Origin of the sequence: Caballeronia zhejiangensis (assembly GCF_000698575.1) — a bacterium.
Taxonomy (GTDB): Bacteria; Pseudomonadota; Gammaproteobacteria; order Burkholderiales; family Burkholderiaceae; genus Caballeronia; species Caballeronia zhejiangensis.
In genome coordinates this window covers 1-44,152 of the sequence record NZ_JFHD01000048.1, presented here as the reverse complement: position 1 = coordinate 44,152, position 44,152 = coordinate 1, and the positions used below count along the sequence as shown (strand labels likewise).

39 protein-coding genes are annotated in these 44,152 nt (G+C 63.1%); 27 read left to right on the top strand and 12 right to left on the bottom strand.

Translation table 11 applies throughout. The features are described from left to right. Positions 1-42: 42 nt before the first annotated feature. Positions 43-315 (bottom strand): oxidative damage protection protein, encoded by a 273-nt coding sequence (locus BG60_RS32745; protein WP_008350541.1) that lies wholly within the window; start codon positions 313-315, stop codon positions 43-45. Between the two features lie 58 nt (positions 316-373). Then, complete coding sequence (gene argA / locus BG60_RS32740; RefSeq protein WP_033536863.1) at positions 374-1,744, bottom strand: amino-acid N-acetyltransferase; 1,371 nt, start codon at positions 1,742-1,744, stop codon at positions 374-376. A 22-nt stretch (positions 1,745-1,766) separates the two neighbouring features. Here argA and hrpA point away from each other — a divergent pair, with 22 nt between their 5' ends. The 6 genes from hrpA to BG60_RS32710 all read left to right on the top strand — a co-directional run bounded on the left by hrpA (position 1,767) and on the right by BG60_RS32710 (position 10,919). Further along, entirely contained in the window at positions 1,767-6,224 is a 4,458-nt protein-coding gene (hrpA, locus tag BG60_RS32735; protein ID WP_241484922.1) for an ATP-dependent RNA helicase HrpA, read from the top strand. Between the two features lie 116 nt (positions 6,225-6,340). Then, positions 6,341-7,354: a YVTN family beta-propeller repeat protein gene (locus tag BG60_RS32730; protein WP_034474119.1), complete on the top strand. Its 1,014-nt coding sequence runs from the start codon at positions 6,341-6,343 to the stop codon at positions 7,352-7,354. Positions 7,355-7,435: 81 nt separating this feature from the next. Beyond that, complete coding sequence (locus BG60_RS32725; protein WP_008350532.1) at positions 7,436-8,455, top strand: sterol desaturase family protein; 1,020 nt, start codon at positions 7,436-7,438, stop codon at positions 8,453-8,455. A 76-nt stretch (positions 8,456-8,531) separates the two neighbouring features. Next, positions 8,532-9,383 (top strand): EI24 domain-containing protein, encoded by an 852-nt coding sequence (locus tag BG60_RS32720; RefSeq protein ID WP_008350531.1) that lies wholly within the window; start codon positions 8,532-8,534, stop codon positions 9,381-9,383. Between the two features lie 25 nt (positions 9,384-9,408). After that, positions 9,409-10,227 carry a competence/damage-inducible protein A gene (locus BG60_RS32715; protein WP_034474117.1) on the top strand — a complete coding sequence of 273 codons (819 nt, stop codon included), beginning with the start codon at positions 9,409-9,411 and terminating at the stop codon, positions 10,225-10,227. Continuing rightward, a complete protein-coding gene (locus tag BG60_RS32710) occupies positions 10,224-10,919 on the top strand; it encodes a copper homeostasis protein CutC (RefSeq protein ID WP_034474115.1) in 696 nt (231 codons plus the stop codon). The genes BG60_RS32715 and BG60_RS32710 overlap by 4 nt, the downstream gene beginning before the upstream one ends. A 9-nt stretch (positions 10,920-10,928) precedes the next feature. On the opposite strand, the gene BG60_RS32705 is transcribed toward BG60_RS32710, so the two are convergent. Then, positions 10,929-11,393, bottom strand: coding sequence for a rhodanese-like domain-containing protein (locus tag BG60_RS32705; RefSeq protein ID WP_008350527.1), 465 nt, complete (start codon positions 11,391-11,393; stop codon positions 10,929-10,931). Positions 11,394-11,739: 346 nt separating this feature from the next. On the opposite strand from BG60_RS32705, the gene glnA reads away from it, so the two are divergent. The 3 genes from glnA to ntrC all read left to right on the top strand — a co-directional run bounded on the left by glnA (position 11,740) and on the right by ntrC (position 16,054). Further along, the gene (glnA, locus tag BG60_RS32700) at positions 11,740-13,155 is read left to right on the top strand and encodes a type I glutamate--ammonia ligase (RefSeq protein ID WP_008350526.1); all 1,416 of its coding nucleotides are present in this window, start codon (positions 11,740-11,742) and stop codon (positions 13,153-13,155) included. A 165-nt stretch (positions 13,156-13,320) separates the two neighbouring features. Then, on the top strand, positions 13,321-14,463 hold the full coding sequence (gene glnL, locus BG60_RS32695) for a nitrogen regulation protein NR(II) (protein WP_008350525.1): 1,143 nt from the start codon (positions 13,321-13,323) through the stop codon (positions 14,461-14,463). Positions 14,464-14,563: 100 nt separating this feature from the next. Further along, positions 14,564-16,054 carry a nitrogen regulation protein NR(I) gene (gene ntrC, locus BG60_RS32690; protein ID WP_034474113.1) on the top strand — a complete coding sequence of 497 codons (1,491 nt, stop codon included), beginning with the start codon at positions 14,564-14,566 and terminating at the stop codon, positions 16,052-16,054. A 17-nt stretch (positions 16,055-16,071) separates the two neighbouring features. Here the strand turns inward: ntrC and xth are convergent, their stop codons facing one another. From xth to BG60_RS32675, 3 genes are all read right to left on the bottom strand, one after another. Beyond that, positions 16,072-16,854: an exodeoxyribonuclease III gene (gene xth / locus BG60_RS32685; protein WP_008350523.1), complete on the bottom strand. Its 783-nt coding sequence runs from the start codon at positions 16,852-16,854 to the stop codon at positions 16,072-16,074. Between the two features lie 87 nt (positions 16,855-16,941). Then, positions 16,942-17,871 carry a phosphatidate cytidylyltransferase gene (locus BG60_RS32680; protein WP_034474132.1) on the bottom strand — a complete coding sequence of 310 codons (930 nt, stop codon included), beginning with the start codon at positions 17,869-17,871 and terminating at the stop codon, positions 16,942-16,944. Between the two features lie 32 nt (positions 17,872-17,903). Continuing rightward, complete coding sequence (locus BG60_RS32675) at positions 17,904-18,533, bottom strand: lysophospholipid acyltransferase family protein (protein ID WP_034474110.1); 630 nt, start codon at positions 18,531-18,533, stop codon at positions 17,904-17,906. Between the two features lie 230 nt (positions 18,534-18,763). On the opposite strand from BG60_RS32675, the gene BG60_RS32670 reads away from it, so the two are divergent. From BG60_RS32670 to BG60_RS32655, 4 genes are read left to right on the top strand one after another with little or no spacing between them, the layout of a single operon-like run. Continuing rightward, positions 18,764-19,378, top strand: coding sequence for a CDP-alcohol phosphatidyltransferase family protein (locus BG60_RS32670; protein ID WP_008350520.1), 615 nt, complete (start codon positions 18,764-18,766; stop codon positions 19,376-19,378). A 40-nt stretch (positions 19,379-19,418) separates the two neighbouring features. Further along, positions 19,419-21,194 (top strand): bifunctional alpha/beta hydrolase/class I SAM-dependent methyltransferase, encoded by a 1,776-nt coding sequence (locus BG60_RS32665; protein ID WP_034474108.1) that lies wholly within the window; start codon positions 19,419-19,421, stop codon positions 21,192-21,194. Between the two features lie 56 nt (positions 21,195-21,250). Further along, positions 21,251-22,573 (top strand): phosphatase PAP2/dual specificity phosphatase family protein, encoded by a 1,323-nt coding sequence (locus BG60_RS32660; RefSeq protein ID WP_420912060.1) that lies wholly within the window; start codon positions 21,251-21,253, stop codon positions 22,571-22,573. Further along, positions 22,570-22,989: a hypothetical protein gene (locus BG60_RS32655; RefSeq protein ID WP_034474101.1), complete on the top strand. Its 420-nt coding sequence runs from the start codon at positions 22,570-22,572 to the stop codon at positions 22,987-22,989. The genes BG60_RS32660 and BG60_RS32655 overlap by 4 nt, the downstream gene beginning before the upstream one ends. Positions 22,990-23,041: 52 nt before the next feature. Here the strand turns inward: BG60_RS32655 and BG60_RS32650 are convergent, their stop codons facing one another. Continuing rightward, the gene (locus tag BG60_RS32650; protein ID WP_206540337.1) at positions 23,042-23,551 is read right to left on the bottom strand and encodes a DUF2628 domain-containing protein; all 510 of its coding nucleotides are present in this window, start codon (positions 23,549-23,551) and stop codon (positions 23,042-23,044) included. Positions 23,552-23,738: 187 nt separating this feature from the next. Here BG60_RS32650 and BG60_RS39395 point away from each other — a divergent pair, with 187 nt between their 5' ends. From BG60_RS39395 to BG60_RS32605, 11 genes are all read left to right on the top strand, one after another. Then, positions 23,739-24,197 carry a hypothetical protein gene (locus BG60_RS39395; RefSeq protein ID WP_206540336.1) on the top strand — a complete coding sequence of 153 codons (459 nt, stop codon included), beginning with the start codon at positions 23,739-23,741 and terminating at the stop codon, positions 24,195-24,197. A 102-nt stretch (positions 24,198-24,299) separates the two neighbouring features. Beyond that, entirely contained in the window at positions 24,300-24,953 is a 654-nt protein-coding gene (locus tag BG60_RS39390; RefSeq protein WP_206540335.1) for a tetratricopeptide repeat protein, read from the top strand. A gap of 52 nt (positions 24,954-25,005) precedes the next feature. After that, positions 25,006-26,151 (top strand): polysaccharide deacetylase family protein, encoded by a 1,146-nt coding sequence (locus BG60_RS32640; RefSeq protein WP_051996807.1) that lies wholly within the window; start codon positions 25,006-25,008, stop codon positions 26,149-26,151. 54 nt (positions 26,152-26,205) lie between these two features. After that, positions 26,206-26,841, top strand: a complete 636-nt coding sequence (locus BG60_RS36545) for a YidX family protein (RefSeq protein WP_152563257.1) — start codon at positions 26,206-26,208, stop codon at positions 26,839-26,841. 184 nt (positions 26,842-27,025) lie between these two features. Beyond that, on the top strand, positions 27,026-27,133 hold the full coding sequence (locus tag BG60_RS39300; RefSeq protein WP_193788594.1) for a potassium ABC transporter ATPase: 108 nt from the start codon (positions 27,026-27,028) through the stop codon (positions 27,131-27,133). Next, positions 27,130-27,225, top strand: coding sequence for a K(+)-transporting ATPase subunit F (gene kdpF / locus BG60_RS32630; RefSeq protein WP_008350504.1), 96 nt, complete (start codon positions 27,130-27,132; stop codon positions 27,223-27,225). Before BG60_RS39300 ends, kdpF begins: the two co-directional genes overlap by 4 nt. Further along, entirely contained in the window at positions 27,222-29,006 is a 1,785-nt protein-coding gene (kdpA, locus tag BG60_RS32625; protein WP_034474097.1) for a potassium-transporting ATPase subunit KdpA, read from the top strand. The genes kdpF and kdpA overlap by 4 nt, the downstream gene beginning before the upstream one ends. Before the next feature lie 14 nt (positions 29,007-29,020). Next, a complete protein-coding gene (kdpB, locus tag BG60_RS32620) occupies positions 29,021-31,150 on the top strand; it encodes a potassium-transporting ATPase subunit KdpB (protein WP_051996808.1) in 2,130 nt (709 codons plus the stop codon). A 5-nt stretch (positions 31,151-31,155) separates the two neighbouring features. Continuing rightward, positions 31,156-31,725, top strand: coding sequence for a potassium-transporting ATPase subunit KdpC (gene kdpC / locus BG60_RS32615; protein WP_008350499.1), 570 nt, complete (start codon positions 31,156-31,158; stop codon positions 31,723-31,725). A gap of 709 nt (positions 31,726-32,434) precedes the next feature. Further along, positions 32,435-35,224: a sensor histidine kinase gene (locus BG60_RS32610; RefSeq protein WP_034474096.1), complete on the top strand. Its 2,790-nt coding sequence runs from the start codon at positions 32,435-32,437 to the stop codon at positions 35,222-35,224. 46 nt (positions 35,225-35,270) lie between these two features. Further along, positions 35,271-35,855 (top strand): GNAT family N-acetyltransferase, encoded by a 585-nt coding sequence (locus tag BG60_RS32605; RefSeq protein WP_008350495.1) that lies wholly within the window; start codon positions 35,271-35,273, stop codon positions 35,853-35,855. On the opposite strand, the gene BG60_RS32600 is transcribed toward BG60_RS32605, so the two are convergent. Beyond that, entirely contained in the window at positions 35,839-36,738 is a 900-nt protein-coding gene (locus BG60_RS32600; RefSeq protein WP_034474095.1) for a LysR family transcriptional regulator, read from the bottom strand. The two genes, BG60_RS32605 and BG60_RS32600, sit on opposite strands and share 17 nt — an antisense overlap. A gap of 91 nt (positions 36,739-36,829) precedes the next feature. Here BG60_RS32600 and BG60_RS32595 point away from each other — a divergent pair, with 91 nt between their 5' ends. Together BG60_RS32595 and BG60_RS32590 are read left to right on the top strand one after the other, a co-directional pair. Then, positions 36,830-37,312 carry a carbon-nitrogen hydrolase family protein gene (locus BG60_RS32595; RefSeq protein WP_051996805.1) on the top strand — a complete coding sequence of 161 codons (483 nt, stop codon included), beginning with the start codon at positions 36,830-36,832 and terminating at the stop codon, positions 37,310-37,312. Positions 37,313-37,381: 69 nt separating this feature from the next. Continuing rightward, complete coding sequence (locus tag BG60_RS32590) at positions 37,382-38,659, top strand: amidohydrolase family protein (RefSeq protein ID WP_034474088.1); 1,278 nt, start codon at positions 37,382-37,384, stop codon at positions 38,657-38,659. A 51-nt stretch (positions 38,660-38,710) separates the two neighbouring features. On the opposite strand, the gene BG60_RS32585 is transcribed toward BG60_RS32590, so the two are convergent. The 3 genes from BG60_RS32585 to BG60_RS39805 all read right to left on the bottom strand — a co-directional run bounded on the left by BG60_RS32585 (position 38,711) and on the right by BG60_RS39805 (position 42,528). Continuing rightward, on the bottom strand, positions 38,711-40,834 hold the full coding sequence (locus BG60_RS32585) for a M3 family metallopeptidase (RefSeq protein ID WP_034474086.1): 2,124 nt from the start codon (positions 40,832-40,834) through the stop codon (positions 38,711-38,713). A 167-nt stretch (positions 40,835-41,001) separates the two neighbouring features. After that, positions 41,002-41,856 carry a bifunctional methylenetetrahydrofolate dehydrogenase/methenyltetrahydrofolate cyclohydrolase FolD gene (folD, locus tag BG60_RS32580; RefSeq protein WP_034474083.1) on the bottom strand — a complete coding sequence of 285 codons (855 nt, stop codon included), beginning with the start codon at positions 41,854-41,856 and terminating at the stop codon, positions 41,002-41,004. Between the two features lie 444 nt (positions 41,857-42,300). Then, positions 42,301-42,528 carry a hypothetical protein gene (locus tag BG60_RS39805; protein ID WP_235366345.1) on the bottom strand — a complete coding sequence of 76 codons (228 nt, stop codon included), beginning with the start codon at positions 42,526-42,528 and terminating at the stop codon, positions 42,301-42,303. A 55-nt stretch (positions 42,529-42,583) separates the two neighbouring features. On the opposite strand from BG60_RS39805, the gene BG60_RS39800 reads away from it, so the two are divergent. After that, positions 42,584-43,129: a hypothetical protein gene (locus BG60_RS39800; RefSeq protein WP_241484921.1), complete on the top strand. Its 546-nt coding sequence runs from the start codon at positions 42,584-42,586 to the stop codon at positions 43,127-43,129. Positions 43,130-43,166: 37 nt separating this feature from the next. Here the strand turns inward: BG60_RS39800 and BG60_RS32570 are convergent, their stop codons facing one another. Beyond that, positions 43,167-44,069 (bottom strand): DUF2950 domain-containing protein, encoded by a 903-nt coding sequence (locus BG60_RS32570; RefSeq protein WP_241484920.1) that lies wholly within the window; start codon positions 44,067-44,069, stop codon positions 43,167-43,169. Positions 44,070-44,152: the final 83 nt, after the last annotated feature.

Sequence of the window (44,152 nt, the reverse complement as noted above, 5' to 3'; positions counted from 1 at the left end):
GGCCGCTCGGGCCGGTTTTTGCGATGCGATGAACGCGCGATTTCAGCTTTGCGGCGGCACGTAGCCGGACGCCGTATCGGCGCCTTCGCCGAAGAAATACTTCTCCGTCTGCTTGATCAGATACTGGCGTGCGCGCGGATCGGCCATGTTCAGCCGATTCTCGTTGATGAGCATGGTCTGCTGCTTGAGCCAGCCTTGCCAGGCTTCCTTCGAGATCGTTTCGTAGATGCGCTTGCCGAGCTCGCCCGGCAGCGGCGGGAAATCGAGTCCTTCGGCTTCCTTGCCGAGCTTCGCGCATTGAACCATTCGGGCCATTGTGAGTTTCTCCTCTGTATCGGGGGCAAAGCGCCGTTCGACGCTTCTTGGATCATGTTCAAAGCTGTTTCATCAGGACGAGCGACTTGCGCTGCCAGTTATAGAGCCGCCGGCGATCTTCGGGCAGATCGTCCACGGTCACTTTCACGAAACCGCGTTTCAGGAACCAGTGTTCGGTGCGCGTCGTCAGCACGAAAATGCGCGTCAAGCCGCGTGCGCGGGCGCGCTGTTCAATGCGCTTCAACAGGCGTTCGCCGTCGCCCGAACCTTGCGCTTCCGGCGCGACCGTCAGGCAGGCCATTTCGCCGATGCGCTCCTGTGTGTACGGATAGAGCGCCGCGCAGCCGAACAGCACGCCATCGTGCTCGATGACCGAGAAATGGTCGATGTCGCGCTCGATCTGGTGCCGTCCGCGCCGTACGAGCGTGCCGTCGGATTCGAGCGGCTCGATCAGCGTGAGAATGCCGCCGACGTCGTCGGGCGTCGCTTCGCGCAGGCTTTCGAGATTCTCGTACGAGATCATCGTGCCGACGCCGTCGTGCAGGAACAGTTCGAGCAGCACGCTGCCGTCGAGCGAATACGGAATGATGTGGCCGCGCGCAACGCCGCCGCGGCACGCGCGCACCGTATGCTTCAGATAGAACGCCGTGTCGCCCTGCAATTCGCCGCTTTCCTGCAAGCGATAGGCGTCGTCGAGCGACATTTCGCGGATCAGCTCGTTTTCCGAGTCGCCGAGACCCGGAATTTCGGTCACGAAAATGATCTTGTCGGCGCGCAGCGCAATGGCCGCGGCGGACGCGACATCTTCCATCGACAGATTGAACGCTTCGCCCGTCGGCGAAAAACCGAGCGACGACAGCAGCACGAGCTTGTTCGACGCGAGCGACTGGCGGATGGAATCGCCGTCGATCTTGCGCACGACGCCGGTGTGCTGGAAATCGACGCCATCGAGAATGCCGACCGGCCGCGCCGTCACGAAGTTGCCCGACACCACGCTGATGTGCGCGTGCGCCATCGGCGTGTTCGGCAAGCCCTGGCTGATCGCGGCCTCGATGTCGAGACGCACTTCGCCGGCGGCTTCTTTCGCGGATTCGAGCGCGCGGGCATCGGTTATGCGCAAGCCGTGAGAGAACGACGACTCGACGCCGTGCAGGCTCAGTTGCTCGTCGAGCTGCGGACGCGAGCCGTGCACGAGCACGACGTGGATGCCCATTGCGTGCAACAGGCCGACGTCCTGCACGAGCGCGTTGAGGCGACCTTCCTGCACGAGTTCCCCGCCGAACGCGACAACGAAAGTCTTGTTTCGAAACGCGTGAATGTAGGGCGCGACGGATCGCATCCAGTCGACGAACTGGGCGTGGGGATTCGGCGCTTCGGGCTCGACTGCCGGCTGCGTCGCGGTCATCGTGAGGTCGGTTTGGGAATTCATCCCGGGATTATAATGCGACGCTATGCCGAATGTTTCTCGTCCCTCACGCCCCGATCAGGCGGGCAAGTCTCAGTCCGCCGACAAATCCCTCGATACTCAGGAGCAGTTGCGACAACTGCGTGAAAGTCTGCTGCGCGAGACGCGGGAGGGCGCGGGCACGTCCGATTCCGGCGAAGCGGCGGGTTTGAGCAAGAAGGAACGCGCCGCGCAGCGGTTCGCGGGCGGGAAAGCGGCGGCGGAGGCTCCTTCGCAACCGAAGAAGGCGGCGCAATCGAAAGAGCGGCCCGCGAAAGCGGAAGTCACGGCGCAACGTCCGCCGAAGCCGCGCGACACGGCGCAAGCTGCCACGCAAGCGCCCCCGAAACGCGAAGACGCGAGGCGTGAACAAGGTGCGCGGCCGCAGCGTCCGGCGCGCGTTCAGCAGCCGAAGCCCGTCGAAGCGCGCCAGCCGCAGCCGCAGCCGCAACCTGCGCCGCGTGTCGAACCTTCGGCCGAAACGCGCCCGCCGCGCAAACAACGCCCGGTTGAAGCACGTCCGCCGCGCGAACAACGCCCGGTTGAAGCACGTCCGTCGCACGTCGAACGCCCGGCCGAAACGCGTCCGCCTCGCGAGCAACGTCCGCCGCGCGCGCCGCGCGTCGTCACGCCGAATCCCATTCCGCCGATCACGTTTCCCGAAGCGCTGCCCGTTTCCGGCCGACGCGAGGAAATCGCGCGCGCGATCGCTGCGAATCAGGTCGTGATCGTCAGCGGCGAAACCGGCTCGGGCAAGACGACGCAATTGCCGAAGATCTGCCTCGCGCTCGGACGCGGTCTCGGCGCGGGTGGCAGCGGGCTGATCGGGCATACGCAGCCGCGCCGCATCGCCGCTTCGGCGACCGGCCGGCGCATCGCGGAGGAACTCGGCACGCCGTTCGGCGAAGTCGTCGGCTACAAAGTGCGCTTCACGGACAATCTGGCGCCCGGCGCGTCCGTCAAGCTGATGACCGACGGCATTCTGCTCGCGGAAACGCAGACCGATCCGCTGCTGACCGCCTACGACACGATCATCATCGACGAAGCGCACGAACGCAGCCTCAACATCGACTTTCTGCTCGGCTATCTGAAGGAAATCCTGCCGAAACGCCCGGATCTGAAGCTGATCGTCACGTCCGCGACCATCGACGCCGAACGCTTCGCGCGCCATTTCGGCAGCGACGAGAAGCCCGCCCCGGTGATCGAGGTGAGCGGACGGCTGTATCCGGTGGAAGTGCGCTATCGGCCGATCGAAGAGGAAAGCGAGGCGATCAGGAACGCGCAGGGCACGGCGCCCAAACGCAACGATCGCAAAGCCGATCGCGATCTGATGGAAGGCATCGTCGATGCCGTCGATGAACTGTGCCGCGTCGGTCCCGGCGACGTGCTCGTGTTCCTGCCCGGCGAGCGCGAAATCCGCGATGCCGCAGAAGCGTTGCGCAAGCATCATCCGCCGCATACGGAGATCCTGCCGCTCTTCGCGCGCCTTTCCGCGCAGGAGCAGGAGCGCGTGTTCAAGCCGTCGAACGCGCGGCGCATCGTGCTCGCGACGAACGTCGCGGAGACGTCGCTGACGGTGCCGGGCATCCGCTACGTGGTCGATACCGGCATGGCGCGCGTGAAGCGTTATTCGTATCGCAACAAGGTCGAGCAACTGCAGATCGAGCCGGTGTCGCAGGCGGCGGCGAATCAGCGCGCGGGCCGATGCGGGCGCGTCGCGGACGGCGTGTGCATCCGTCTGTACGACGAAGCCGATTTCGCCGCGCGGCCGCGCTTCACCGATCCCGAAATCCTGCGCTCGTCGCTCGCGGCCGTGATTCTGCGGATGAAGTCGCTGCATCTGACGGCGATCGAAACGTTTCCGTTCATCGAACCGCCGCCGGGCCGCGCGATCGCGGACGGCTATCAATTGCTGAACGAACTCGGCGCCGTCGATGACGACAACGCGCTGACGAGTCTCGGCCGCGAACTCGCGCGCCTGCCGCTCGATCCGCGCGTCGGCCGCATGATTCTCGCCGCGCGCGATCATCATGCGCTCGCGGAAGTGCTGATCATCGCGTCGGCGCTGTCGGTGCAGGACCCGCGCGACCGGCCGATCGAGGCGCAGGAGCAGGCGGATCAGGCGCATCGGCAGTTCGTCGACGAGCGCTCCGAATTTCTGCAGTGGACGCGCATCTGGAGGTGGTTCGAGGAAGCGGTCGCGCACAAGAAATCGAACAAGCAGCTCGCGGATGCGTGTCGCGCGAATTTCCTGTCGCATCTGCGTTTGCGCGAGTGGCGCGACGTGCATTCGCAACTGCTGACGGTCGTGCGCGAGCACGGCTGGCGTCTGAACGAATCGGATGCGACCTTCGAGCAGGTGCATCTGTCGCTCTTGACGGGCCTGCTCGGCAACGTCGGTCTCAAGGCCGACGACGAGCCGCATTATCTCGGCGCGCGCGGCATCAAGTTCTTTCTTTGGCCGGGCTCGGCGCTCTTGAAGAAAGCGGGGCGCTGGGTGATGGCGGGCGAACTCGTCGAGACGAGCCGCCTCTACGCGCGCACGATCGCGAAGATCGAGCCGGAATGGCTCGAAACGGTCGGCGCGCATCTGCTGAAGAAATCGCTATCGGACGCGCATTGGGAGAAGAAGGCCGCGCAGGTCGTCGCCTACGAACGCGCGACGCTGTACGGGCTGACGGTGTATGCGCGTCGGCGCGTGAGCTTCGGCAAGCAGGACGCGAAATACGCGCGCGAACTGTTCATTCGCGGGGCGCTCGTCGAAGGCGAATTCGATACGCGTCTGCCGTTCTTCGCGCACAACCGCAAGCTCGTCGCGGACATCGAGCAACTGGAACACAAGTCGCGCCGTCAGGACGTGCTCGTCGACGATGAACTCATCTACGGCTTCTACGATTCGCTGATCCCCGAAAACATCTGGACGGGCGCGGCGTTCGAGCGCTGGTATCGCGACGAGCAGAAGAAAGAGGGCAACGACAAGCTGCTGTTCCTGTCGCGCGACGACCTCATGCGTCACGAAGCTGCCGGCGTCACGACGGATCTGTTTCCGAAGCGCATGACGATGTCGGGCATCGAAATGGCGCTGACGTATCACTTCGAGCCGGGTTCGCCGCGCGACGGCGTCACGCTGCAAGTGCCGCTTTACGGGCTGAATCAGGTCGATGCGCGCCGCGTCGAATGGCTCGTGCCCGGCATGATCAAGGAGAAGGTGCAACTGCTGCTGAAGTCGCTGCCGCAGAAGCTGCGCCGTCACGTCGTGCCGTTGCCGGAATACGCCGCGGCTTTCGCCGGGCGTCATGGCGGGCCGAAGTTCGGCGCGGGCGCACTCGTCGAATCGCTCATCGCCGATATTCGCGAGCAGACGCAAATCGCCGTGAAAAGCGCCGATTTCAAGCTGGAAACGCTGCCCGCGCACCTGTTCATGAACTTCAAGGTGATCGACGAACACGGCCGCCAGCTCGCGATGGGCCGCAATCTCGCGCAGTTGCGCGCGGAACTCGGCGGGCAGGCGCAGCAGCAGTTCCAGAAACTGACGTCGGCGGCGGCGTTCGATGCGCTTTCCGGGGACTCCGATACGCCGCCCGCACAGCAACCGGCAAGCGAAGGCACCGCGCTCTACGAGAACCTCACGACGTGGAACTTCGGCAAGCTGCCCGAGCTGCTGGAAATCCGCCGGCGCGGGCAGACGCTCTTCGGCTATCCGGCGCTCGTCGATCGCGGCACGCATTGCGACGTCGAAGTGTTCGATTCGCCCGAGGAAGCGGTGCGTATTCATCGCGCGGGATTGCGCCGGCTTTTCGCGCTGCAGTTGCGCGAGCCGATTCGCTATCTCGAGAAAAATCTGCCGGGCCTGCGGGAGATGTCGATGCAATACATGGCGCTCGGCACGGCGGACGAACTGCGCGATCAGATCGTGGAAACGGCGCTCGATCGCGCGTGCCTTCAAGACCCGCTGCCCGACGACGACGCCAGCTTCCACGCGCGCCGCGACGCCGCGAAAGGGCGTCTGACGCTGCTCGCGAACGAAATCGCGCGGCTCGTCGGCACGATCCTCAACGAATATGCGGCGCTCGCCAAAAAGCTGGCGTCGGTGAAATCGTTCGCGTCGGCCTATGCGGACATGCAGGCGCAATTGAGCGCGCTCATCGGCAAGCGTTTCGTCATCGATACGCCGTATGCGCAGCTTGCGCATTTTCCGCGCTATCTGAAGGCGATCGCGCAGCGCGTCGACAAGCTCAAGGCCGATCCGGCCCGCGACGCGCGTCTCGCCGCCGATCTGCAGCCGCTCGCGCAGAACTATCAGCGCGCGTTATCGCAGCGCGGCGGCGTCGCGGATGCGCGGCTTGCCGAATATCGCTGGCTGCTGGAGGAATTGCGCGTATCGCTGTTCGCGCAGGAACTGCGCACGCCGATGCCGGTCTCGGTAAAACGCCTCCACAAGGTGTGGGAATCGATGCAGCGTTAGGTTTCCGCTGGAAAGACGCAACGAATCAATGTATTGCGCAAAAAGACCTCGCTCGTCAACCCGCCGCGCGAGGCAAACGTTCTACAATGACGCCTGCCCTCCGAAGCCTACTTTTCATGCGCAATATTTTCCGTTCCGGCCGTGTGCGTGCCTTCGCCGCACGCGCAGCCATCGCAACCGGCGCCGCCTTGGTCGCTTCCGCAGCACTGGCCAACAATGTCATCGTGCTCAACTCGGCGGAAGCCACGCTGAGTCTCATCGACGAAAACACGCATCAGGTCGTCGGCACCGTGCCGACGGGCAAAGAGCCGCATCACCTGATGCCCACGCCCGACAGCTCATCGCTGATCGTTGCGAATTCGGTGTCGAACAACCTGATGTTCGTCGATCCGAAAACCGGCGCGTTCCAGCGCTGGGTGCAGGACATCGAAGATCCGTATCAGCTCGGCTTTTCGCCGGACAAGAAATGGTTCGTCTCGACGGGTCTGCGCCTCGATCGCCTCGATATCTATCATTTCGACGGCAAGAATTTGAGCGTCGCGAAGCGCCTGCCGCTCGCCACGATGCCGAGCCACATCGCGTTCACGAACGACAGCTCGACCGCGTTCATCTCGCTGCAGGTGTCCGGCGAAATCGCGGCGATCGACCTGCCGACGCAGACCGTCAAATGGAAGATGAAGGTCGGCAAGGTGCCCGCGGGCGTCTGGCTCACGCCGGGCGACAAATATCTGCTCGTCGGCATGACCGGCGCGGATTACGTGGCCGTGGTCGACTGGCGCAACCAGAAGGTCGTCAAGACCATCACGACCGGCAAGGGCGCGCACAACTTCCGCTCGATGGTCGACGGCAAGCACGTACTCGTTTCGAATCGCGTGGCGAACACGATCAGCATCATCGACGAGGACACGCTCACGAACGTCGGCGACATCACCGGTCTCTTGCCCGGCCCCGACGACATGGAACTTTCCGCCGACAAGAAGTATCTGTGGGTTACGTTCCGCTTCGCGAAGCACGTCGGCGTGATCGACCTGGCGAATCGTAAGCTGATCGAAACCATCAAGGTCGGCCGCTCGCCGCACGGCATCTACTTCTACAATCGCGCGCCGGTGACGGCGCCGAACGGGGCGTAAGCAAACAGGGCGCGCATTCGCGCCCTGTACTACGATTGAGGGATGGCCGGTCCCGGACGGCCGCACGCACCACGGAGCACCATGTTTCATTCCATTCTTTCGTCGCTGGACGGTCTCGTTTCCTGGCTTCAGACGCAGCTCTACGTCGATGTCGTGCAGCCGGTCCTGTTCAAGATCGGCATGATGGACTACGACGAAGACACCTACGACGCGCTGTACTGGGTGATCGTCGGCGTGCTCGAAGTGCTCGCGATGTACGCGATCCTGCGGCCGCTCGAAGCTTTCCGCCCGGCGGAGGAGTGGAAAGACCGCAAAGGCGTGCGCGTGGACGTGCTCTACACGTGGATCGTCAAGCTCGGCATCCTCAATCTGTTTTTCTTCTTCACGTTCCAGCCGCTCTTCGATTCGATGCAGAGCTGGCTGCGCCTCCATAACGTGCCGAATCTCGAGATCGACAACCTGTGGCCCGGCGTGACGACGCAGCCGCTCGTCACGTTCGTCATCTATCTGCTCATTCTCGATCTCGCGGGATACTGGTATCACCGGCTGGAGCATCGTTTCGGCATCTGGTGGGAATTGCACGCGGTGCATCACAGCCAGCAGAAGATGTCGCTCTGGACCGACGACCGCAACCATCTGCTCGACGACGTTCTTCAGGCGAGCTTTTTCGCGTGCGTCGCGCTCGTAATCGGCGTGGAGCCGTCGCAGTTCGTCGTGCTCGTCGCCATCACCAACTTCATGCAGAGCGTGCAGCACGCGAACATCCGCATGCACTTCGGCTGGCTCGGGGAGCGCATTGTCGTAAGTCCGGCGTTTCATCGCCGCCATCACGCGATCGGCTTCGGTCACGAAGGCACGACTTACGGTTGCAACTTCGGCGTGCTGTTCTCGTTCTGGGACATCATCTTCCGCTCGGCGTCGTTCGATCGCACCGTCGAGCCGACGGGCATCCGCGACCAGCTCGGTGCGCCGGGCGTTGCGCCCGTCCATTACGGCGACGGCTTCGTCGAACAGCACTGGCTCGCGTTCAAACGCATCGCCGCGCGCCTTTCCGCTCGCCGTGCGGGTGCATCCGCTTCCGACAACTCGGCGGCCGTCTGAACGTCTCCGGTTCGACCAGCGCCCGTGCGCGGCGCTGGTTTATCCTGTCGGTTCCTTCTTCTTTTAAGAAACACGCATGAGTGACTTGCTGCGTTCGTTCGTGCGCGCGCTTGCGAACGTCTTTCATCCGCGCATGCTCTGGCTGACGCTGATGCCCTTCGGCGTCGCCACCGTGGTCTGGGGCGCGGTGCTCTGGTTCTTCTGGCAGACGCTTACCGGCGCCGCCAACGACTGGCTCAGCGCGTGGGCGCTGACCTCGTGGATGTACCGTCTCTTCGATGCCGTCGGCTTTTCGTCGCTGCACGCGGTGATCGCGCCGTTTCTCGTCGTCATCATGACGGTGCCGCTGATCGTCGTGACGGTGCTGCTGCTCATCGCCACGTTGTCGATGCCGGGCGTCGTCAAGCTCCTCACACGTCGCCCGAAAGGTCATTACTCATCGCTCGAAGAGCGGCGCGGCGGCTCGTGGTACGGCAGTCTCGGACACTCGGTCGTGACCACGGTCGTCTGTCTCGTGCTGCTCGTCGTCACGCTGCCGCTGTGGCTCATTCCGCCGTTCTTCGCCTTGATTCCGCCGCTGTTGTGGGGCTGGCTCACGTATCGCGTGATGACTTACGACGCGCTCGCGCTTCACGCGAGCGCCGACGAGCGCCGCGCGATCGTGCGCGATGCACGCTGGCCCTTGCTTGCGATCGGCATCGTGAGCGGCCTGCTCAGTTCTGTCCCGACGATGCTCTGGGCATGGTCCGTCTGGCTCTTGCCGCTCTTTCCGGTCGTCGCCGCCGTGACGATCTGGGCGTATGCGTTCATCCTCGTGTTTTCGGCGCTCTGGTTCGCGCATTACTGCCTGCACGCGCTGGAGCGCTTGCGCGCGAGCGAGCCGCAATTCCCGGCGATCACGGTCGAATCCCGCGACGTTTCACTGTAAGCACGAAAAAAGCAAAGGGGCATTCATGGGCATTGGCGTCATCATCATCGGCGACGAAATCTTGTCCGGCCGCCGCACCGACAAGCACCTGCCGAAAATCATCGAACTGCTGGGCGCGCGCGGCCTGTCGCTCGACTGGGCCGAATACGTCGGCGATGATCCCGCGCGCATCACCGCGACGCTCGCGCGCACGTTCGCATCGGGCGATATCGTGTTTTCGACGGGCGGCATCGGCGCGACGCCCGACGACCACACGCGCCAGTGCGCCGCCAAGGCGCTCGGCGTGCCGCTGGAGCTGCATCCCGAAGCGGCGGAACTGATCCGCGCGCGCATCCGCGACACGGCGGCGCAGGCAGGCAAGCCGGTCGAGCTGGAGTCGCCGGAGAACTTGCATCGGCTGAACATGGGCACGTTTCCGCGCGGCGCAGAGATCATCCCGAACAGCTACAACAAGATTCCGGGCTTTTCGGTCGGCGATCATCATTTCGTGCCGGGCTTTCCGGTCATGGCCTGGCCGATGATCGAATGGGTGCTCGACACGAAGTACGCGCATCTGCATCACGCGACGCCGCATGTCGAGCGGTCGCTGCTCGTCTTCGGCCTGCCCGAGTCGCGCATCACGCCGCTGATGGTTTCGATCGAGCGCGACTTCGAGGGCGTGCGTGCGTTCAGCCTGCCGAGCGTCGGCGATGCTACGCGCGGGGCGCTTTACCAGCGCGCGCATATCGATCTGGGCGTGAAGGGCGATCCCGAGCAGGCGAACGCGGCGTTCGACGTGCTGCGCGAGGGCGTGATCGCGCTCGGCGGTGAAGTCGTGGAAGTGCCGCCGGAGGAAGCGAAGTGACGCTGCTGGAAGTGATCGCCACGACCGTCGCCGACGCGCGGGCAGCGGAACGCGGCGGCGCGGACCGTCTCGAACTCATCACCGCGATGGGCGAGGGCGGACTGACGCCGAGCATCGGCCTGATCGAATCGGTGATCGAGGCGGTCGGGATTCCGGTGAACGTGATCGTGCGGCCGCACAGCCGCTCGTTCGTCTACGATGCCGACGACTACGCGGTCATGCTGCGCGATGTTCGCGCGATCGCGAAGACGTGCGCGAACGCGATCGTCGTGGGGATGCTGCGCGCCGATGGCTCCGTCGACACCGACGGCCTCGCGCGCGTGATCGAAGCAGCGGATGGCCTGCAGCTCACGTTTCACCGCGCATTCGACGAAACACGCGATCTGCTCGCTGCGTTCGATACGCTGCTGCAGTTCGGTGCCGTCACGAATGTGCTGACGTCGGGTGGCAAGCCTTCCGTGCTGGACGCTCAGGAAACGATTTCGAAGCTCGTCGAAAACGCGGCGGGAACGCGCTGCGCGATTCTGGCGGGCGCCGGATTGACCGTCAATGCGGTCGCGCCGTTCGTCGCATCGACGCGCGTGAAAGCGGTGCACTTTGGCTCGGGCGTGCGCGTCGATGGGAAGTCTCTGGCGCCCGTCGATGAAACGAGGGTCAGGCGCGTGCGGACCTTGCTCGACGCGCGTGCTTGAGCGAAACCTTCAAGCCCCGATCCAGGGCAGCTTGCGGAAACACCATCCCGATACCGTTTTCCGATGCCCCTGTCCGTCCTTATCGCCTTCGAAGCCTTCGAGCAGGTCGTACGCCTGAGCGTAGCCTTCCTTCTGCGCCGCGACCGCAGCGAGCTTCGAGCGCGCGGCGCTGCGACACAAAAACACGACAGGCGTATCCGGGGTGGCGACCTGTCGCAATTGTTCGATAAACTCGGCGTTTGGCACGGAACCGGGGTAGCGAATCCATTCGATGTGCGCGTACTGAGCGCCATCGATGGCCGGGCGGCCGACCCAATCGAGTTCGGCGCGGGTGCGAACGTCGACGAGGCGTACGCGCGGGTCGAGTTGCAGTAATTCAAATGCTTCGGCGGGTGAGAACGCGCCCGCGTAGGTCAGATTGTTTTCGGCGGCGCGTTTGCCGGCCTGGGCATACAGCTGTTCGAGCGTGCTCATGACGTATGGGTCTCCGTAGGCGCAAAGAATCATTCTAGCGTGGCGCGCAGTTTCGACGCCGCGCGCGAAATTGGTGCAAGAAGACTCGGATGCACTATAAAAGTGCTGAAGAAATATCAGACAAACCGTGCTGCACTGATTTGGTGCTCGACGCGGAGACGGCGACACGAACGCCGCCATCGAAAGCGAAGTGGTTTCACCCAAAACGCGCGCTGCTTCAAGCGCTTAGCGCGAAGATGGTGCGCTTGGCACGGAAGCTGCTTTTCCATCCTCGATTGAATCGATGTACAGGATTGGTCGGGGCGGCGAAGCGATTCGCCGACTTTTGTTAATCAGGAGATAGGTAATGAGTAAATCCGTGGCCGACGTCATGCAACTCGTCAAGGACGAGGACGTCAAGTTCGTCGACTTCCGCTTCACCGACACGCGCGGCAAAGAACAACACGTTTCCGTGCCGGTCTCGGCATTCGACGAAGACAAATTTGAAAGCGGCCACGCTTTCGACGGTTCGTCCATCGCAGGCTGGAAGGGCATCGAAGCGTCGGACATGCTGCTCGTGCCGGACGCGAACACCGCCTTCATCGACCCGTTCTTCGAAGAATCGACGCTGGTTCTGTCCTGCGACGTGGTCGAGCCGGCCGACGGCAAGGGCTACGAGCGCGACCCGCGTTCCCTCGCGAAGCGCGCGGAAGCCTATCTCAAGAGCTCGGGCCTCGGCGACACCGCCTACTTCGGTCCGGAGCCGGAATTCTTCATTTTCGACTCGGTGCAGTGGAACACGGACCAGTCGGGCACGTTCGTGAAGATCGGCTCGGAAGAAGCACCGTGGTCGTCGGCGAAGGAATTCGAAGGCGGCAACACCGGCCACCGTCCGGGCACGAAGGGCGGCTACTTCCCGGTCGCTCCCGTCGACACGTTCCAGGACATCCGCTCGGAAATGTGTCTGCTGCTCGAGCAGATCGGCATTCCGGTCGAAGTGCATCACCACGAAGTGGCGGGCCAGGGCCAAAACGAAATCGGCACCAAGTTCTCGACGCTGGTTCAGCGCGCGGACTGGCTGCAGCAGATGAAGTACATCATCCATAACGTGGCGCACACGTACGGCAAGACGGCGACGTTCATGCCGAAGCCGGTCGTCGGCGACAACGGTTCGGGCATGCACGTTCACCAGTCGATCTGGAAGGACGGTCAGAACCTGTTCGCGGGCAACGGCTACGCGGGTCTGTCGGAATTCGCGCTGTTCTACATCGGCGGCATCATCAAGCATGCGCGCGCGCTGAACGCGATCACGAACCCGGGCACGAACTCGTACAAGCGCCTCGTGCCGCACTTCGAAGCGCCGGTGAAGCTGGCTTACTCGGCTCGCAACCGTTCGGCATCGATCCGTATTCCGCACGTCTCGAATCCGAAGGGCCGCCGTATCGAAACGCGCTTCCCGGATCCGCTCGCGAACCCGTACCTGTGCTTCTCCGCGCTGATGATGGCGGGTCTCGACGGCGTGCAGAACAAGATTCACCCGGGCGAAGCCGCGGACAAGAATCTGTACGACCTGCCGCCGGAAGAAGACAAGAAGATCCCGACCGTTTGCGCGGGCCTCGACCAGGCGCTCGACGCACTCGACGCGGACCGCGAGTTCCTGACGCGCGGCGGCGTGTTCACGGATTCGATGCTTGACGCATACATCGAACTGAAGACGAACGAGCTGCAGCGTTATCGTCAGGCGGTGCATCCGATCGAGTTCGAGATGTACTACTCGCTGTAAAGCAGCATGATCGAAGCGCGTTTTGTCGTGAGCAGTCCGATGAGGCGCGCGACGTGTGCTGAACAGTGATCCAAAGGGACGGCGCGCCGTCCCTTTTTTAATCGCTGCTCAGTGTCATGAAACGATAAGAAGATCGGTGTCACGAACGACCTCATCGACTGCACGATGGTGCTCAAGAATCTGATCAAGGCGCGCAAAGGCCACGCCGATGCGCTCTCCGACAATACGCAGCTCGCGGCAAGCGGACTGCTGCCCGGCTTCGAGGCGCTGCCCACGAACGTGCTCGTTCTGGACGTGCGCAATCTGCGGATCGCGTATGCGAATCCATCGGCCGAAGCGATGCTGGAAATGTCGCGCAAGCAGTTGACGCAGACGAACTGGCCCGACCTCTTCGCGAACGCGGACGAGCTCGCGACCACGATCGCGTCGATCGCCGAGAACCGCTTCAACGCGACGCGGCTCGACGCGGTGCTCGAGAGGCAGAATCGCGAGCCGGTGCATGTGCATGCGATCGTCGGCTATCTCGAAGCCGCGCCGGAATACGTGCTGCTCGAACTCTTCGAGAACGAGCGACATCTGCGCACGGACCGCGAAGAGCGTATCCACGATCTCACCGCGGTCAACAAGCAGCTCATCCGCAATCTCGCGCATGAGATCAAGAATCCGCTCGGCGGCATTCGCGGTGCGGCGCAGTTGCTCGAATTCGAACTCGGCGCGCGCGAACGCGACGAACTGCGCGAATACACGCAGGTCATCATCAAGGAATCGGATCGGCTGCAGACGCTCGTCGATCGCTTGCTGGAGCCGCACCGGCATCCGCATATCGTCGGCGACGTGAACATCCACGAAGTCTGCGAGCGGGTGCGCGCCGTGATCCTCGCGGAGTTTCCGCGCGGCCTCACGATCGAGCGCGACTACGACGTGAGCGTGCCCGATCTGCGCGGCGACAAGGAACAGTTGATTCAGGCGCTGCTGAACATCGTGCGCAACGCGGCCGAAGCGCTGAAGGAACGCATCTCACAAGGCGATGCGAAGATCGAGCTGCGCACGCGCATCGCGCGCAAGGTGACCATCGGCAAGAAGCTGCACAAACTGGCACTGGACTTGCATATCACTGACAACGGTCCCGGCATCCCCAGCGAAATCCGCGACCGGATCTTCTTTCCGCTCGTATCGGGCAGGGAAGACGGCAGCGGTCTCGGCCTCACGCTCGCGCAGTCGTTCGTGCATCAGCACGATGGGCTGATCGAAGTGGAAAGCCGGCCGGGCTGTACCGAGTTCGCCATCCTGTTGCCGTTCGAGAATTGACCAGCGACTTCACGCCAAGGAACGTAGTGCCGCATGCTTTGACGCCTGACCGTTTCGACGGGCTCACACCGAACCACACGAAGACTTCTCGCCGAACGATATGAAGCCGATCTGGATAGTAGACGACGACCAATCCATCCGCTGGGTGCTGGAAAAGGCGCTCGCACGAGAAAACTTCACGACGCGCAGCTTCTCCGGCGTGCGCGACGCGCTTGCCGCGCTCGAAGGAGAAAGCCCGCAAGTGCTCGTCTCGGACATCCGCATGCCGGGCGGGTCCGGGCTGGAACTGCTGCAGACCGTGCGCGACCGCTTGCCGGGCTTGCCTGTCATCATCATGACGGCGTTCTCGGATCTCGACAGCGCAGTGGCCGCGTTTCAGGGCGGCGCCTTCGAATATCTCGCCAAGCCATTCGATGTCGACAAGGCCGTCGAGCTGATCCGCCGCGCCGTGGATGAAAGCATGCGCGGCGAAGCGTCGGTCGACGAGCGCGTAACCGAGACGCCCGAGATGCTCGGTCAGGCGCCCGCGATGCAGGACATGTTCCGCGCGATCGGCCGTCTGTCGCATTCGGCGGCGACCGTGCTCATCACGGGCGAATCAGGCACCGGAAAGGAGCTTGTCGCGCGCGCCTTGCACCGACATAGCCCACGCGCAAACGGACCGTTCATCGCGCTGAACACGGCGGCGATTCCGAAGGATCTGCTGGAGTCCGAACTGTTCGGGCACGAGCGCGGCGCGTTCACCGGCGCGCAGGCGATGCGTCAGGGCCGCTTCGAACAAGCCGAGAACGGCACGCTCTTTCTCGATGAAATCGGCGACATGCCGTTCGACCTCCAGACGCGCCTGCTGCGCGTGCTGTCGGACGGGCAGTTCTATCGCGTGGGCGGGCACAATCCGCTGAAGGCGAACGTGCGCGTGATCGCGGCGACGCATCAGAATCTCGAATCGCGCGTGCGGCAGGGCTTGTTTCGCGAGGACTTGTATCACCGATTGAATGTGATTCGGCTGCGTCTGCCGGCGTTGCGCGAACGCAGCGAGGATATTCCGCTGCTCACGCGACACTTCCTGCAGAAGAGCGCGCGCGATCTGGGTGTCGAGCCCAAGCGCGTGTCGGACGATGCACTCGCGTATCTCGCGTCGCTGCCGTTTCCCGGCAACGTGCGTCAACTGGAGAACCTGTGCAACTGGCTCACGGTGATGGCGCCCGCGCAGGTGATCGAGCAGAAGGATCTGCCGCCCGATCTCACGTCGCGTCAGGAGGTGAGCGCCGAGAGTCTCGCCGTATCGACGGATGGCGCGGTCGCGCCGGTTCCCAATGCCGTGAACGGCGCCGTATCCGCGCCGATCGCGGCGGCGCCGGCGGGCGTCGCGGCGAGCGTGTGGGAGAACGGCTTGCGCACGGAAGTCGCGCGACTGTTGCGCGAGAATTCCGCCGATGTCATGGACGAACTCGCGCGCCGTTTCGAAGCGGCGGTGATTCGCGAGGCGCTCGACTTCACGCGCGGGCGCAAGGTGGAGGCGGCGGAGCGTCTGGGCATCGGCCGCAATACGATCACGCGCAAGATTCAGGAGTTGCATCTCGACGCGTGAACGTCGTTACGACGGGATCAGCCGATCGTCGCGATCACGGGCGCGTGGTCCGACGGCTGGTCCCACTTGCGCGGCACCTTGTCGACTTCGCATGACGTGCAGCGCGCGGCCAGTTCCGCCGACAGCAGGATGTGGTCGATGCGCAGCCCCGCGTTGCGGCGAAACGCCATCATCCGATAATCCCACCACGTAAAGAGCTTCTCGGCCTGCTCGAACTTGCGGAAGGCATCGGTCAGGCCGAGCCCGACGAGTTGCGCGAAGTGCGCGCGCTCTTCGGGCGACACGAGGTTCTGGCCTTCCCATGCTTTCGGATCGTGCACGTCGCGGTCTTCCGGCGCGATGTTGTAATCGCCCAGCAACGCGAGCTGCGGATGACGCGCCATGTCTTCGCGCAACCATTCGCGCAGTGCGTCCAGCCAGCGCATCTTGTAGGCGAATTTCTCGGAGCCGGGCGCCTGTCCGTTCGGGAAATATGCGGAGATGATGCGCACGCCGTCGATCGTCGCGGCGATCACGCGTTGCTGCAGATCTTCGAATCCGGGAATGTTGCGCACGACGCTGATTTCATCGACTTCGAAGCCCGCATCGGCGCGCACCAGAATGCCGACGCCGTTGTACGTCTTCTGCCCGGCGAACCAGCTTTTGTAGCCGGCGGCTTCGAGTTCGGCGCGGGGAAATTTCTCGTCGGGGAGCTTCAGTTCCTGAAGGCACAGCACGTCGACGCCCGAGAGCGCGAGCCAGTCGATGACATGCTGCTGGCGGACTTTGAGGGAATTGACGTTCCAGGTGGCGATTTTCATGAGTGCCCGTTTTCTTCGTAGAGCGCGGCCGTTGCGCTGAAGGCTCGATTCTAGCGGAGCGGTGGGGCGGGGGCGGGCTCGCAGACGTCACACATAAACGAATCTGACCAGATGAAAAAACACAGGCGCGGCGAAGCAGATCGAATCGACACGATCGAGCATGCCGCCGTGTCCGGCGAGCATCGAGCCCCAGTCCTTCGCGCCGAGCGAACGCTTCACCGCTGAAAGAACCAGCCCGCCGATGAACCCCGCCAGAACGATGGCGAACGACATGCCGAGCGCCGCGCCGAAGCCGAATGGCGTGATCCGGTAAAGCGCCGCGCCGCAAAGGGTCGCCAGCGCGCCACCGCCGACGAAGCCTTCGACCGTTTTAGAAGGCGAAAGCACGGGTGCGATCTTGCGCTTGCCGAACAGTTTCCCCACGACGTACTGCAAGACATCGCTGATCTGCACGACGAGCAGGAAGTAGAAGAGCAATAACGCGTTCTGCCCGCGATAGCCGGGAATGTCGAGTGTCAGGAGCGCGGCGGCGTGGCTCAGGCCGTAGACGCAGACCATCAGCGCCCAGTTAATGCGTGCATTGCGACTCAGAAAGTCGCGCGTATCCTGCGTCAGCGCCGATACCAGTGACATCGCGAAGAAGAGATGCACCGGTACGAAGATGGAATACATGCCGTACCAGTTGATGCCAAGCAGAATGTACTGAACGGGAACCGCGACAAAGAACGCGAGGAACAGCGTCGAGTGATCGCTCGGCGTGGTCGGTGTGAGTGTTATGAACTCGCGCAACGTGAGGAATGACAGTAGCGCGAAGACCACATAAGTTGCAGTCTCGCCGAGTCCAATGGCGATCGCCATGACGGCGACCATGCCCCACCACGCGCGGATGCGTTCATTGAGGTTGACGATGGTCGCGCTCTTGCCATTCGGCCGGGCGGCGAGGATGGCGCCTGTCACGGTCGCGACGGCGAGAAAGCCCGCCACGCCCGCGATCAATTTCCAAAACAGTTCTGGCATGTTCGAGAATCGGAGATGTTGTGGCAGCAAGCTCAGTCTGAGCAAGCCGATGGCGCCAGCGCGACGATCGCATCGCGCATGCGTGTGAGAAAAGCAGATTTGTCGTCGGTCGCCCGAAGCGCTTCGCCCGCGCCGAAATGGACTTTGCAGATCAACGGAATCGGCCAGATCGCGCCCTTGGGCATGATCCGCTGAAGATTCTCGAGATAGACCGGCGTGAGGGCGATGCCGGGAAACTCGCTTGCCAGATGAAAGAGTCCGCTCTTGAAGCCTTGCGGCAAAGCATCCGTGCCACGTGTGCCTTCGGGAAAGATAATCACCGAATGCCCCTTCGTGAGCGCATCGCGAACCGGATCGAGCGGATCGCCATCTCCTTCGCGTCGACGATCGATCAGCACGACGTTCAGCAGTTTCTGCGCGATATGTCGCTTGAGCGCGTTGGCGTTCCAGTAGTCGCGCGCAGCAACGGGCCGCACGGAATCGCGCAAACTGCGCGGCAACGCAGCGAGGATAGCGAGTGTGTCGATATGGCTCGTGTGATTCGAGAAGTAGATCTGTTGAGTTTCGCCTGCACGAGGGACATGACAGACTGGGTAGGCTCCAGCGACCAACCGAACGAGAGATAACAGTAAATCGCGTTGCCAGGCATATATCCGTTTCATGAGTCGGTAGTGGTGTGGATTGCTTATTTATATTCCGTTCACATGCGCATCGACGGAGCAAGTGGTCTTGACAAGATGTGTCAGATGTTTAGCAAGTGATAACAGAACTGCATAACAAAGAGGCTCTGCAATCCTAACGGTTGACGGGATGCAAAAGTGCCCTGATAGTAGCGGCTTTTTCGATCCATCGGGACGTCAGGCATGGTCGACGAACCGGCGAAAACATCGCAATGAGCCTCTACGCACTCAAGCCGCGCTTCCAAATTCTGCTTCGTCCATTCACAAATTGGCTCGCGCGGCGAGGCGTGACCGCAAACCAGGTCACGGTAGCCGCGATGCTTGGATCGATGGCAGTCGGTGCATCGGCGTGGCTCGGTTATCCCGAGCGCGGTCTGTTTCTGCTCATTCCGCTGTGGCTTTTCATCCGCATGGCGCTGAATGCCATCGACGGCATGCTTGCGCGCGAACACGGCCATAAGAGCGCATTGGGCGCTTACCTGAACGAACTAGGCGATGTGATCTCGGACACGGCGCTCGTGCTGCCGTTTCTGGCCGTGCCGGCTTTCGCGCCATCGGACGTGTGGCTTTTCGCCTGGACGGCGTGCGTAGTCGAGTGCGCGGGACTGATCGGACCACTGGCCGGCGCGGATCGTCGCTACGACGGGCCATTCGGCAAGAGCGACCGCGCGCTGGCGCTCGGGGCATTTGCGCTCTGGTTCGGAATGGGGCTGCCGGTCGGTTCGACGTTTGTCTGGCTGTGGCGTGCACTGATCGCACTCGCGGTATTGACTGCGATCAGACGCGTCGCGATGGGCGTTCGCTTATCGCGTGAAACGGGCCGTTAAGCGTTACCTGCAACATCGAAACAACGAAGGCAAAAATCACATGACTCAAGCGACTATTCGACGCGCACAAGAGGCGCGCTTCACGACTCACGACGGTGAAGCGCTTTTCTATCGGCACTGGCCCGCGGCGGGCGCGACACGCAGCGGCGCTGTGGTGCTGCTGCATCGGGGGCACGAGCATTCGGCGCGTGTCGCGCATCTGGTCGATGAACTCGACATGCCTGGCTACGATTTCTTTGCGTGGGACGCGCGTGGGCACGGACGTTCGCCCGGCGCGCGCGGATACAGTCCGAACGCAGCGGCTTGCGTGCGCGACCTCCAGTGCTTCGTCGAACACATCCGCGACGTTCATGGCGTCGCCATCGAAGACATGGCGGTCGTCGGTCAGAGCGTCGGCGCCGTGCTGGCCGCGGCCTGGGCGCACGATTATGCGCCGCCCGTGCGCTGTCTCGCGCTCGCATCGCCGGCGTTTCATATCAAGCTGTACGTGCCATTTGCACGTCCGGGATTGCGTCTGATGCACAAGCTTCGCGGTCTGTTCTATGTGAACAGCTATGTGAAGCCAAAATTTTTGACGCACGATCCGGAGCGCATCGCGAGCTATGCCGCGGATCCGCTGATCACGCGGCCGATCGCGGTCAATATGCTGCTGGACCTGCACGACACGGCGAGGCGCATCGTCGACGATGCGGCCGCCATCACCGTGCCGACGCAACTGCTGATCTCGGGTGCGGATTGGGTCGTGCATCGCGGACCGCAGGAACGCTTCTTCGAGCGGCTCGGATCGGCGCGCAAGGAGCGCATCGTGCTGCCCGGTTTCTATCACGATACGCTCGGTGAATGCGACCGCGCGCAGGCGCTCGCGCCGCTGCGGGCGTTTCTGCTGCGTGAGTTCGAGGCGCCTTGCGCGCGAGTCTCGCTCGTGGATGCCGACACGCGCGGACCTTTTCATGCGGAGTACGAAGCGTTGAAACAAGCTCCCGCCAGTCCGCTCGCGCGTTTGTACTGGATGGCTGCGCGCGCGGGGTTGCGGGTGGGCGGCGCATTCTCGGAAGGCATTGCACTTGGGCATCGGCTCGGGTTCGATTCCGGCTCGACGCTCGACTACGTGTACCGCAACGAAGCGAGGGGACGCGGATGTGTGGGGCGGCACATCGATCGCAACTACCTCGACTCTCCTGGCTGGGTGGGCATCCGTCAGCGCAAGATCAATATCGAGGCGTTGATCGCCGAGGCGATGACGCGAATCACGCGCTCGGGCGAGACGGTCCGGATCGTCGATATCGCGGCGGGACATGGCCGTTATGTCCTTGACGCCATCGCCGCGGTGACCCGTCGCGATGGCGTGTCGCCCGAGCACATTCTGTTGCGCGATTACAGCGCGCCGAACGTCGATGCTGGACGCGCTCTGATTGCGCAACGTGGTCTCGAAAGCGTTGCGCGTTTCGAGCAAGGCGATGCCTTCGACGAGGCCTCGCTCGCCGCGCTCGATCCCCGTCCGACGCTTGCGATCGTGTCAGGGCTGTATGAGCTTTTTGGCGACAACGCTTCGATAGAACAGTCGCTCCGTGGTCTCGCGCGCGCCGTGCAACCTGGCGGCTACCTCGTCTATACCGGACAGCCGTGGCATCCGCAGCTCGAATTCATTGCGCGCGTGCTTGGGAATCATCGTGGCGAGACAGCGTGGGTCATGCGTCGCCGTTCGCAGGCGGAAATGGACGAACTCGTCGCGCGCGCCGGCTTTCGCAAGATCACGCAGCGCATCGATGAAAAGGGGATCTTCACGGTGACGCTTGCCGAGCGCGTCGCGTCCTGATGAATAGCGCTGCCTTGTCCGTCGCCGGTGCGCGAAGCGAACGGGACGCCTCCTTGATGTTGCGATCCGGATGGCTCGCGATCATGGGCGCGTTGTTCTTTTCGACATACGCCTTCGCGAACTGGCTGGCGTCGACGCGCGCCTCGGTGCCAACCTTCGCATTCGCATGGGAACGGGCCATTCCGTTCATGCCGTGGAGCATCGTGCCGTATTGGTCCATCGATGTGTTCTACGCGCTCTCGTTCCTGTTGTGCGTCAGGCGCGCGGCGCTCCACGCGCACGTCCGCAGGCTTTTCACGGTGCAAATGATCTCCGTGGCATGTTTCATCGCGTGGCCGTTGAGCTTCGGCGCCGAGCGGCCAGTCTCGAGCGGTGTGACCGGCGTGCTATTCGACCTCCTGACGGGCATCGATAAGCCGTATAACCAGGCTCCATCGCTGCACATCGGATTGCTGATTGTGCTTTGGACGTTCTACGCGGGCGTTCTGCGGAACAAAGCTGCTCGTGCGGTCTTGCATCTCTGGTTCATGGCGATCGGTGTTTCCGTTCTGACCACATGGCAGCACCATGTGATCGACGTGCCGACCGGCGCGGCGGTGGGTGCCTTTGCGCTATTTCTCTTTCCTCTCGCAGACGATGTGACCGGCGCCGCGCTCCCTTGCGCGCGAAGCCGGCGGATAGCTGGCGTCTATGCGACCGTCGCGGTCGCGCTGACCGCGTTCACGTTGATCCTTGTGAGGCATGCCGTTGGTGCCGCGCTTGTCACGGGATGGGTTTCGCTGGCATTCGCTTGCGTTGCGTGGATTTATTGGCAAGGCTCGCCTGCCGTGTTTCAGAAGGACGAGCGGGGCCGCATTCCGTTGGCCGTCCGTCTGCTGCTCGCTCCGGCTATCGCTGGCGCATTCATCAACTCACGGTTATGGACGCGCAAGAGGCCATCGCCTGTTCGCGTTGCGACCGGCGTTTCCATCGGTCGCACGCCGACGCCTCGCGAATGGCGGCAGCATGGTTTCGATGCATTGCTCGATCTGACGGCCGAGATGCCGCGCTGGATCGCGCTCGATCAATCGCATGTGTACCTATGCGTGCCGCATCTGGATCTCGTGCCGCCGACTCTGCTGCGTCTGAACGCGGCTGTCGAGGCGCTCGGTGAGTTGCATCGCGACGGGCGCGATGTGCTGGTTTGCTGTGCGCTCGGTTATGGGCGCAGCGTGCTGTGCGCGGCGGCATGGATCGCGAAGACGCAAGGTTTGCACGATGCACGCGCGGCACTTCTGGCTGTGCGGTCGGCGCAGCGTCGCGCGGTCTGGTCAAAGGACACCGTCGCGTTGCTGCAGGACTGGATCGACCATTGCACGGTTCATGGAAGACAAGGATGAAAGCCTATTTCATCGCCGCGGCGCGTGGTGCGCTCGATGCTGGCTGCTGTGCGTGCGCGGTCGCCTTGGCAGCGGCAGGCGTGGGGTGGGGTGTCGCCATTCATTGCGAGCATTTGCATTACGTGCGAACGCTGATCGCGCTCATCAGCACATGTTCGGGCATAGGCGCTTCGTGGCTAATGGTGCGAATCCTCATCGACCGACAGTTGTTCGCCACGCTTGCCGCAATGGAATCTTCGACGCTCGATGATCTCGACCGCGTGCTGATCGAGCTCGGATGGACCGGTGCATCGCGTGCCGGCCGGCCGCTCGATGCACGGGTGCGCGGCGTGACTCGACTGCTCAGGGCGAGCGTGATGCTTGCGGTCGTGCAGTGGGTGTGCGTGGGTGTGGCGGTGATGGTTGAGGGCGGGTGACATCGTTGCTTCAAACGCTTGCAGCTAAGCCACTCCCATCCCCGACACACCGTCAGCCGAAGAGGGCAATGCCCAGAACCACGATCATCAGAAGCGCGAGCATCCATGCCGCCGCGGCGTTCGTGCCGCCCTTGCGGCACAGTTCGTATTCCAGCGCGCTGCCGGATGAACCCTCGCTGCGAAGTTTGCCGATGCTCCTTAGCACATGTTCCCGGTAGAGAAGATTGCCGGAGAGTCCCAGCGCGAACGAAATCGCGTACGAAACAAAGCCGCCAGCCCCATCTCCCAGCGAACCGACGGCGAACCGAAGCAGGACAGCAGCCGCGAACAACGCTCCAGCTTGCCAGTACATCTTTCGATAGACGAGCCAAATTGGACCGATCACGAACGCGGCTCCGTTCCATGTACATCTTGGCTGCCCGCGTTTGTTCAGAAAGGACCATTTGTACGCGTAGTACTTCGCGTTCTTTCCGACGAAGAGAGCGACGTCCAGTTCGAGCGTGGGCGACTGTATGTCGGTGTTGATTTGAGGCACGTCTAGTTGATGTTCGGTTGGTTCCATGATGCTTGCCTCGAGTGTGCGGTCCTTTCGTATGTCCGGTCGCGAGCATTGCAGCACGCAGCGCTGTTGTCCACGGTGCCGTATGGCTTTTGCGGAAATTTGAAGAAATTGCGCATCGGCTGCTAGATCGAGCGAATCGGCGATTGCTATGCTTTCATGATTCGGTATCCGAAGAAGTAGCGATGCGATGAATCGCTTCATCAATCAACCGTCTACTCCTCACAATATGTTTCGTTCCATCTGTAAGTTATCGATGATGCTCGCGCTGTTCTGCGCTGCAGGCGCTCAGGCGGCGACTGCGCCTATTCAGGTGCTCAGCGCTACGGTAAAGGACCGAAAGATATCCGGCGCGACTGTCATTCTTCAAAAGGACGGCGCCCAGTCGGTTCGTATTCAGAGTGATGCACAAGGCGCTGCGCAGATTCCAGCCGATATGGCGAATGACAACAAGGTGCTTCTGATCATCAAGAAGGCTGGTTATTCCGATCTGGTCGCCAAGTGCCCATGCGCTGGACTGTCCTATGCGCTGAGTCCGGTGATGAAGAATCTGGATGGCATGCTCGTCGTGCTTACATGGGGACAGCGCCCGCGCGATCTCGATCTGCACGTGTCCTATCCGCAGAATCACGTCTACTTTCAACGCTAAGCCGGGGACGACGCCAATCTGGATGTCGACCACACGGATAGCTACGGTCCGGAAACCATCACGCTCGATCACAAGCGTTCCGGCCAGACCTACGTCTTCGCCGTGCACGATTTCAGCAACGAGAGCAACCCCGCGTCGTCGGAGCTTGCGAACAGCGAGGCAAGGGTGTTCGTGTATGTCGGCCAGTCGCTGGTTCGAACGTTCAGCGTGCCGCGTCAGGCGGGCAATCTGTGGACCGTGTTCCGCGTCAATGGCGAGGGCGAGATTCAGGACATCAACACCATGCGTGGCGTGACGGTCAGAGCGAGCGAGGTGCTCGGCACCATCGACAACTACAACGACGAGCAGTTGAGAATCGTGCCGGCCAATCAGGACTATGTCGACGCGGCCCGCGCGAGCCTGATCAACAAGGACGGCGAGCGTGCCTATCACGCAGGCAACTTCGACGACGCTATCTGGCTGTACCGCGAGGCGATCAGCTTCAATCCGGAATTCGGCCAGGCGTACAGCAATCTCGGGCTCGCCTTCCAGAAGGCCGGACGTGCTGCCGAAGCCATCTGGGCCAATCGCAAGGCGATCGCGCTGGCGAATGGAGCGACGGCCGCGACGGTCCGCGCCAGTTCGTACTACAACATCGGCCGCATCTATGAGGACGCCGGCCAGTTCACCGACGCATTGAGCAACTACCGCGCAGCGCGACGCGAAAAGTCGAATCCGGTCTACGACGCCGCCATTACGCGCGTCAGCAATCGCTAAATCCGTTCAATCCAGGCCCCGGCATCGCGCCGGGGCCCGCATCGCTCATCACATGTACAAGAAAGCTCTCGCGGCGATGCTCATGGCATTCGCCGCGATGTCGTCGCACGCGGCAGGTCCGGTTTCGGTCGCCATCGGCGATCGCGGGACGTGGCCGACATCCATCGATAGTACCGAGAACTTCGATCTCGCTTCGCGCGCCGAACTTCTCGCATTCGGCAAAGCGCTGGCCGATAGCGAACGACTGTCAGACGCCGAGTTGCAGAGCCGGCTGAAGGTGAAATCGTTCGATCGGGCATCGGTCGATCGTATCCGGGGCCGTTATTGGAAGCGTCTGACCGGAAACTATCTGAACGCTTCGGCGAATTGCACGCCGAGTGCTCCGTTTTGCGTAAAGGTGCATGGCGAGGCTGACTTCATGAACGCGGCCAAAGCCTTCGCAGTCCCGGCGGATAGTCCGTATCGCGCGTGGTCATCGCAGGCGCGGACGTTTCACAACACGTATCTCGACGAACTGCTGAGACTGGCCGCGCTCTTTCCGAAGGTCAGCAGTGAGATCGACACGTATTCGTCGCGCGAGATCGACGGCAACGAATTCGCCGACCGCACCTTCCTGCTCACCTTCGACGATGGCCCGACCACCGCCGGCGGCACAACCGACTCGTTGCTGCGGACGTTGCGAGACGCTCGCTTGAATGGCGTGTTCTTCACGCTCGGGACGCGGTTGCAAGCGCGCTTGCAGCAGGCGGGTGCGTCGTCGATGGCGTATGCCTATCGCGGCATGTGCGTCGGCGCGCATGGCTGGGAGCATCGTTCGCACGCAACCTGGCCGTCGTGGGAAGAGTCGGTGGCGCGGAGCATCGGGCTGGCGCAGGCGAATCTGCCGGACAGTTTCGTTCCGCTCTTCAGGCCGCCCTATGGTCAACGCCGAGCGGACAGCGGCGACTTCTTCGTATCGCAAGGCCTGCGTGTGGCGCTCTGGAATATCGATTCGCAAGACTGGAACGAGAAGGTGAGCGCGGATGAAGTCAAACAGCGCGTGCTCACGCTCATGCTGCTGTGGCGACGCGGGATCATTCTCTTCCACGATATTCATCCGAAGGCGCAGGTTGCGGTGCCCTGGTTGCATGACCGGTTGACGGCATCGGGTGTGCAGTGGATGGATTGCAAGAGGTTGGTCGCGACGAACGCCGATTGATCGCGCTGATTGTTTGAACCAACGACAGGCGGCGATGCGGTCAAAGGACGTCAAATGAAAAGAAGAAAGTTTATTGCCCTCACGGTATCGATGCCTTTCGCTCTCAGCGGGTGCCTGACATCCGGATTGAACGAGGAAGCAAAGTCGCCCGATTACTACAGGTACGCGGAAACGATAAGCAGTGTGCTTATCTCGGCTGACCAGAAGACGCTAGTGTTTCTTGGTAAGAATTATCACTTTATTTTCGATGCGCCGGATCACTTCGTGGATGTCCTTCAGTCACCCTTTCACGCCGGAATGACCGCAGATGTCAATCAGTTCTACGTAGACGGAGACAGCAATGTCAGCGGTTCCTTCGTCTTGAATCTCGACAAGGCGGCGAGCTTCAGCGAAGAGCAGAAGGAGGAACTGGGAAATCTTGGAATCGATCCGCAACGCCGGTCTCTCTCGTTCAGGCTTAGCGGGCGGCGATATGACGCGAAAGGTTTCGACCGGTCGAAGGTCAATCCCATGCTGCTGAACCAGTCTTATGAAGTCTCCGTCAGGGAGCAGCATTACTCCAATGCGAAGAAAGTCATCCTGCTGGCGACGCCCTTGACCGTGGCGGCAGATGGCGCGCTGATGATCCTCGCCATTCCATTGTTGCCTGTGCTCTATGTGGTCTTTATGCGGAACTTTCGTGTGATGTGACGCCCGGTTGATCAGATCGACTCGGGCTCACTCACGCAAGGCACGAAGCATTAGCGCCCGCCTATCCAAGGCGGGCGTTTTTTTACACCATTTTTACACCCCGCCTCCCACTCTTTTCCCGCCCTTTACGTCCATTTTCTTAATCTCCACCTTGTCCTGAACCGCACAAGTGGAGAACACCAAAATGGACCTGATTTACCTCGCCGGCATCGTCCTGTTCTGGGGACTTTGCGTGGCGCTCACGCGCGGCTGCGAGCGACTCGGCCGCCGCGCGACGGGAGGGCGTCCATGAGCGCCTGGATGCTGTGGCTCGCGGCGGCTTCCACGCTGCTGCTCTTCGTGTATCTCGTGTACGCGCTTCTGCGTGCGGAGGATCTCGAATGAACGCCAACACCTTCATGCAGACGGCGCTCTTCATCGTCGTGCTGATTGCGCTGGCCATTCCGCTCGGCCGCTATATCTCGAACGTGCTCGACGGATCGTCCGTTATCGTGCGCAAGATCGGACGCCCGATCGAATCGATGCTCTATCGCATCGCCGGCGTCGATCCCGAATCCGAGATGTCATGGAAGCATTACGCGCTCGCCGTGATGTTCTTCAACGTGCTCGGCGCGCTCGTGCTGTATGCGCTGCTGCGCCTGCAGGGCACGCTGCCCGCCAATCCGCAAGGCATGGCCGGCATGACGCCCGATGCCGCGTTCAACACCGCCATCAGCTTCGTGACTAACACGAACTGGCAGGACTACGGCGGCGAAAGCACGCTCGGCTATCTCGCGCAGATGCTCGGCCTGACCGTGCAAAACTTTCTCTCGGCGGCGACGGGCATCGCGGTCGTCATCGCGCTGATTCGCGGCTTCAAGCGGCATAGCGCTCAGACCATCGGCAACTTCTGGGTCGACCTCACGCGCACGACGCTCTACATCCTTGCGCCGCTTGCCGTCGTGTTCGCGCTCGTCTTCGTGAGCCAGGGCGCGATCCAGAATTTCAAGGCGTATCAGGACGTATCGACGCTGCAGGTCACCACATATCAGACGCAATCCACCGACGCACAAGGCAAGCCCGTCACGCAGACGCTCAAGGCCGAGAAACAGACGCTGCCGATGGGCCCCGTCGCCTCGCAGGAAGCGATCAAGATGCTCGGCACGAATGGCGGCGGTTTCTTCAACACGAACTCCGCGCATCCGTACGAGAACCCGACGCCGTTCTCAAACTTCATGCAGATGCTCGCGATGCTGATCATCCCGGCTGCGCTGTGCGTCGTGTTCGGGCGCACGGTCGGCGACAGGCGTCAGGGCTATGCCGTGCTCGCGGCGATGACCATCGCGTTCGCCGTCGCGTGCTGGGGCGAGATTGCATCGGAGCAGGCCGGCAATCCGCTTTACGCGTCGCTCAAGGTCGATACGCAAGCGTCCACGCTACAGGCCGGCGGCAACATGGAAGGCAAGGAAACGCGCCTTGGCATCGCGCAATCGGGCATCTTCACGGTCGCGACGACGGCCGCATCGTGCGGCGCGGTCTCCAGCATGCACGATTCGCTGACGCCGCTCGGCGGCCTCGTGCCGATGCTGCTGATCCAGCTCGGCGAAGTGATCTTCGGCGGCGTCGGTTCCGGTCTCTACGGCATGCTCGCGTTCGCGTTGCTCGCGGTGTTCGTTGCGGGTCTGATGATCGGCCGCACGCCCGAGTATGTCGGCAAGAAGATCGAATCGTTCGAGATGAAGATGGTCTCCATCGTCATTCTGCTTACGCCGCTGCTGGTGCTTCTCGGCACATCGATCGCCGTGCTGAGCGCGGCGGGCACGGCGGGCATCGCGAATCCGGGCGCGCACGGCTTCTCCGAAGTGCTTTACGCGTTCAGCTCCGCCGCCAACAACAACGGCAGCGCGTTCGCGGGCCTTTCGGTGAACACGCCGTTCTATAACTCGATGCTCGCCATCGCGATGTGGTTCGGCCGCTTCGGTTCGCTCATTCCGATCCTCGCCATCGCGGGCTCGCTCGCCGCGAAGAAGCGTCTCGCCGTGACAGCGGGCACCTTGCCGACCCACGGACCGCTCTTCGTCGTGCTCCTGCTCGGCACGCTCCTTCTGGTCGGTGCGCTCACGTATGTGCCGGCGCTCGCGCTCGGGCCCATCGTCGAGCACGTCACGATGATCGCAAGCCATTGATTTCCGAGGACAGCATGAATCAAGAGAATCAAACGCCGCTGCATCGCCCGGAGAATCTCGGGCAGGCGCGCACAGCGGCACGTTCGATGTTCGATCCGGCGCTCGTGAAGCCGGCGATCGTCGATTCGTTCAGGAAGCTCGCGCCGCGCACGCAGTTGCGCAATCCGGTGATGTTCTGCGTCTACGTCGGCAGCATTCTGACGACGGTGCTCTGGCTCGCCGCGCTCGCCGGCCAGGCGGAAGCGCCCGCGGGCTTCATCCTCGCGATCGCGCTGTGGCTGTGGTTCACGGTGCTCTTCGCGAACTTCGCCGAAGCGCTCGCGGAAGGGCGCTCGAAGGCGCAGGCGGCATCGCTGCGCCAGGCGAAGCACAACGTGATGGCGAAGAAGCTCAACGAGCCGCATCCGAAATCGCCGATCCGCATCACGACGTCCACGGAATTGCGCCGCGACGATGTCGTGCTCGTCGAAGCGGGCGACGTGATTCCCGCCGACGGCGACGTGATCGAAGGCGTCGCGTCGGTCGACGAATCCGCGATCACGGGCGAATCCGCGCCGGTGATCCGCGAGTCGGGCGGCGATTTCTCGTCGGTGACGGGCGGCACGCGCGTGCTCTCCGACTGGATCGTCGTGCGCGTATCGGTGAATCCGGGCGAGGCGTTTCTCGACCGCATGATCGCGATGGTCGAAGGCGCGAAGCGTCAGAAGACGCCGAACGAAATTGCGCTGACGATCTTGCTCGTCGCGCTGACGCTCGTGCTGCTCTTCGCGACCGCGACGCTGCTGCCGTTCTCGATGTTCTCCGTCGAGGCGGCGAAGCAGGGCCACGTCGTCACGATCACCGCGCTCGTCGCGCTGCTCGTGTGCCTGATTCCGACGACGATCGGCGGGCTGCTGTCCGCGATCGGCGTCGCGGGCATGAGCCGCATGATGCAGGCGAACGTGATCGCGACGTCGGGCCGCGCGGTCGAAGCGGCCGGCGACGTCGACGTGCTGCTGCTCGACAAGACCGGCACGATCACGCTCGGCAATCGCCAGGCGTCGACGTTCGTGGCGGCGCCCGGCGTGGCCGAGCGCGATCTCGCGGACGCGGCGCAACTCGCATCGCTCGCCGATGAAACGCCGGAAGGCCGCAGCATCGTCGTGCTGGCGAAGCAGCGCTTCAATATCCGCGAGCGCGACATGGCGACGTTGCACGCGACCTTTCTCGCGTTCAGCGCGCAGACGCGCATGAGCGGCGTGGATCTGCCGAATCGGGAGATCCGCAAGGGTTCCGCCGATGCGTTGAAGCGTTACGTCGAAGAACGCGGCGGACGGTTTCCGCAGGAAGTGCAGCATGCCGTCGATGAAGTCGCGCGGCGCGGCAGCACGCCGCTCGTGGTGGCCGAGCGCGTGAACGATACGACGCGCGCGCTGGGCGTGATCGAGCTGAAGGACATCGTGAAGGGCGGCATCAAGGAGCGCTTCGCGGAGCTGCGCAAGATGGGCATCAAGACGGTGATGGTGACGGGCGACAACCGGCTGACGGCTGCTGCCATCGCGGCGGAAGCGGGCGTCGACGACTTTCTCGCCGAAGCGACGCCGGAAGCGAAGCTGGCGACGATCCGCGCGCATCAGTCCGAGGGGCGTCTCGTCGCGATGACGGGTGACGGCACCAACGATGCGCCCGCGCTCGCGCAGGCCGACGTCGCGGTGGCGATGAACACGGGCACGCAGGCCGCGAAGGAAGCGGGCAACATGGTCGATCTCGATTCGAACCCGACGAAGCTCATCGAGATCGTGGAGATTGGCAAGCAGATGCTGATGACGCGCGGCTCGCTGACGACGTTTTCCATCGCCAACGACGTCGCCAAGTACTTCGCGATCATCCCGGCCGCGTTTGCGACGACGTATCCGCAGTTGCGCGTGCTGGACGTGATGCATCTGGCGTCGCCATCGTCGGCGATTCTGTCGGCGGTGATCTTCAATGCGCTCATCATCGTGTTTCTGATTCCGCTCGCGTTGAAGGGCGTGAAGTATCGCGCTTTGGGCGCCGCGTCGTTGTTGCGACGGAACCTGCTGATTTACGGGCTGGGCGGCATCGTGTTGCCGTTTCCGTTCATCAAGCTCATCGATATGGTCATTACCGCTCTTGGCTGGAGTTGAACATCATGAAGAATCTGTTGCGTCCCATGCTGGTGTTGTTCGTCGCGTTGACTGTCGTGACGGGCGTGGTGTATCCGGCGGTCGTCACCGCGATCGGACAGGCGGCGTTTTCGCATCAGGCGAATGGGAGTTTGATCGAGCGCGATGGGCGTCTCATGGGCTCGGAGATCATCGGGCAGCAGTTCGATGCGCCTCGGTATTTCTGGGGGCGTTTGTCGGCTACTGCGCCGAATCCTTATAACGCGGGGAGTTCTAGTGGCTCCAATTTCGGGCCGACCAATCCGGCGCTCGCCGATGAGATCAAAGCGCGCATTGCCGCCTTGCACGATGCCGATCCGGGGAATGAGGCGGCTGTTCCCGTCGATCTGGTGACTTCGTCCGGGAGCGGGCTCGATCCGGAAATCAGTCCGGCGGCTGCGGCGTATCAGGTTTCGCGGGTCGCGAAGGCGCGGGGGATGTCGGTGGCTCGCGTTGAAGCGCTTGTCGCTCAAGCTACTAGCGGGAGGCAGTTTGGAGTGCTCGGAGAGCCTCGGGTGAATGTGCTTAAATTGAATCTTGCGTTGGATGGGGAGTAGTTGGGGGCGCTTGGCTTGGTTTCGCCGGATCCCGTTTTCGTGTCGGTCTATCAGCACTGCCCCTGTGCGGGGCGGCAGTCACTTTCTTTGCTGCTGCAAAGAAAGTAACCAAAGAAAGCAGCTCGTCACCGCCCGCGGTCACACGCAATTTGGGTAGTTCTCTCGTCCAAGGTGGCACTCGCCTAAAGAGTGCCCTCATCACAATAACGGGGCTTGGATCGCGCACGGTCTGACGAGCTAGTTTTCCAAGGACACTGGTTCAGCACGAAAGAGCTTCGGCACAGCGCTACGCGCTGCCGCCGGGTATGCAAGGGAAACCAACGTGCGGCACTTGCGGAGAGATGGAGACGTTAGTAAAGCAGCAAATGCATCCCCGATTGACCGGTCGGCCGCGAAGCGGGCTGGAGCTATTTGGTGCTGAACCAGTTTGTTGTGTGGTGCGATGTGACAGACCGTGCGCGAGCCAAGCCCGATTAGGTGTTTGAGGGCACTCTTTAGGCAGCCCACGATGGACGAGAGGACTACCCAAATTGCGTGTGACCGCGGGCGTATCGGGAGCTGCTTTCTTTGCTTACTTTCTTTGCAGCAGCAAAGAAAGTGAGTGCCGCCCCGCACAGGGGCAGTGCTAACAGACCGACACGAAAACGGGATCCGGCGAAATCGCAAGCGAACCACCACAACAAGCGCCAGCAAGAACCCCAAAAAAACCATGCCCCGCCCAACCCCAGAAGAACTCCTCGACAAACTCCACCGCGAGGAAGAAAAACGCGAGCGCGGCAGACTGAAGATTTTCTTCGGCGCATCGGCGGGCGTAGGCAAGACCTTCGCGATGTTGCAGGCCGCACGCCGCCGCCGCGATGAAGGCGTGGAAGTAGTCGTCGGCCTGGTCGAAACGCATGGCCGCAAGGAAACCCTTGCACTGGTCGAAGGCCTCGAAACGCTCCCGCCCGCGCGCATCGAACACCGCGGCCGTCTGCTCGCCGAATTCGACCTCGACGCCGCGCTCGCCCGAAAACCGCAACTCATCCTCGTCGACGAACTCGCGCACTCGAACGTGCACGGCTCTCGCCACATGAAGCGCTGGCAAGACGTGCAAGAACTGCTCGACGCGGGCATCGACGTCTATACGACCGTCAACGTCCAGCACCTCGAAAGCCTCAACGACATCGTCGGGCGCATCACCGGCATTCGCGTCTGGGAGACCGTGCCCGATCGCATCTTCGACCTCGCCGATGAAGTCACGCTCGTCGACCTGCCGCCCGAAGAACTGCTCGACCGTCTGCGCGAAGGCAAGGTCTACCTGCCGGCGCAGGCCGAGCACGCCGTGCGCAACTTTTTTCGCAAGGGCAATCTGATCGCGCTGCGCGAACTCGCCTTGCGCCGCACGGCCGATCGCGTCGACGCGCAAATGCGCGAATACCGCGCCGATCAGTCGATCGAACGCATCTGGCGCGCGCGCGAACGGCTCATCGCGTGCATCGGCCCGGGACCGGAAAGCGCGACGCTCGTGCGCGCGGCCGCGCGGCTCGCCACGGCGCTCAAGGCCGACTGGCTCGCGGTGTACGTGGAAACGCCGAAGCTGCAGCGCCTCTCCGACGATCAGCGCCGCCGCACGCTCGACGCGCTCAAGCTCGCCTCCGAACTCGGCGCGGAAACCGTCACGCTCGATGGCGCCGATGCCGCCGCGACGCTCATCGACTACGCGCACATGCGCAACGTGTCGAAGCTCGTGGCGGGCGCGTCGGCGAGCGCGGGATGGCGGCGTCTCATCGCTCGGCCGGTGAGCGAGCGCATCATCCGGCAAGGATCCGATATCGACGTGACGCTCGTGTCGACCGGCACACGCGACGAGCCACGCCGCAGGATCACGCAAGCCTTCGGCACCTGGCGCGACGGCGCGCACTCGCCGCCGCGCGCCTATCTTCATGCGTTCGCGATCGGCGGCGGCATCACGCTCGTCGCCGACATGCTCGCCGCCCGTCAGTTCGCAATCACGAATCTCGTGATGCTGTATCTGCTCGGCGTGATCTTCGCGGCCGTGCGGCTCGGGCGCGGTCCCGGCGTGATGCTGTCGTTTCTGTCGGTCGCCGCGTTCGACTTCTTCTTCGTGCCGCCCGAGCTGTCTTTCTCCGTGACGGACACGCAGTATCTGCTGACCTTCCTCGTCATGCTGCTGACCTCGCTCACGATCAGTCATCTGACGTCGAGCCTGCGGCGCGAGGCGCGCATCGCATCGCAACGCGAGCGGCGCACCGGCGCGATGTACGCGATGACCAAGGAACTCGGCGCCGCGTTGATGACCGAGCAGATCATCGAGATCGGCACGCGCCACGTCGCCGAAGTGTTTCAGGCGAAGGTCGTGATGCTCCTGCCCGACGCCGCCGAGAAAGTGCGGCAGAAAGTGGACGAACCGAATCCCGATGTGACGCTCGATGCCGCGCGTCTCGATCTCGACATCGCGCAATGGGTCTATGACCAGCAGAAACCGGCGGGACGCGGCACCGAGACCTTGCCCGCGAGCCAGGCGCTTTATCTCCCGCTCAAGGCGCCGATGCGCACGCGCGGCGTGCTCGCGCTCGTGACCGGGCGCGAAGCCGAACTCGCGGTGCCCGAGCAGCGCCGCATGATCGAAACGTTCGCGTCGCAGATCGCGCTTGCGCTGGAACGCGTGCATTACGTCGAAATCGCGCAGGACGCGCTCGTCAACATGGAATCGGAGCGCCTGCGCAACTCGCTTTTATCCGCGATATCGCACGATCTGCGCACGCCGCTCACGTCGATCGTCGGCTTCGCTTCGGTGCTGGAGGAAGAGGCGCGGGAAGCAGGCGGCCAGAGCGAGGCATCGCAGGAACTCGTGCACGCGATCCACGAAGAAGCGCTGCGCATGAGCGGCCTCGTGATCAATCTGCTCGACATGGCGCGTCTGCAGGCGGGCGCGATCCGGCTGAATCGTCAATGGTCGATGCTCGAAGAAACCGTGGGCGCCGCGCTCGCGAGTTCGCGCCGCGTGCTCGCCGGGCGTCCCGTACAGACGCGCGTGCCGGCGGACCTGCCCTTGCTGCAACTCGACGCCGTGCTGATGGAGCGTCTCTTCGCCAACCTGCTGGAAAACGCCGCGAAGTACACGCCGCCCGCGACGCCGATCCGCATCGGCGCGGCGCTCGCGCACGACGGCGATGCGCGCTTCGTGCGCGTGTGCATCGACGATGAAGGGCCGGGCGTGCCGGCCGGCATGCAGAACCGTCTCTTCGACAAGTTCACGCGCGGCGAGAAGGAATCGGCGCAACCGGGCATCGGGCTCGGTCTCGCCATCTGCCGCGCGATCGTCGAGGCGCATGGCGGGCACATCGGCGTCGAGAATCGCGCGGACGCGAACGGGCGCATTCTCGGCGCACGATTCTGGTTCACGCTGCCGGCCAACGATGCGCCGCCCGAAGAATTGCCGCCCGACGAGGATGTCGACTCCAAGGCGGCCGCGCCGGGAACGGACGATGTCTGACGCGGCGAATTATGATGTCGGCTCACGAGCAAACTGAAAACCAACGATGAGCCAACCGACTTTGAACGGCGAGCGCGTGCAGCTTCGTCCGCTGCAACGCGAGGATCGCGCCGCCTTGCTCGATGCAGCCGCCGACGGCGAACTCTGGAATCTGAGCGTGACGGTCGTGCCGAACGAAGACACCATCGATCGTTATATCGACACCGCCCTCGCGGGCCGCGATGCCGGCACCGTGATGCCGTTCGTGATCGTGCGCGCCAGCGATGCGCGCGTCGTCGGCAGCACGCGTTACTGGAAGATCGACCGCGTGAACCGCAAGCTCGAAATCGGACATACGTGGCTCGCGGCATCGACGCAGCGCACGGGCATCAACACGGAAGCGAAGTTTCTGCTGCTCGCGCACGCGTTCGAAGCAATGCGTTGCGTGCGCGTGCAGTTCACCACCGACGAGCTCAATGCGAAATCGCGCGCGGCGATACTCGGCGTCGGCGCGAAACAGGAAGGCATCGTGCGGCACGAGCGCATCATGCCCGATGGCCGCAAGCGCAATTCGGTGCGCTTTTCGATCATCGACGACGAATGGCCCGACGTCAAAGCGATGCTGCTCGCCAAGCTCACGCGTCGAGCGTAGCGCGCGCCTTCAGGTCTTTCACGCGCGCCTTCATGAACGCGACGAAGCGGCGCGTGACGGTGTCGTCGCGTTCGTCTTGCCATGCAAGTCCGACGCGCCAGCGCGCCGCTCGATCGCGCAATGTCAGCACGCGCGCATCGCGCAGCAAGTACTGCGCGCGCGATGGCAGGAACGCCGCGCCCACGCCGCCCGCCACCGATGCGAGCACGGACTGGATATCGTCCGCTTCCTGAATCACGCGCGGCGCGAAATCGTGCTCCGCGCACCAGCGATCGATCTGCGCCGCAAGCCCCGGCCCGCGGCCACGCGACAGCGCGATGAATCCCGGTTCGTTCAGTTCGTTCAGATTCGCGGGCAGACGCTTGTAGCGCGTGTGCTCGGGCACGGCGAGCGCGAGCGTTTCATCGAGCACGGTGAAGCCGGAAAGCCCGGCGCTCGCGGGCATCCGCATGAATCCGACATCGAGCTTGTTCGCGAGGATGCGGCGCGTCTGTTCGTGCGACGAGAGATCGTGCAGCGTGATGCTCACGTCCGGATTCAGCGCGCCGAATTCGGCGATCAGCTTCGGCACATGCGTGAGCGTCGACAGGCACAAGCCGACGCGCAGAAATCCGCGCGCGCCGCTCGCGGCTTCGCGTGCGCGGGCCAGCACGGCGTCGGCGTCGCGCACGAGCGCTTGCGCATCGCCGATGAAGCCCGCGCCGAACGTCGTCAGATCCGCGCCGTGGCGTCCGCGTTCGAAGAGGCGCGCGCCGAGGCTTTCTTCGAGCGACGCAATCTGCTTGCTGAGCGCAGGCTGGCTCAAGTGCAGCGCTTCGGCGGCACGGCCGAAATGACGCAATTCGGCGATGGTGAGAAAGGAGCGCAGGAGTTTTAATTCCATTTGGCGATCGAACACGTCGAAACATTCATTTTACTTATCGATTGCCGAGCGCTTCAATGAGAATACTCACTCGTCACATCGGGAGTTCCACTTGGATGCCGCATCGTTTCGTGTCGCCGTCATCGCGCTCGAATCGCGGAAGGGCGATGCCGCGCTCGACTGTCGATTCATCGCCGCAAAGCTCGCCTATGCCGCGCGCCAAGGCGTGTGGCTCGCGCTGTTTTCCCCTTCGGGTATCGACGATTCGCGCGCCGATCCGTTCGACGATCCGTCGATTCACGCGATCGCCGCCGCCGTCGATGAAAGCGGCGTCGCGGCGGGCGTCGGCTGGATCGAGCGCACCGAAGACGGCGGGCGCTTCGACAGCTACGCGATATGTTTTCCCGGCGGCGCGCGCGTGCGTCATCGCATGCCGCATCTCGCGCGACGCGGTTCGCACAGCGGCAATCGCCTCGGCGTATTCGACGCGCATCCGCTTGCGCACGAGACGGAGCGCACGACGGAACGCACGATGCCGCGCGGTTCGCTGCCGCTCAGTTTCGCGATCGTCGGCCGTCATCGATTGACGGGTTGAATCGCGCCTCCGCACGGCTTTTATGTCCCGATACAATCGGACGAACAGCCCGGCACGGAGGTTTCGCACATGGATTTGATCATTCGCCGCGCGGCGCTCGCTCACTCGCGCGAACTCGTCGACATCGGCATGGAGGCGGGGCGCATCGCCGCGATCGAGCGGCATCTTGCGGCCACCGCGCGCGAGGAAATCGATGCGAACGGCTCGCTCGTCACCGCGCCTTTCGTCGACGCGCACTTCCATATGGACGCGACGCTTTCCTACGGCCTGCCGCGCGTGAATGCGTCCGGCACGCTGCTCGAAGGCATCGCGCTATGGGGTGAATTGAAGCCGGATCTCACGCAGGAAGCGCTCGTCGAGCGCGCGCTGCAGTACTGCGACTGGGCCGTCGCGCGCGGATTGCTCGCGATCCGTTCTCACGTCGATGTGTGCGATCCGCGGCTTCTGGCCGTCGAAGCGCTCGTCGAAGTGAAACGGCGCGTGAAGCCGTATCTCGATCTGCAACTTGTCGCGTTTCCGCAGGACGGCGTGTTGCGCAGCCCGGGCGCGTTCGACAATCTGAAGCGCGCGATCGCGATGGGCGTCGATGTCGTCGGCGGCATTCCGCACTTCGAGCGCACGATGGCGGACGGCGCGGCATCGGTGAAACTGCTGTGCGAATACGCGGCGGAGCACGGCTTGCGCGTGGACATGCACTGCGACGAGTCCGACGATCCGATGTCGCGCCACATCGAAACGCTCGCTGCGGAGACGCATCGGCTCGGCTTGCATGGACGCGTCACCGGCTCGCATCTCACGTCGATGCATTCGATGGACAACTACTACGTCAGCAAGCTCATTCCGCTGATGCGCGAGGCGGGCGTGAATGCAATCGCGAATCCGCTCATCAACATCACGTTGCAGGGGCGCTCGGATACTTACCCGAAGCGGCGCGGCATGACGCGCGTGCCGGAACTGATGGCGGCGGGCATCACGGTCGCGTTCGGGCACGACTGCGTGATGGATCCGTGGTACAGCCTGGGTTCGGGCGACATGCTCGACGTCGCGCACATGGGCTTGCACGTCGCGCAGATGACGGGCGTCGACGCGATGCGCGCGTGCTTCGATGCGGTCACGAAAAATCCTGCGCGGATTCTCGGGCTCGAAGGGTATGGCATCGAAGTGGGCTGCAACGCGGATTGCGTGGTGCTGGATGCGCGCGATCCTGTCGAAGCTATTCGGCTGCGGGCGGCGCGAACGGTTGTTGTCAGGCGCGGGAAGGTGGTGAGCCGGAGTCCGGCCGTGCGTGCGACGCTGGCGCTGGAAGGAAGGCCGGGGGAGGTGGATTTCAGGATTGAGAGGCGATAAAAAAAACCCGGTCCTCGCGGACCGGGTTTTCGCATCAATCGGCAGGAGACGTCAATGCACCGTCGCGCCCGACATCCCGTTATGCCTCAACAACGCGTCGATATCCGGCTCGCGCCCACGGAACGCCTTGAACGATTCCATCGCCGGACGACTGCCGCCGACTTCCAGAATCTCGCGACGATAACGCGTACCCGTGGTCGCATCGAGCACCGAACCGCTTCCGGCCTTCGCGGCTTCCTCGAACGCGGCGTACGCATCGGCGGATAAAACTTCTGCCCACTTGTAGCTGTAATACCCCGCCGCATACCCGCCCGCGAAAATATGGCTGAACGTATTCGGCCAGCGCGAGAAGGGCGCCTGCGGGATCACATGGAACTTCTCGTTGATCGCGCGTGCGAGATCGTTGACGTTCTGCGTCGCGTTGGCCGGATCGTAGGACGTGTGCAGCACCATATCGAACATCGAAAAGACGATCTGGCGCAGCGTGCCCAAACCGCTCTGGAAGTTCTTCGCGGCGAGCATCTTGTCGAACAGTTCGCGCGGCAGCGGCGCGCCGGTTTCGACGTGCGCGGACATGTCGGTCAACACGTCCCATTCCCAGCAGAAATTCTCCATGAACTGCGACGGCAGTTCGACCGCATCCCACTCCACGCCGTTGATGCCCGACACGCCCAGTTCGTCGATGCGCGTCAGCATGTGATGCAGCCCATGCCCGAATTCGTGGAACAGCGTGATGACTTCATCGTGCGTGAAGCATGCGGGTTTGCCGCCCACCGGCGCCGAAAAGTTGCAGGTGAGATAAGCAACCGGCGTCTGCACGCCGCCTTCGCCGCGCTTGTGACGCGAGCGCGCGTCGTCCATCCATGCGCCGCCGCGCTTGCCTTCGCGCGCGTAGAGGTCGAGATAGAACTGCGCGACGAGCGTGCCGTCCTTGTTCTCGACGCGGAAAAAGCGCACGTCCGGATTCCACACGGCGGCTTCGTCGCGGCGGATCGACACGTTGAAGAGCGTCTCCGTCACCTTGAAGAGACCCTTCAACACGGCTTCTTGCGGGAAGTATTGCTTCACTTCGTTTTCCGAGAACGAATAGCGCTTCTGACGCAGCTTCTCCGCCGCGTACGCGATGTCCCACGGCTGCAACTCGGGCATGCCGAGCTCGGTCGCGGCGAACGCGCGCAGTTCCATCCAGTCGTTTTCGGCGTAGGGGCGGGCGCGCTTCGCCAAGTCTTCGAGGAACGCGATGACCTGCGCGGGCGATTCCGCCATCTTCGGCGCGAGCGACACTTCCGCGAAGTTCTGATAACCGAGCGTCTTCGCTTCTTCCTCGCGCAGCTTCAGATGCTCGACGACGTTTGCCGTGTTGTCCCATTCGGCCTTGCCGTTGCCATAGGTCGCGCCGAGTTCGGACGCGCGCGTGACGTACGCGCGATACATCGCCTCGCGCATCGGACGATGCTCCGAATACTGCAGCACCGGGAAATACGACGGGAAATGCAGCGTGAACTTCCAGCCTTCCTTGCCGTCGCGTTGCGCGGCTTCGTGGGCCGCTTCGATCACGTCGTCGGGCAGACCGGCGAGATCGCTCTTCTGCGTGACGATGTACGCATAGGCGTTGGTCGAATCGAGCACGTGATCCGAAAACGCCTTCGACAGCGCCGCCTGTTCTTCCTGCAACTGCGCGAAACGCGGCTTGCGGTCTTCGGGTAATTCGGCGCCCGAGAGACGGAAATCGCGCAGCGAGTTTTCGAGTATTTTTTTGCGCTCGGCCGACAAGCCCGCGAATTCGGTACCGGCGGCGATCGCCTTGTACTTTTCGTAGAGCGCGAGATTCTGTCCGACGCTCGCCGAGAATTCGGTCACGCGCGGCAGGTTTTCAGCGTGGGCGGCGCGCAGTTCGGGCGTATCGGCGACGGCGTTCAGATGGCCGACGATGCCCCACGCGCGCGACAATTTTTCCGATTCCTGCTCGACGGCCTCGACGACGTCTTTCCACGTCGCAGGCGTCTCGGGCGCGCTTGCACGGTCGACGGCGGCCTTGGCATTGGCAAGGAGCACATCGAGCGCGGGCGTGACGTGCGCCGGCTGAATCTCGCCGAAACGCGGAAGATCGGAGAAGTCGAGCAGCGGATTGGCCGCTGCCGCTTCGGACGTGATGGCTGACGTGGTATCGCTCATGGCTCTCCCGTGCTGATGTTGGATGACGCCGCACGGGTGTCGCGCCCCGCGCCGGCTCGTTCGGAGATTATTGGGGCGGGCGCGGCAAATTCCAATCGTTTGTTTTTAAGGGGCCGATTAAGGCAATGCCCGGCATTCCCCTACAACCCGCGGCCGCCCCGCGCCGCTCAAGCCTGCGCCGCGCGCTCGGCCGCTTCGATCGTGTTGACGAGCAGCATCGTGATGGTCATCGGGCCGACGCCGCCCGGCACCGGCGTGATATAGCCCGCCACTTCCTTCACGCCCGCGAAATCGACGTCGCCGCACAGCTTGCCTTCGTCGTTGCGGTTCATGCCGACGTCGATGACCGTCGCGCCCGGCTTCACCATGTCGGCGGTGAGGATGTCGCGGCGGCCGACCGCGGCGACGATCACATCGGCGTCGCGCGTATGTTTGGCGAGGTCGCGCGTCTTGCTGTGGCAGATCGTGACGGTCGCGCCCGCTTCGAGCAGGAGCAGCGCCATCGGCTTGCCGACGATGTTCGAGCGCCCGATCACGACGGCGTTCGCGCCTTTCAGGTCGATGCCGTGCGCTTCGAACATCTTCATCACGCCGTAGGGCGTGCACGGGCGAAAGAGCGGCTTGCCGGTCAGAAGCGCGCCCGCATTGGCGACGTGAAAACCGTCGACGTCCTTTTCCGGCGCGATCGCCTCGATGACCTTGTGGCTGTCGATGTGGGCGGGCAGCGGCAGTTGCACGAGGATGCCGTGGATCGACGCATCGGCGTTGAGCTTTTCGATGTGCGCGAGCAGTTCGTGTTCGGCGAGCGTCGCGGGGAAACGGTCCATCACCGAGTGCAGGCCGTTGTCCTGGCAGGCCTTCACCTTGTTGCGCACGTAGACTTCGCTCGCCGGATTGTCGCCGACGAGCACGACGGCCAGGCCCGGCTTGTGTCCACGGGCGGAGAGGGCGGCGGCGCGCCGGGCGACATCGGCGCGAAGGGTCTTGGATAGGGCGTTGCCGTCGATGAGTTGGGCGGTCATGGCGAATCGGATCGAGGATGGGCGAGGGCGCGCGAGGGCGTGAAGCCGACGCCGTGCCCGCCGCTCTGATCGGCGACGGTGCGCGGCGCTCGCGCAAGGTGCTGGGCGCTTGCTTGGCCGCTGTGCGGCAAATGCGCCCTTGGGAAGGGCGAAATTATACCGCCGGGCGCGCTCGGGAGTCTCGGCGGGTCACCGACGTGAAACCAGAATCTCGGATCCGCTGCGTGCCGATGAGTCTTCGCCCAGCGCTTGTCAAATTACTTGCCGCTTACCAGTAAACCACCGTTCTTCCGGGATACTCCCTGCCGCGTTATTTACCGATGCTTGCAGGAGAAAATCAAGAATGTCTTTCGGAAAATGTGCAGTCATATCATTGACGTTTAGCAGTGTCGTTTTGCTTTCCGCCTGCGGTGGCGGAGGCTCCGGCGGCGCGGATGAGAACCGTCAGCCCGCCAGCGCGCCCGCCGCGGCCGCACCGGCCAGCGCGGCGTCGTCGACGGTCCCTTCGACAGATTTGCCGACCAGCGCCAGCGCGCCTGCTGCGGCGTCTTCGCCGGCAACGGTGGGGGAAGCACTGCCGAGCCTCGCGAATCCGCAAGCAGGATCGACGGCGCAAACAGGAACGAACGCCGAAGGAATCTGGACGACGAATTCGCTGACGAACCGCACCATCGCGCTAGTCGATCCGGACGGCAATATCTCGTCGCTCAATGCGATCGGGTCGATCGTGACCAGCGCACTCTATGGCGTCATCTCATACTCGCCGCAGGCCTGGACGCTGACGTCCGGTCTGTCTTTCAACAACATGCTGTTCGCGTATCCGACGAACTCGGGAAGCGGAACCTACTCGCCGCGAAACACTTTCAGCGGGAGCTACGTCGCGAATGGAGCGACCACGGAGTTCTCGTCGAACTACGATGCAGCGAACGCATTGAGTGTCACGCAGCAGAGCGTCGCGGGCACCTGGACGCAATCGTCGACGTCGCTGACGATCGCCGACGACGGCTCTTTCACAGGCAAACTAAGCGGTTGCGACGTCAGCGGAAAAATGTTGCTGGCGACGCCCGGCAGCAATCGCAACATGTACGCCGTGACGATGAGCGTGGCGCCCGCCACTTCCTGCTCGGTGCCCGCCGGCACGACCTATACCGGCAACGCGGCCATTCTGTTCGTGCCGATCACCGGCAGCAATGGTTATCGCCGAACGGTTCTGTACAACGTGCATAACCTGAACGAACTTCGTTATGCCTACGGCCAGTTGACGAAACAATAGTCCTCTCGCCCTGAGCCGCGCGCCACCCCGCGCCCGCTCAGGGCGTCACCACCTTCCACGACGAATCCGGGTTGAACGACTTGATCGCCGCCGCCTTGCTTGCGGAAGCCGGGCCCAGATCCTTCTCGTAGATCTGTCCGTCCTGATTGACCATGAACGTCATCACGCCCGTCTGGCCGTAGCGCGCGGGCGTCGCGATGACGCCGAAACCCTGCGTCAGCCGTCCGTCCTGAAGATAGTTCTTCGCGCCGCCCGGTGCGTTCGAGCCTTGCGACGTCAGAATGCGGTAGTGATAGCCGTAGTAGCCGTCCTTGTCGGTCGGCTTGTTCGGCATCGTCTCGGCAAGCGGACCGAGCGGGCTTTCCGGCTCGCCCGGCGCCGTGTTCCAGTAAAGGCCGTCGTGCTTGCCGGGCGTGCTCACGAAGCGGTCGGCGTAGCGCCCCGCCGTCTTGCGAAAGTCGTCCTGCGCGGCGACGACCGCGAGCGCGACCTGCATCGCCGATCGCTCGTTGCGCCCGATGCGCCTCGTCAGCAGCTCGTCGCGCGCGGCGCGCATGTCGAAGCGCCAGCCGTTCGCGACCTTGACGAGCGGAATCGGCAGCGTCCAGCCGTCCGTGCCCGCTTCGATGCGCGCTGAAGGATGTCCGTCGACCTTTTGCGCATCCTCGACGATGCGATGCTGCTGCGCCCACGCGCCGAGGTACGCGTAGATATCCTCCCGGCCGATGCTGCCTTCGGGCACATATCGGCGATGGTCCTTGCCGAGCACTTTGGCGAGCGCGGCTTCGTCGTTGGTGGCGATGGCGTCGGTGAACGCTTGCGCCGCCGCTTCGGGCGTCGGATAAACGGCCTGCGCGTGCGCGAGCGACGCGCCGAGCACGAGCGACGCGACCGCGAACGCGCGCAGGACGAGCTTCTTCGATGAGGCGAATGGTTTCATGTCGGGCTCCTGGATCTGGCGTTCGCCGCATTCGCGGCGTTTGACGATGGAATCGATCATCAACGGCGGAAGCCTCCGCCGCC

Coding starts and splice junctions, on each gene's coding strand:
- BG60_RS32675 (WP_034474110.1), bottom strand. CDS start 18,533: ATGAAACGGATATATGCCTGGCAACGCGATTTACTGTTATCTCTCGTT.
- BG60_RS32570 (WP_241484920.1), bottom strand. CDS start 44,069: ATGAAACCATTCGCCTCATCGAAGAAGCTCGTCCTGCGCGCGTTCGCG.
- BG60_RS32640 (WP_051996807.1), top strand. CDS start 25,006: ATGTACAAGAAAGCTCTCGCGGCGATGCTCATGGCATTCGCCGCGATG.
- xth (WP_008350523.1), bottom strand. CDS start 16,854: ATGAAAATCGCCACCTGGAACGTCAATTCCCTCAAAGTCCGCCAGCAG.
- BG60_RS39805 (WP_235366345.1), bottom strand. CDS start 42,528: ATGGTGCGGTTCGTCAGCGAATTCGTCGTCCAGATTCCTTCGGCGTTC.
- kdpB (WP_051996808.1), top strand. CDS start 29,021: ATGAATCAAGAGAATCAAACGCCGCTGCATCGCCCGGAGAATCTCGGG.
- ntrC (WP_034474113.1), top strand. CDS start 14,564: ATGAAGCCGATCTGGATAGTAGACGACGACCAATCCATCCGCTGGGTG.
- BG60_RS32590 (WP_034474088.1), top strand. CDS start 37,382: ATGGATTTGATCATTCGCCGCGCGGCGCTCGCTCACTCGCGCGAACTC.
- BG60_RS32610 (WP_034474096.1), top strand. CDS start 32,435: ATGCCCCGCCCAACCCCAGAAGAACTCCTCGACAAACTCCACCGCGAG.
- BG60_RS32680 (WP_034474132.1), bottom strand. CDS start 17,871: ATGCCAGAACTGTTTTGGAAATTGATCGCGGGCGTGGCGGGCTTTCTC.
- BG60_RS32600 (WP_034474095.1), bottom strand. CDS start 36,738: ATGGAATTAAAACTCCTGCGCTCCTTTCTCACCATCGCCGAATTGCGT.
- BG60_RS32585 (WP_034474086.1), bottom strand. CDS start 40,834: ATGAGCGATACCACGTCAGCCATCACGTCCGAAGCGGCAGCGGCCAAT.
- BG60_RS32720 (WP_008350531.1), top strand. CDS start 8,532: ATGAGTGACTTGCTGCGTTCGTTCGTGCGCGCGCTTGCGAACGTCTTT.
- BG60_RS39300 (WP_193788594.1), top strand. CDS start 27,026: ATGGACCTGATTTACCTCGCCGGCATCGTCCTGTTCTGGGGACTTTGC.
- BG60_RS39395 (WP_206540336.1), top strand. CDS start 23,739: ATGAATCGCTTCATCAATCAACCGTCTACTCCTCACAATATGTTTCGT.
- BG60_RS32670 (WP_008350520.1), top strand. CDS start 18,764: ATGAGCCTCTACGCACTCAAGCCGCGCTTCCAAATTCTGCTTCGTCCA.
- BG60_RS32745 (WP_008350541.1), bottom strand. CDS start 315: ATGGCCCGAATGGTTCAATGCGCGAAGCTCGGCAAGGAAGCCGAAGGA.
- BG60_RS32705 (WP_008350527.1), bottom strand. CDS start 11,393: ATGAGCACGCTCGAACAGCTGTATGCCCAGGCCGGCAAACGCGCCGCC.
- BG60_RS32665 (WP_034474108.1), top strand. CDS start 19,419: ATGACTCAAGCGACTATTCGACGCGCACAAGAGGCGCGCTTCACGACT.
- BG60_RS36545 (WP_152563257.1), top strand. CDS start 26,206: ATGAAAAGAAGAAAGTTTATTGCCCTCACGGTATCGATGCCTTTCGCT.
- folD (WP_034474083.1), bottom strand. CDS start 41,856: ATGACCGCCCAACTCATCGACGGCAACGCCCTATCCAAGACCCTTCGC.
- glnL (WP_008350525.1), top strand. CDS start 13,321: ATGGTGCTCAAGAATCTGATCAAGGCGCGCAAAGGCCACGCCGATGCG.
- BG60_RS32650 (WP_206540337.1), bottom strand. CDS start 23,551: ATGGAACCAACCGAACATCAACTAGACGTGCCTCAAATCAACACCGAC.
- hrpA (WP_241484922.1), top strand. CDS start 1,767: ATGCCGAATGTTTCTCGTCCCTCACGCCCCGATCAGGCGGGCAAGTCT.
- BG60_RS32605 (WP_008350495.1), top strand. CDS start 35,271: ATGAGCCAACCGACTTTGAACGGCGAGCGCGTGCAGCTTCGTCCGCTG.
- kdpA (WP_034474097.1), top strand. CDS start 27,222: ATGAACGCCAACACCTTCATGCAGACGGCGCTCTTCATCGTCGTGCTG.
- BG60_RS32725 (WP_008350532.1), top strand. CDS start 7,436: ATGTTTCATTCCATTCTTTCGTCGCTGGACGGTCTCGTTTCCTGGCTT.
- kdpC (WP_008350499.1), top strand. CDS start 31,156: ATGAAGAATCTGTTGCGTCCCATGCTGGTGTTGTTCGTCGCGTTGACT.
- glnA (WP_008350526.1), top strand. CDS start 11,740: ATGAGTAAATCCGTGGCCGACGTCATGCAACTCGTCAAGGACGAGGAC.
- BG60_RS32660 (WP_420912060.1), top strand. CDS start 21,251: ATGTTGCGATCCGGATGGCTCGCGATCATGGGCGCGTTGTTCTTTTCG.
- BG60_RS32715 (WP_034474117.1), top strand. CDS start 9,409: ATGGGCATTGGCGTCATCATCATCGGCGACGAAATCTTGTCCGGCCGC.
- BG60_RS32655 (WP_034474101.1), top strand. CDS start 22,570: ATGAAAGCCTATTTCATCGCCGCGGCGCGTGGTGCGCTCGATGCTGGC.
- BG60_RS32730 (WP_034474119.1), top strand. CDS start 6,341: ATGCGCAATATTTTCCGTTCCGGCCGTGTGCGTGCCTTCGCCGCACGC.
- kdpF (WP_008350504.1), top strand. CDS start 27,130: ATGAGCGCCTGGATGCTGTGGCTCGCGGCGGCTTCCACGCTGCTGCTC.
- argA (WP_033536863.1), bottom strand. CDS start 1,744: ATGAATTCCCAAACCGACCTCACGATGACCGCGACGCAGCCGGCAGTC.